General features: G+C 39.6%; 42 protein-coding genes and 1 rRNA gene. 23 read left to right on the plus strand and 20 right to left on the minus strand.

The genetic code is table 11. The features are described from left to right. Window positions 1-589: 589 nt before the first annotated feature. Window positions 590-3,745, plus strand: a complete 3,156-nt coding sequence (locus tag FCJ93_RS22860; protein ID WP_137744773.1) for a DEAD/DEAH box helicase — start codon at window positions 590-592, stop codon at window positions 3,743-3,745. A gap of 34 nt (window positions 3,746-3,779) precedes the next feature. Here FCJ93_RS22860 and FCJ93_RS22865 read toward each other — a convergent pair whose 3' ends face one another. The 3 genes from FCJ93_RS22865 to FCJ93_RS22875 form a co-directional block, all read right to left on the minus strand. Further along, window positions 3,780-3,962, minus strand: coding sequence for a YfhD family protein (locus tag FCJ93_RS22865; protein ID WP_095314113.1), 183 nt, complete (start codon window positions 3,960-3,962; stop codon window positions 3,780-3,782). Between the two features lie 83 nt (window positions 3,963-4,045). Then, window positions 4,046-4,174 (minus strand): YfhE family protein, encoded by a 129-nt coding sequence (locus FCJ93_RS22870; RefSeq protein ID WP_095314111.1) that lies wholly within the window; start codon window positions 4,172-4,174, stop codon window positions 4,046-4,048. Between the two features lie 63 nt (window positions 4,175-4,237). Then, window positions 4,238-5,137, minus strand: a complete 900-nt coding sequence (locus FCJ93_RS22875) for a TIGR01777 family oxidoreductase (protein ID WP_137744774.1) — start codon at window positions 5,135-5,137, stop codon at window positions 4,238-4,240. 319 nt (window positions 5,138-5,456) lie between these two features. Between FCJ93_RS22875 and recX the strand changes: the two genes are divergently transcribed. Together recX and FCJ93_RS22885 are read left to right on the plus strand one after the other, a co-directional pair. Beyond that, a complete protein-coding gene (gene recX / locus FCJ93_RS22880) occupies window positions 5,457-6,266 on the plus strand; it encodes a recombination regulator RecX (RefSeq protein WP_137744775.1) in 810 nt (269 codons plus the stop codon). A gap of 17 nt (window positions 6,267-6,283) precedes the next feature. After that, entirely contained in the window at window positions 6,284-6,604 is a 321-nt protein-coding gene (locus FCJ93_RS22885) for a YfhH family protein (RefSeq protein ID WP_095314105.1), read from the plus strand. Between the two features lie 48 nt (window positions 6,605-6,652). Here the strand turns inward: FCJ93_RS22885 and FCJ93_RS22890 are convergent, their stop codons facing one another. Next, window positions 6,653-6,811, minus strand: coding sequence for a YpzG family protein (locus FCJ93_RS22890; protein WP_137744776.1), 159 nt, complete (start codon window positions 6,809-6,811; stop codon window positions 6,653-6,655). Between the two features lie 60 nt (window positions 6,812-6,871). Next, window positions 6,872-7,048, minus strand: a complete 177-nt coding sequence (locus tag FCJ93_RS22895) for a small, acid-soluble spore protein K (RefSeq protein WP_137744777.1) — start codon at window positions 7,046-7,048, stop codon at window positions 6,872-6,874. A gap of 134 nt (window positions 7,049-7,182) precedes the next feature. Here FCJ93_RS22895 and FCJ93_RS22900 point away from each other — a divergent pair, with 134 nt between their 5' ends. Further along, complete coding sequence (locus tag FCJ93_RS22900; RefSeq protein ID WP_137744778.1) at window positions 7,183-7,446, plus strand: YfhJ family protein; 264 nt, start codon at window positions 7,183-7,185, stop codon at window positions 7,444-7,446. Window positions 7,447-7,658: 212 nt separating this feature from the next. Here the strand turns inward: FCJ93_RS22900 and FCJ93_RS22905 are convergent, their stop codons facing one another. Then, complete coding sequence (locus FCJ93_RS22905) at window positions 7,659-8,639, minus strand: metal-dependent hydrolase (RefSeq protein WP_137744779.1); 981 nt, start codon at window positions 8,637-8,639, stop codon at window positions 7,659-7,661. A 198-nt stretch (window positions 8,640-8,837) separates the two neighbouring features. Between FCJ93_RS22905 and mutY the strand changes: the two genes are divergently transcribed. Beyond that, window positions 8,838-9,932, plus strand: a complete 1,095-nt coding sequence (mutY, locus tag FCJ93_RS22910; RefSeq protein ID WP_137744780.1) for an A/G-specific adenine glycosylase — start codon at window positions 8,838-8,840, stop codon at window positions 9,930-9,932. Window positions 9,933-10,326: 394 nt separating this feature from the next. On the opposite strand, the gene FCJ93_RS22915 is transcribed toward mutY, so the two are convergent. Next, window positions 10,327-10,515, minus strand: coding sequence for a hypothetical protein (locus tag FCJ93_RS22915; RefSeq protein WP_095314094.1), 189 nt, complete (start codon window positions 10,513-10,515; stop codon window positions 10,327-10,329). Between the two features lie 125 nt (window positions 10,516-10,640). Here FCJ93_RS22915 and fabL point away from each other — a divergent pair, with 125 nt between their 5' ends. From fabL to FCJ93_RS22940, 5 genes are all read left to right on the plus strand, one after another. Continuing rightward, a complete protein-coding gene (gene fabL / locus FCJ93_RS22920) occupies window positions 10,641-11,387 on the plus strand; it encodes an enoyl-[acyl-carrier-protein] reductase FabL (protein ID WP_137744781.1) in 747 nt (248 codons plus the stop codon). Window positions 11,388-11,466: 79 nt separating this feature from the next. Beyond that, on the plus strand, window positions 11,467-11,661 hold the full coding sequence (locus FCJ93_RS22925) for a gamma-type small acid-soluble spore protein (RefSeq protein ID WP_095314090.1): 195 nt from the start codon (window positions 11,467-11,469) through the stop codon (window positions 11,659-11,661). A gap of 263 nt (window positions 11,662-11,924) precedes the next feature. Continuing rightward, the gene (locus tag FCJ93_RS22930) at window positions 11,925-12,176 is read left to right on the plus strand and encodes a YgaB family protein (RefSeq protein WP_095314087.1); all 252 of its coding nucleotides are present in this window, start codon (window positions 11,925-11,927) and stop codon (window positions 12,174-12,176) included. A 234-nt stretch (window positions 12,177-12,410) separates the two neighbouring features. Beyond that, the gene (gene ntdP, locus FCJ93_RS22935; RefSeq protein WP_095314085.1) at window positions 12,411-12,941 is read left to right on the plus strand and encodes a nucleoside tri-diphosphate phosphatase; all 531 of its coding nucleotides are present in this window, start codon (window positions 12,411-12,413) and stop codon (window positions 12,939-12,941) included. Between the two features lie 224 nt (window positions 12,942-13,165). Beyond that, window positions 13,166-14,914 (plus strand): ABC transporter ATP-binding protein, encoded by a 1,749-nt coding sequence (locus FCJ93_RS22940; protein ID WP_095314083.1) that lies wholly within the window; start codon window positions 13,166-13,168, stop codon window positions 14,912-14,914. 94 nt (window positions 14,915-15,008) lie between these two features. On the opposite strand, the gene FCJ93_RS22945 is transcribed toward FCJ93_RS22940, so the two are convergent. From FCJ93_RS22945 to FCJ93_RS22980, 8 genes are all read right to left on the minus strand, one after another. Next, on the minus strand, window positions 15,009-15,755 hold the full coding sequence (locus tag FCJ93_RS22945; protein WP_137744782.1) for an SIS domain-containing protein: 747 nt from the start codon (window positions 15,753-15,755) through the stop codon (window positions 15,009-15,011). A gap of 3 nt (window positions 15,756-15,758) precedes the next feature. Continuing rightward, window positions 15,759-16,472: a KDGP aldolase gene (locus FCJ93_RS22950; protein WP_137744783.1), complete on the minus strand. Its 714-nt coding sequence runs from the start codon at window positions 16,470-16,472 to the stop codon at window positions 15,759-15,761. 1 nt (window position 16,473) lies between these two features. Further along, entirely contained in the window at window positions 16,474-17,202 is a 729-nt protein-coding gene (locus FCJ93_RS22955) for a creatininase family protein (protein WP_137744784.1), read from the minus strand. Window positions 17,203-17,218: 16 nt separating this feature from the next. Next, on the minus strand, window positions 17,219-18,211 hold the full coding sequence (locus FCJ93_RS22960) for a phosphotriesterase family protein (protein WP_137744785.1): 993 nt from the start codon (window positions 18,209-18,211) through the stop codon (window positions 17,219-17,221). Window positions 18,212-18,412: 201 nt separating this feature from the next. Next, a complete protein-coding gene (locus tag FCJ93_RS22965) occupies window positions 18,413-19,708 on the minus strand; it encodes a PTS ascorbate transporter subunit IIC (protein WP_137744786.1) in 1,296 nt (431 codons plus the stop codon). Window positions 19,709-19,738: 30 nt separating this feature from the next. Further along, complete coding sequence (locus tag FCJ93_RS22970; protein WP_095314177.1) at window positions 19,739-20,005, minus strand: PTS sugar transporter subunit IIB; 267 nt, start codon at window positions 20,003-20,005, stop codon at window positions 19,739-19,741. Further along, entirely contained in the window at window positions 20,005-20,445 is a 441-nt protein-coding gene (locus FCJ93_RS22975) for a PTS sugar transporter subunit IIA (RefSeq protein WP_095314069.1), read from the minus strand. Before FCJ93_RS22975 ends, FCJ93_RS22970 begins: the two co-directional genes overlap by 1 nt. Before the next feature lie 25 nt (window positions 20,446-20,470). After that, window positions 20,471-22,582, minus strand: coding sequence for a BglG family transcription antiterminator (locus tag FCJ93_RS22980; RefSeq protein ID WP_137744787.1), 2,112 nt, complete (start codon window positions 22,580-22,582; stop codon window positions 20,471-20,473). A 491-nt stretch (window positions 22,583-23,073) separates the two neighbouring features. Here FCJ93_RS22980 and FCJ93_RS22985 point away from each other — a divergent pair, with 491 nt between their 5' ends. The 5 genes from FCJ93_RS22985 to FCJ93_RS23005 all read left to right on the plus strand — a co-directional run bounded on the left by FCJ93_RS22985 (window position 23,074) and on the right by FCJ93_RS23005 (window position 28,705). Continuing rightward, entirely contained in the window at window positions 23,074-24,060 is a 987-nt protein-coding gene (locus FCJ93_RS22985) for an ABC transporter ATP-binding protein (protein WP_095314065.1), read from the plus strand. Continuing rightward, entirely contained in the window at window positions 24,060-25,031 is a 972-nt protein-coding gene (locus FCJ93_RS22990) for an ABC transporter ATP-binding protein (RefSeq protein WP_095314064.1), read from the plus strand. Before FCJ93_RS22985 ends, FCJ93_RS22990 begins: the two co-directional genes overlap by 1 nt. A gap of 64 nt (window positions 25,032-25,095) precedes the next feature. Continuing rightward, complete coding sequence (locus FCJ93_RS22995; RefSeq protein WP_137744788.1) at window positions 25,096-26,709, plus strand: ABC transporter substrate-binding protein; 1,614 nt, start codon at window positions 25,096-25,098, stop codon at window positions 26,707-26,709. Between the two features lie 76 nt (window positions 26,710-26,785). Beyond that, on the plus strand, window positions 26,786-27,790 hold the full coding sequence (locus FCJ93_RS23000) for an ABC transporter permease (protein ID WP_137744789.1): 1,005 nt from the start codon (window positions 26,786-26,788) through the stop codon (window positions 27,788-27,790). Window positions 27,791-27,805: 15 nt separating this feature from the next. Beyond that, window positions 27,806-28,705 (plus strand): ABC transporter permease, encoded by a 900-nt coding sequence (locus FCJ93_RS23005; protein ID WP_095314058.1) that lies wholly within the window; start codon window positions 27,806-27,808, stop codon window positions 28,703-28,705. Between the two features lie 30 nt (window positions 28,706-28,735). Here FCJ93_RS23005 and FCJ93_RS23010 read toward each other — a convergent pair whose 3' ends face one another. Continuing rightward, window positions 28,736-29,818, minus strand: coding sequence for an FUSC family protein (locus FCJ93_RS23010; protein ID WP_137744790.1), 1,083 nt, complete (start codon window positions 29,816-29,818; stop codon window positions 28,736-28,738). A gap of 340 nt (window positions 29,819-30,158) precedes the next feature. Between FCJ93_RS23010 and FCJ93_RS25725 the strand changes: the two genes are divergently transcribed. Next, window positions 30,159-30,281 (plus strand): hypothetical protein, encoded by a 123-nt coding sequence (locus FCJ93_RS25725; protein WP_268951639.1) that lies wholly within the window; start codon window positions 30,159-30,161, stop codon window positions 30,279-30,281. Window positions 30,282-30,375: 94 nt separating this feature from the next. On the opposite strand, the gene FCJ93_RS23015 is transcribed toward FCJ93_RS25725, so the two are convergent. The 3 genes from FCJ93_RS23015 to FCJ93_RS23025 all read right to left on the minus strand — a co-directional run bounded on the left by FCJ93_RS23015 (window position 30,376) and on the right by FCJ93_RS23025 (window position 37,406). Continuing rightward, window positions 30,376-34,848: a glutamate synthase-related protein gene (locus FCJ93_RS23015; RefSeq protein ID WP_137744791.1), complete on the minus strand. Its 4,473-nt coding sequence runs from the start codon at window positions 34,846-34,848 to the stop codon at window positions 30,376-30,378. A gap of 510 nt (window positions 34,849-35,358) precedes the next feature. Then, the gene (locus tag FCJ93_RS23020; RefSeq protein ID WP_137744792.1) at window positions 35,359-36,657 is read right to left on the minus strand and encodes a glutamate-1-semialdehyde 2,1-aminomutase; all 1,299 of its coding nucleotides are present in this window, start codon (window positions 36,655-36,657) and stop codon (window positions 35,359-35,361) included. Between the two features lie 269 nt (window positions 36,658-36,926). Further along, complete coding sequence (locus FCJ93_RS23025) at window positions 36,927-37,406, minus strand: glutathione peroxidase (protein WP_095314046.1); 480 nt, start codon at window positions 37,404-37,406, stop codon at window positions 36,927-36,929. Window positions 37,407-37,720: 314 nt separating this feature from the next. Here FCJ93_RS23025 and FCJ93_RS23030 point away from each other — a divergent pair, with 314 nt between their 5' ends. The 5 genes from FCJ93_RS23030 to perR all read left to right on the plus strand — a co-directional run bounded on the left by FCJ93_RS23030 (window position 37,721) and on the right by perR (window position 41,335). Then, a complete protein-coding gene (locus FCJ93_RS23030; protein WP_095314043.1) occupies window positions 37,721-38,125 on the plus strand; it encodes a potassium channel family protein in 405 nt (134 codons plus the stop codon). 66 nt (window positions 38,126-38,191) lie between these two features. Then, window positions 38,192-38,659, plus strand: a complete 468-nt coding sequence (gene bcp, locus FCJ93_RS23035; RefSeq protein ID WP_095314041.1) for a thioredoxin-dependent thiol peroxidase — start codon at window positions 38,192-38,194, stop codon at window positions 38,657-38,659. Between the two features lie 274 nt (window positions 38,660-38,933). Further along, window positions 38,934-39,512: a hypothetical protein gene (locus FCJ93_RS23040; RefSeq protein WP_095314039.1), complete on the plus strand. Its 579-nt coding sequence runs from the start codon at window positions 38,934-38,936 to the stop codon at window positions 39,510-39,512. A 344-nt stretch (window positions 39,513-39,856) separates the two neighbouring features. Beyond that, window positions 39,857-40,807 carry a D-2-hydroxyacid dehydrogenase gene (locus FCJ93_RS23045; RefSeq protein WP_137744793.1) on the plus strand — a complete coding sequence of 317 codons (951 nt, stop codon included), beginning with the start codon at window positions 39,857-39,859 and terminating at the stop codon, window positions 40,805-40,807. Window positions 40,808-40,897: 90 nt separating this feature from the next. Further along, complete coding sequence (perR, locus tag FCJ93_RS23050) at window positions 40,898-41,335, plus strand: peroxide-responsive transcriptional repressor PerR (RefSeq protein WP_170211392.1); 438 nt, start codon at window positions 40,898-40,900, stop codon at window positions 41,333-41,335. A gap of 198 nt (window positions 41,336-41,533) precedes the next feature. On the opposite strand, the gene FCJ93_RS23055 is transcribed toward perR, so the two are convergent. Then, the gene (locus FCJ93_RS23055) at window positions 41,534-41,887 is read right to left on the minus strand and encodes a YgzB family protein (RefSeq protein WP_095314033.1); all 354 of its coding nucleotides are present in this window, start codon (window positions 41,885-41,887) and stop codon (window positions 41,534-41,536) included. A gap of 152 nt (window positions 41,888-42,039) precedes the next feature. On the opposite strand from FCJ93_RS23055, the gene FCJ93_RS23060 reads away from it, so the two are divergent. Together FCJ93_RS23060 and FCJ93_RS23065 are read left to right on the plus strand one after the other, a co-directional pair. Continuing rightward, the gene (locus FCJ93_RS23060) at window positions 42,040-42,915 is read left to right on the plus strand and encodes a nucleotidyltransferase-like protein (protein ID WP_095314031.1); all 876 of its coding nucleotides are present in this window, start codon (window positions 42,040-42,042) and stop codon (window positions 42,913-42,915) included. 309 nt (window positions 42,916-43,224) lie between these two features. Further along, window positions 43,225-43,550 (plus strand): 16S ribosomal RNA (locus FCJ93_RS23065); the annotation flags it as partial.

The following is a 43,550-nucleotide window of genomic DNA, read 5'->3' on the forward strand; positions in this document are numbered from 1 at the left end:
CTCTATTCGGCCAAAGCGCGCGGATACCCGATCTTGAAAGTCCGGATGCGTCCTCTATTCGGCCAAAGCACGCGGATACCCGATCTTGAAAGTCCGAATGCGTCCTCTATTCGGCCAAAGCACGCGGATACCCGATCTTGAAAGTCCGGATGCGTCCTCTATTCGGTCAAAGCGCGCGGATACCCGATCTTGAAAGTCCGAATGCGTCCTCTATTCGGCCAAAGCGCGCGGATACCCGATCTTGAAAGTCCGAATGCGTCCTCTATTCGGCCAAAGCACGCGAATTCCCGATCTTGAAAGTCCGAATGTGTCCTCTATTCGGCCAAAGCGACCCGGTTTCCTCGCCCGTTTGTCCGAGTACATGCTCTAAGCGTACACCGCGCTTGGGTTCCCTCACTAGCTTGTCCGAATGCCCACTCGATTTGGCCATACTTCCTTTTTCCTTGCTTATATGGCGCTTCGCCAGAAATAATTTATGTTTGCGCCTTTAAATACAGGTGAACGCTCCTACATGCTTCACTCTCTTGTTTTATCATTGATTCCTCTATAATATAGTAGTATTGAATGAGACGGGAAGGAGGCATGCATTTTGAATACAAGGCTTACACTTAAACAAATCAAAGAAATGTGTGGAGATATCTCCTTCAAAAGAGGCGAAGCTTTTTATTCTGGAAATAAGGTTGTTTTGCAAAAAAATACATCTGATTCCTGTGATGCCATTGTCAACACAGGTGAAGGTTTTCGAGTAACGATAAAGGTGAATAATGAAGGGGAGTTGCAAACGAGTTGTAGCTGTCCAACCCTTGCTTCCTTTGAAAAAGAGTGCCAGCATACTGCCGCAGTCTTAATTGCACTCTACTATAAGCAGACTGCTCCACAGCATTCCGAGTTAGCTGAAGGATTGCTGTCTATTTTTCAAAATAGCTCGAAGCGCTCAAGTGGACAGCAGCTTCATTTTGAGGACAGACAGGTTCTGGAAACGATTTTTACCTGTATGCCGATTGCTGGGGAAAATGGGCAAATGATGGTTGCCATAGAACTACAAGTGGAAAGCAACCCGATATTACATATTCGTGAGTTTTTAGAATGTGTTGCGAGTGGAGAAAGAAGCATACTGTCTCTAGCATTTACCTATGATCCGAGCGTGCACTGTTTTCAAAGAGAAGCCGATCAAGTGATTCATGAATTAATTCAAGTGAATCGCGATGAAGAACTTTTGTTTGAACATATTGCCTCTGAAAAGAAGAGCCTTTTGATTGTACCACCCACTTCGTGGAAGAGACTTCTGCCATTGCTCACAAAAATTCCGCAAGCAAGGCTTAAATATGGCAGTACGGTATTTCAAGGATTACAGGTTTCAAATGAGCCTATAGATTTACAATTTGAATTTCAAGCAACAGTGGGCGTTACATACCAATTAGCCGTATCCGGATTAGATCGCCACATCCTTTTGCCGACCTATGAGTGCATATTTTGTGACGGTCAAGTTTTTCACTTGGATTATGATGATTGTGTTAGATTAGCCAATCTACAGGAGATGCTCTTTTCTTCCAACACGAATCATATTCCAATTCCGAAAGAACAGGTTCATTACTTTTTAGAAAAAATATTGCCAGGCTTAAAAAAGCTTGGGACGGTAACGATTGCCAAGGAGTTAGAAAACAGGCTGATTCGGACACCGCTCACTGCGAAGCTGTTTTTAGATCGTGTGAAAAATCGTTTGCTTGTTGGGCTTGAATTTCATTACGGAAAATTGGTCATTAATCCAGTAGAAAACTCGAATACGGGTGTAATGATCGTCAGGGATACAAGAAAGGAAGAAGCGATTTTATCAATAATAGAAGAAAGTGAATTGACAAAAACGGATGAAGGCTATTTTCTTCATCATGAGGAGCTTGAATATGAGTTTTTAACATATACAGTTCCCAAGCTGCAAAAACTAACGGAAGTGTATGCGACAACAGCCGTTCGAAATCGAATTATTAAAGGACATGCCCCGCCTAAAATAAAGGTGAAGTTCAAAAAGGAACGAACAAATTGGCTCGAATTTAAATTTGAAATGGATGGGATTCCGGAAACGCAAATTCGTGAGCTTTTGCAGGCATTAGAAGAAAAACGGAAATATTACCGTTTGCGCAACGGTTCATTACTTTCATTAGAGACGAGAGAGTTTGAAGAGATTAAGCGTTTTTTAAAGGCGGTTCCCATTCAAGAAGAAATAGATGCTTCATTTGAGCTGCCACTGGTAAAAGGGATCGCATTTCTTGATGTCATAATGGAAAATGACCTCTTTAGCCCCGAAGAGTCTTTTCGTGAATTTTTAAAAGAAATGACTGAACCGGAAGCTAGTCGTACCAACGTTCCTGCCAATTTGGCACATGTGTTGCGCGATTATCAAAAGCGCGGCTATCAATGGATGAAAACCCTCGCTAGCTATGGATTTGGCGGAGTTTTGGCAGATGATATGGGGTTGGGGAAAACGGTGCAGAGCATCGCCTATATCGAGTCGGTGATGGAAGATATCCGCAAGCATACACTTCCAGTCTTGATTGTTTGCCCATCTTCTGTCACATATAACTGGCTAAATGAATTAGGGAAATTCACACCAGGAACTAAAGTAGCTGTCATCAATGGGGAAAGAAAGGATAGGGTAAGACTTTATCAACATTTGCAGGAGAAGGATGTCTGGATTATTTCCTATACATTGCTTCGGAAGGATGTTAGTTTGCTTGAACGGGAAAAATTTCATACCATTTTCTTTGATGAAGCACAGGCATTTAAAAACCCAATGACGCAAACGGCAAAAGCTGTCAAGAAGCTTCATGCCGATTATCGTTTTGCATTAACAGGGACGCCAGTGGAGAATTCTAGTGAGGAGCTTTGGTCCATTTTCCATGTTGTTTTTCCAGAGCTTTTTAGAGGATTGAAGCAATATGCCAATTTAACTTCAAAGCAAATTGCAAGAAGAACGCGTCCGTTTCTCCTCCGCCGTATGAAGGAAGATGTCCTTGGTGAATTACCAGAGAAAATTGCGCTTCAAGAATCGGTTGAGCTTTTCAGCGAACAAAAGAAACTGTATGCTGCCTATTTGGCAAAGCTTAAAAATGATACGCTTAAGCATTTGGACAAGAATACAATCCGAAAAAACCGGATTAGAATTTTGGCTGGTTTGACGAGATTAAGGCAAATTTGTTGTCATCCTGCTCTGTTTGTTGATGGCTATAAAGGGAACTCGGCAAAGTTTGCCAAATTAATGAATATTGTTGTGGAAGCTAAGCTATCTGGCAGGAGAGTTTTGATTTTTTCCCAATTTACGAAAATGCTTGATTTAATAGGCAGAGAACTAGCTGAACAGGGTGAATCCTTTTTTTACCTTGATGGGAATACCCCGGCAGAGGAACGAATAGAGATTTGCAATCGATTTAATCAAGGAGAGCATAACTTCTTTCTTATTTCCCTGAAAGCCGGTGGGACAGGACTAAATTTAACTGGAGCAGATACGGTTATTTTATACGATCTTTGGTGGAATCCAGCAGTGGAGGAGCAGGCAGCAGATCGGGCTCATCGGATTGGGCAGATGAACACGGTAAAAGTCATTAAATTGATTTCCAAAGGGACGATTGAAGAGAAGATCGATGAACTTCAGGATAAAAAACGTCATCTTATCGATGAACTCATTAAGTCATCAGATCATAATGCATGGGCATTAACAGACGAAGATATTCGCGATCTTTTGCAAATTTAGCTCAGTGGGGAGCATCTCCCCACTGAAAATGGTGCTATTTATTCTTTTTGGCTCTCTTATCAGCGGCATTTGAGCGTGCCATCGCCTCTAAATCATCATGATCGGCTAAATCACGGTCAAATTCAACATCAAGCCCGTCAGATTTCATGTTTTTTGGTACTTGCGGCAATTTCGCCTTGTTTTTATCTCTTGTTTTATGTCCTTGTGCTCGACCCACTAGGAAAACCCCTTTCCAAGAAAAAAGTACGGAAAACACGAATGTTTCCATACTTATTTTTCACTTTCAAGCTAAAAAATATGTTAATGTCTTGCCTTCTTTTTGCTAAAACCGCCTGCTTGGTCAGCGAGCTTAAATTCATGGGAATAGATGACTTCCTGCATACTGGATAATGTGCTTTTTGACTTATCTTTCCTTTTCTTATCAGACAACGTAATCATCCCTCCTTATTCAATACACTTCCTATTTTTCCCTTATTAGGAGGGGATAATACGTTAATTTTCATAAATGTCCGCTAAGGCAGAAGCAATTTCTTTATATTGAAATTGGTAGCCTGCTTGTTGTAATTTAGTCGGAAGAACATGCTGTCCTTCTAAAACTAATAGGCTCATCTCACCGAGGAGCGCTTTTAACATAAACGCTGGTGTTGGGAACCAATGAGGTCTATTCGTCGCTTTTGCTAATGACTTTCCCAATTGCTCCATTTTTACTGGAACAGGTGCAGTGAAATTAACAGAGCCTGAAAGATTTTCATTCTCGATTGCAAAAATGATTCCATTTACGACATCATCAAGATGGATCCAAGACATCCATTGCTGCCCAGTACCTAGGTTTCCACCTGCGAATAATTTATACGGAAGAGCCATTCTTGGCAAAGCACCTTCTTTTTTGTCTAAAATTATACCGAATCGACATAAAACCGTGCGAACATTGAGATGGGTCGCCTCCAATGCTTTTTCTTCCCATTGTTTAACGGTGGAAGCAAGAAAATCGCTACCCGCTGACGCGTCTGCTTCAGTATAACGATCATGTAATGAAGTCCCATAAAAGCCAATTGCACTTGCGTTTAGGAATACTTTTGGTTTTGTGGGAAGCTGTTTCATTATTTGCAGTACTTCTACCACTGTTTGGAGACGGCTCTGGACGATAAGCTGTTTACGTGTTGACGTCCAGCGTCCAGCTCCGATTGATTCACCGGCTAAATTCATCATCACATCGATTTCTTTTAACTGTCCAGCGGGATCGCTTCCTTCTGTTAACCATTGTATGTACTTGATATCTCCGTTCTTTGCTGGACTGCGGGTAAGAATGAATACTTCATGACCTTGCTCAATGAGACGTTTCGTCAAGGCATTTCCAACAAAGCCGCTTCCGCCTGCTATGGCAATTCTCATGTGAATTGTCCTCCTTTTAGTTCGTTATTAATAAATTAGCTTCTATCTCATAAAAGTCCTTTATTTTTGAAGCTGTTTTAAAAATCCTGCTACTGGTTCGCTGCTTTTTTTGTTTTAAGAGCAGGCTTTGTTAACCAGAATTACTGAAATAATCATTATGTGTGAAACCAAAGTTTCACTCGTCTTTCAGTTATAAAGAAAGGTCTAAGAGAAAATGGGCCAAAAATCAACATGACATATAAAGCCTAAAAGTAAAGCAATAGTTTTCATAAAGACATAATTGGATGGCATGTGGTACATTTATAGGGAGGTGAGATGAATGGCTATCATTACAAAAATCACCGTCCAAAAAAAGAACACTGAGCGATATAATATCTTCTTGGACCATGGAAAAGGTGAAGAATATGCTTTTAGCGTCGATGAAGATGTGTTGATAAAATGTAATTTAAAAAAAGGTCTCGAGCTTGATGACTTTGCGCTCATGGAAATTCACTACCATGATGATATTAGGAAGGCGTACAATTTGGCTATTCATTTTTTATCAAGAAAAATGAGAACGGAGCAGGAGGTTCGAAAATATTTAGCTGAGAAAGAGGTTGAAGCGCCTGTTATACAAGAAGTCATTCATAAATTGGATGAGTATCAGTTTTTAAACGATGAAGAGTATGCTTTAGCTTTCGTCCGAACGCAAATGAATACAACTGACAAGGGAATTGAGGCAATTCACCGTGAACTGAAGGAGAAGGGAGTTGCTCCCGCTTTAATGGAACAAGCCTTAAAGGAGTACCCGTTTGAACGGCAAGTGGAAAAGGCAACAGAGCTTTGGGCAAAGGTGCTTAAGAAAGGTTCACGTGAGTCCGAAAGAATGGCAAAGCAGAAAGCGGAACAACATTTAATTCGTAAAGGCTATCCTTTTGAGGTGATTACAGTAGCAGCAGAGGCGCATGATGAGTTGAAAGATGTTGATGAGGAAATGAAGGCGTTAAGATTCCAAGGAGAAAAAGCTCACAGGAAGTATGTCCAGTATGATGGCTATGAATATGAGCAAAAAATGAAACAAGCTTTATATCGCAAAGGCTTTTCGCTCGACATGATTGCCCAGTTTTTAGAAGAAATGAAGAACCGATAATGGGGAGTGGCAACAACATGGAAGATAAAAGATATAGTGAACTAAGCGAATATGAACTTCAACAAGAAATTGCCAGACTAAAGGAACAAGCGCGCAAAGCTGAACAAATGGGAATGGTCAATGAGTTTGCGGTTCTTGAGCGCAAAGCGATTATGGCTAAGGCATATTTAATGAATCCAAATGACATTAAAAAAGAAGAGATTTATGAAATAGAAGGGGATCCAGGGAAATATTTTCAAGTCTCCTATTTGAATGGAGTATTTGCATGGGGATACCGCCTTGGAGAGAGTAAGGAAAAGGAAGCATTGCCAATATCGATGCTAAGAGAGCTAAAATAACCAGAGGCAAAGCTCTGGTTATTCGATTGACGAAGGTGTGTAATTAAATTAAGAGTTTTTTCGAATTTGACGGTGGAGGATAATAATATCTTGCGTTTCCTTAGTTTCTCCATTAACTTGAGAATGTGCATGCTTCGAACGATAATGTGGCGAAGTAAATGGGCTAGAATATGGATTTTGATCAAAAAACTTTTTCGAATTTCCCATTTTAAGCAAGCCTCCCAGAAAAATGATTTCAGAGAAATGCACGGGTCCAAGGAACTGCGTCTATTCGAAAAGCTCAGATGTGTCAGATTCTCGATTATTCGATGCCCTCATCCGTTCTTGCGGATGAGTATTTGTGGTGCCGTTGGCCCTTTTCGAGGCGTATTCTGATTTTGCTCGAGGCTCACCCTCGAACTTGTTTTGATTTTCATACGGGAAACCTTTAGCCTTATTGCGCAAAACAGTTACCCCCTTAAAGAGTCTTAAAATACGTGAAAAGCACTAAATGCTAACCACGTATTCATAGTATGAGCGCATTGCCGAGTAAGTATCATGATTTCAACAAACAAAAAGTTGCCAGCGAGGTGAAAGAAATGCAGGAATACCAGCAAAAATTAGTGGAGCTTTTACTTGAAAAAAATACAAAATTATCCGTTCATCAAGCGCAAACGTGGGTGGAGCTTTTATGGGATGACTTTGAAACAACGCGAGCGAAAGCAGGGCGGGAATATAAGGGCAGCGAGATGACTGAAAAAATTGTCCGGCAATGGATTGAAAATTATGGTGAGAAGCTTCACGAGTTTTTCGCAACGAACCCAAAATATAGTCACTTATTTGAGGATCAGAAAGAGCACTAAAATGCTTTTTTAGAGCAGATGTCGATTTTTTACAATTGTGCGAGTTTTCAGGAAAATTGAGTGCTTTCTCACAGAGAGCCTATTGATTAAATGCGCAAATTTTGAACGCAATTTTCCGCAGCTTTTGATTTAATTGCGGGTCTCACTCTAAATGAGGTAGAGCAAAAAAAGAGTACCACTTTTTGATACTCTTCTTTTTGCCTCTAACAGGTTTAATTCGGAATGATTTCCAGTTTTTTTCTTAATTTTTCTTCGCTAAATATCCAGCCTGTATAGGAAGTAACAATATTTAGCTCTTGATCAAGCTGAACAACGGCGACAAAGGGATAATGATCCTTGCTGCGATAGCGTAAATCGATAAATTTCACTTCATAGTAATTGTCATATTCGTCAACTTCCCAACGGTAGACGGGAGAAAAAGAAAGAAAAGCAGATAAATTTTCATCTTTTTTCGCGGCGGCAATGACTGGAGACGATGGTACTTTTACTCGATTAAATTGATCGATAATGGTGACATCATTGTTGTGGGCACGGCCGACAAAAAATTGATTGTTATTCATGACTGCAATGCGCCATTGATGAAATTTCATTGTTGGTGAAATGATGATGTCGGTAGCATTGGGAATGAGAGCCCGAACCTCCTTCATTACCTTACGCTGCGTAAAAAAGCGAACAAAATAATAAAAGACAAGAATTATATACAGAGTTAAGAAGGTGTAGCCAGGATGGCCACCTAACATCCAAATGATGATTCCAAGCACATGCAATCCAAAAATGTAGGGATCGAATGTATTGATCACTCCGAGTGCGATCCATTTCGATGAGAAGGGTCGCAATGCTTGAGTACCGTAAGCATTAAAAATGTCGACAAAAACGTGTAGGAAAACCGCAAGAAATGTCCAAAGCCATAAATGCAGAAGGTTCGCTTCTGGAAAAAAAGGATAAATAACCGCCGTGATCGCAATTGGCCATAATAACACAGCCGGAATAGAGTGCGTGATTCCACGGTGATTCCGAATGTAAACAGCATTATTTTTAAGTTTAAGAACAGTATCAACATCAGGAGCCTGTGATCCGACGATGGTTCCAACCATGACGCTCGTTGCAGTAGCAGCACTTCCCGCAACAACCGGATCAAGTGTAGCAAGCCCTCCAAGGGCAAGCCCCATAACTAGGTGTGTGCCAGTGTCCAAAAGGATGAACCTCCTTGTAGGATAGAGTGAAATGATCCAGTATAGGCAAAATGCTCTGCCTTAAAGACTAATTAATATATAATAATTTTAACAACATGTGCGCTGTAAATATAGTTTTTTCCGGTATTTTTATAAATTGTTTCAAATAAACTTCACAAATATTTATTATTAATATGTTTGACACCAGGAGGCACATTCATGACAGATTCTTTAAAAAACCTTAAATTAATTGAAAAAGCTGCCTTCCAGGATGATTTAATCGAGTGGTTTGCGAAAGAACAACGGATTTTACCTTGGCGGAAGGATCAGGACCCATATAAGGTTTGGGTTTCCGAAATCATGCTTCAACAAACAAGAGTGGACACGGTCATTCCTTACTTCAATCGTTTTATCGAACAGTTCCCCACATTGGAGGACTTAGCAGATGCTGATGAAGAAAAGGTATTGAAGGCATGGGAAGGATTGGGATACTATTCAAGGGTCAGAAATCTCCAGTCGGCTGTGAAAGAAGTGAGAGAAAAGTATGGCGGGACCGTCCCTAATACGAAGGATGAAATTTCCACGCTGAAAGGGGTCGGTCCTTATACGGCAGGAGCCATTTTATCGATTGCTTACGGAATTCCAGAGCCTGCAGTTGATGGAAATGTGATGAGAGTCATATCCCGCATTTTATCGATTTGGGATGACATTGCCAAACCTTCTACGAGGAAGATTTTTGAGAAGGCGATTGAAGAACTGATTTCTCATGACAATCCATCTTACTTTAATCAAGCATTAATGGAACTCGGCGCTCTCATCTGCACACCAACGACTCCTTCGTGTCTACTATGCCCGGTGCGTGACCATTGCCATGCCTTTCATGAGGGAGTAGAGAAAGAGCTCCCCATTAAGACAAAGGCAAAAAAGCAAAGGCTTATTCGTCTCGCAGCAGTCGTAATAAAAGATAGCGACGGAAATACCGTAATTCATAAACGTCCAAGCAGTGGTCTATTGGCAAATATGTGGGAATTTCCTAATGTTGAAATATCTTTGCCATTTTTACGAGAAAAGAGTCATATTCAAGGTTTATTGTTGGAGCAGCTTGGAATCGAAGTAAAGCTTGGAAAAAATGTCGGGCAAATAGAGCATGTATTCTCGCATCTAAAGTGGGATATTCAAGTATTTGAAGGTGAGCTCCTTACTCCGATAAGGGAAGCCGATGATTTAAAATATGCAACTCTTGAAAGTATTGATGCGTATCCGTTTCCAGTCTCGCACCAAAAAATCATCAAACAATACTATAAATATTCATGAAAAAGCGCCGAGAAAAACGGCGTTTTTTTTCACATCATATGAAGGATGAATCCAATGGCTTGGGCAATTGAGCTTTTTTTTGTTTGAGCTAGTTTCCCGAAAGGTAATTTAGAGGATTTGGACTTAGAATGTTGGTGTACTGCCTTTCTGTCCAAATAGGCCTTCGAATCGAGCGGCAAGTCTGAGCTCTCCATTTTCTGTCCAATCCCGACTTCCGTTCGAACTTGCGAAAGCGGCTCTCAGCCATTTCTGACTGAATAGGTTTTCTAATCGGACATAGAGAGAGCACGTGCATCATTTTTTGTCGGTGCTGCGAAGCCTAAGCGTATATTTTTCTGTCCAAATGCATCACAATCGGCACATTCGCTTCGAAATGCTGGAAAGAGTTGTAACATTAAAATCTTTTTCGAAGTCCACCGCGATTTTCGATTTCTGTAATGATTTCCTGGTGAATGGTTTGACCTTGTGCGTTTAAGTAAGGCGTCATTTGTTGTAAAGAGTGATGAAAATAAGCAAGTTCTTTATCATTCCAGTTTGTAATAGGGAGCATGGACAGTTCTGTCATGTCTCTTCCATCGTACATTTGAAACACTCCTTCATCTTTTGTATACGAATAGTCTTATATTCTCAATTGCTATCTATACAAAGAATGACTAAAATTGAAGAAGAAACTCGGAAGAACGGGGATAAGAAAGGATTTCGATTTTTATGACAAAGGTTGCATTAGTTACTGGAAGTAGTCGAGGAATTGGCAAAGCGACAGCCTTGCGTTTAGCACAGGAAGGCTATGATATTGTGCTCAATTACGCGAGAAGCAAAAAAGCTGCTTTGGAAACGGCTGCTGAAATTGAAGCGTTAGGAAGAAGAGTATTGGTCGTTAAAGCCAATGTTGGGGACGTGGAAAAAATAAAAGCCATGTTTGAAGAAATCGATCAAGTATTTGGTCGTTTGGATGTATTCATCAGCAATGCAGCGTCAGGTGTGCAAAGGCCAGTTATGGAATTGGAAGAATCCCATTGGAATTGGACGATGAATATCAATAGTAAAGCACTTTTATTTTGTGCCCAGGAAGCAGCGAAACGAATGGAAAAGAATGGTGGAGGCAAAATTGTCAGTATCAGTTCTTTAGGGGCCATTCGCTATTTAGAAAATTACACGACAGTGGGAGTATCAAAAGCGGCAGTCGAAGCACTTACTCGTTATTTGGCTGTTGAATTGTCGGCGAAGAATATCGTGGTAAATGCTGTCTCAGGTGGAGCGGTAGATACGGAAGCGTTGAAATCATTTCCAAATCGCGAGGAGCTTCTTGCTGAAGCTAGAGCGAAAACCCCGGCAGGAAAAATGGTAGAAATTGATGATATCGTGAACACTGTAATGTTTCTCGTCAGTGATCAAGCCAGCATGATTAGAGGACAAACAATTATTGTTGACGGCGGCATATCATTATTAGTATAAATAAGTCATTTATTTCCAGAAAATAAATGGATATTTATCTCCACGTCTGGATAAATTAATAGGCGTGGAGGTGATATCAGTGGCAAAGCCAAACAAATCTCAAGCTGGAACTAACATTCAACAAGTGCGCCAGCAAAACGCTCAATCTGCTGGTTCTCAAGGGCAATTCGGTACAGAATTTGGTAGCGAAACGAACGCACAAGAGGTTAGAAAACAAAACCAACAAGCAGAATCTAAAAAATCTCAAAACTCTGGCCAATTTGGTCAATCATAACAGTATATACTTAAAAAAGAACACTCCTTCTTATGCGCAGAAGGGGTGTTCTTTTGTGCAGTAAGAATGCTTTTTTCAAGCGTAAACAGCAAGGTCTGGCAAAGTCTAGTGCTAGTAAAAATCGCTAGTTGGATTTTGACATGCTCCGGTGTTTTTTCGACAAAACTTCCTGTAAGCTTACATAACTAGTCAAAGGAATACCTCTAGGTGGAACGAATATATTAAAACGTGGAATTAAATCAGCTATAGGACGGTGTATAAACATGAATAAATTTAACCGTTTAGTAAGTGAACAGATGGAAACGATGGAAAAGCTGTTATTTCTTCAGTCTGAAATTGAGCGTTGTCAGGATATTGAAAGGGTACTTAAAGAACTTCAAGAGCAAGCTAAATTAGAAAGTGTTCGCAGGGATATAGCAGTAAAGAAAGCAGAATTACAGGAAATCCATAAGATCTTTGAGGAGCAAACTGAAGAGTTAATTCAGTCTTATCAGGATGCACGTGCTTTAGTTTAATGGTTTTAAAAAACAATCGAATCTTTGAAATAAGTGAAGTCATTGAAATATTTCAATGGCTCTTTGTTTTAAATTCTCCCTTTTACCGTTATAATAATAAAAAGAGAAACTGGACAGGCTTTGTTATTTTTGAATAAGTTTAACGAATTCAACAATTGTCGCAATGGCTGTTAACTTGGAAGTCATTGTCAAATATATTCAAGGTGTTCGGAAAATGAAAGTAGGGAGACTAAAATGGAAGTACCTATGGAAGGTGAACCGATACAAATTCATAGCTATAAGCATAATGGACATATTCATCGAGTATGGGATGAAACAACCGTTTTAAAAGGCTCGCGAAATTTAGTTATTGGTGGAAATGATCGGACTATAGTAACTGAATCGGATGGCAGAACATGGGTAACACGGGAGCCAGCAATCTGCTATTTTCATGCACAGCTTTGGTTCAACGTGATTGGGATGATTCGCGAGGATGGGATTTACTATTATTGTAATTTAAGCTCACCGTTTATTTTTGACGGAGAAGCTTTGAAGTACATAGATTATGATTTAGATATTAAGGTTTTTCCCGACATGACCTTTAATTTGCTTGATGAGGACGAGTATGAACGGCACCGAAAGGAAATGAAATATCCTGAAGTGATTGATCAAATTTTAAAAACCCATGTGGATAAGCTCATGCGTTGGATACGTCAAAGAAAAGGTCCTTTTGCCGCGGATTTTATTGATATTTGGTATGAGCGATATTTAACCTACAGACGCTAACAAGGAAATGTATGATGAGATCGCCTGTTGACATGGATTCAACAGGTTTTTATATGTGAATAATGTTGTTAGTTAGAAGCGTTGCTAACGTTTGGTGTTTATGTTGTGATTAAGGTAGGAGAAGGAAGATTGGAAAGGTCTGTTTTGAAAAGTCAGGTCTAGCTGGTGTTAAGCATTGATCTGAATATTTTTCTAATGGCTGTTTTCAACTAGGGGGGAACAGGTTGGATAGTATACGGAGGTACATGCGTTTCGTAAAGCCATATCGATTCCAAATCATGGGAACGATTGTGATTGGGATTATTAAATTTGCCATACCATTGCTGATTCCTTTGCTGATTAAGTATGTTCTTGATGATATTGTTGGTAATGATGGACTTAGCGGAGATGAAAAGGTAAGCAAGCTCATATTAATCATGGGCATTATGATTGTTATTTTTCTTGTTGTGCGGCCGCCGATTGAATATTATCGTCAATACTTTGCCCAGTGGACAGCGAGTAAAATCCTTTACGATATACGGGACAAACTTTTTACCCATATACAAAAATTGAGTTTTAAGTATTATTCCAACACGAAGGCGGGGGAAGTCATTTCTCGTGTGATTAATGACGTCGAGCAAACGAAAACATTTGTCGTTACCGGCTTGATGAATTTATGGCTGGACCTTGCTACTATTGTGATCGCAGTTGTCATCATGCTGACGATGGATGTGTCATTAACATTTGTTTCGCTTGTTTTATTCCCTTTTTATGCATTTTCAATCAAATATTTTTTCGGGAATCTACGAAAGCTGACGAGGAGGCGCTCTCAGGCCCTTGCTGAGGTTCAAAGCTATTTACATGAACGGGTACAGGGAATGCCTGTTATAAAAAGCTTTGCTATTGAAGATGAAGAGCAAAAGCGCTTCGATTCACAAAATAGCAATTTTTTAAGTAAAGCGATTGAGCATACAAAATGGAATGCGAAGGCATTCGCAGTAGTCAATACGATTACAGATATTGCCCCGCTTTTAGTGATCGGTTACTCTGGTTATCAAGTGATTCAAGGTCATTTATCGATTGGAGAAATGGCTGCTTTTATTGCTTATATTGATCGTCTTTATAACCCGCTACGAAGGCTGGTAAACTCATCAACGACATTAACCCAGTCGATCGCTTCCATGGATCGGGTCTTTGAATTTATCGATGAAAAATATGATATTGCTGACAAACCAAATGCGATTCCCTGTAATAAGGTCTCCGGCCATATTCAATTAGAAAATGTGAGTTTTGCTTATGACAAAGATGAAGAGAAAGTACTGAAGAATATCTCCCTTGATGTGAAAGAAGGAGAAACGATTGCCCTCGTTGGTATGAGCGGCGGAGGCAAGTCCTCATTGGTTAGTTTGCTGCCGAGGTTTTACGATGTGACAGAAGGGCGCATCCTTCTTGATGGCATCGATATTCGCGAGTTCGAGGTCCGTTCGCTGCGCGATAAAATTGGGATGGTGTTACAGGATAATATTCTCTTCAGCGAATCGGTGAAATCAAATATTTTAATTGGCAAGCCTGATGCCACGGACGAAGAAGTAATTGAGGCAGCGAAAGCAGCTAATGCCCACGACTTTATTATGAATCTGCCTGAAGGCTATGATACGAAGGTAGGCGAACGTGGAGTGAAGCTGTCAGGCGGGCAAAAACAAAGGGTTGCGATAGCGAGAGTCTTTATTAAGAATCCACCTATATTAGTCTTAGACGAAGCTACTTCTGCTTTAGATTTAGAAAGCGAGCATTTAATTCAGGAGGCGTTGGAGAAGTTGGCTAAGGAGCGTACAACTTTTATCGTTGCCCATCGACTGTCAACAATTACCCATGCAGATCGCATCGTCTTAATTGAAAATGGAGAAATCGTCGAAATCGGTCGTCATGAACAATTGATGGAAGCACAAGGTCATTATTATAAGCTTTTTCAAATTCAACAATTAGAGCATTAGAAATAGAAGCGATAAAGATCGCTTTGAAAAACGATGCACGAAAGAGAACAAGCGCAAGCACTTGTTCTCTTTCGTTTGTTTTTTGTTCACTTCTCTATTCCACGTTTAAAGTTAGTAAAGGAATTCGTTCTTGATATTTTTTTACTAATGCTTCATTATGAGCATCGGAATCTTCCATGTTTCCACTGAGGAAAATGGGTGGTTCAAAACCTCGATCAGCCATGATTTTTATAGCTTCAGCAAAAATACTGTTTAGAATCGTTGCACCGATCACCGTTGAGGTCGGGCCAAACTTAATTTTCACTTTTTCGTAAGCTAAGATGGCATCCCCTTTAGCAGAGTGATTATCGATGACTAAGTCAACCGAGTTAAATAGATGTTTGCCGCTTTTATGGCGAGAAGGTTGGCTTTTAGCATATTCTAGAGAGGTAATTCCGATTACAAAGGCGCCTTTTTCTCTTGCATAGTTGGCAACATCAACGGGAACAGGATTTCGTCCGGAAGTCGATAAAACAAAAACAATATCATTTGCCTTGATCTCATGCTCTTTAATAAAGTTTTCAGCATAATCATTTTTTCGCTCGAGTTGGGAAGAACGCATAGCCCCTTCATGAAGCATTAGCGGCTCGAACAAAATTGGTTTAATGGGCACTAACCCACCAGCGCGATAGAAAACCTCTTCGGTTAATATATGTGAATGGCCGCAGCCAAACAATTGAATAATGCCGCCTTTTTCGATACTATTTGCGACTTTTTCTGCTGCTAATTGTAAATGCTCTTTTTCATTTTCTAAAACGTGCTCTAGTAAATGGCTGACTTTTTGAAAATAATTCGATAGCATATGTTACCCCTCCAGTGCATGTAATACTTCTGCAACTTCTGTTGGAATTGTTTTTCCTGTTACCTTATCGATGGTAGAGCCAAAAATATGCGGCATGAAAAATTCTATTTCAATACTCTTTATAGCATTAATAATGGTGCGAATATTTGCTGCGCTAATGCCACCAGCAGGTTCAATGCCACGAATTCCTTTTTGAGCTGCTACTTTCGTTAAATAAACAAGCTCCTCTAGATGAACTTCACCGGATAGAGGCATAAATTTAATAGATTCCACTCCAAGTGCATGGGCAATTTCCACGAATTCCTCCACTTTTACTTCAGAACCAGTTGGTAATTTCACTGTTCCAATGGTTCCACTTGGATTCACTAATGCATTAATGAGTTGTGGTGAAGCAGCCTTTCCGTCTATAAACCCTTTTGCATATACAGCATTCTCAAAGGGTTGATTAATGTGGCCCGGGTTGGAGAGGGCGGCAATGTCGAGAACCCGTTTTGCGAACACGGGGTCTCCGCCGCCACCAAGGCCAATGGAGACGATGTCCACCACTTCTTTCAGCTCTTTCACTTTGCTTGCGCCATCTTCAATGTTGGAAAAATCGGATGCTACGATTCCAGGTACGACGAACCCTTTACCAGCTTCCATGACTTCCTCGGCATTTGCTTTATCTTTTGCTAAAAAATTGAATAGGACAAAATCAAAAAGTTTTTGTTTTAACATATTAACGGCCTTCTTTCATCTGTTCAATAAGTTGGACCATGTTATCAAGGGCAACTTTAATTATTTTTTCACCTTTATCCACTCGAGCTAATGTCGCATCACTTAAGACAGCTGTTTCGGTGAACTCTTCCCATGGTGTCGGTGTTACATCAGCACTCATCGGAATCGTTGGCATATCATTCAACGCTTTTTCCATCTGCACGAATTCGGGAGCTAAATATAACATATACGATGTTTCGATTTCGTCAGCATGAAAGTATGTTCCGTGACTTGCAGGAGTTTCTCTCACTTCACTGATGATCTTGCCGGTTCCCGGATAAAACAAGTACAGGACTGTTAAGCCTGGATATTTTTCATAAAGCTTGCGCGCAGCTTCTTTCATGGCAACCGCATTTCCTAGATGTCCATTGACCATCGCGAAAATTTGGAATCCTTGACGATATAAGCTTTCACCAATATCGTATAACATACTAATCAATGACTCATTCGAAACATTGATGCTCCCAGGGAAGTTTTTTAAACTCCAAACTTGTCCATAAGGTAAGGTTGGCAAAACAAATCCATTGATGCGCTCTGCAAGCTTTGCACTTAGTCGTTCTGCTAATAGATTATCAGTACCTAATGGCAAATGGGGACCATGTGCTTCTACAGCACCTATTGGCAAAATCGCAACCTTTTTATTCATGATTTTTTCTTTTACTTCAAAGGAGTTCTCATATTGGAATTGCATGCTTGCACCTCGCTGTCTATTTTTTAAATGTAAAGCATCTTGCTGGGTTTTCGACGAAAAATTTATGAATCAATTGTTCTCCATTAAAGCCCTTCTGATTCGCCTCATCTATAAATCTTGGAACCCATTTGGCAATAATATATTCTAGGCCTAAGCCATAATCGTAATGTTTATAATAGCTTTTGCGGGCTGTATCACCAGATATTAAGATTTGGTTTTCAAAGCCTTTTTCTACTAAATTTAAGATACATTCAATTCTCAGCGATTCTGGTGCGTATTTGATTTTCGCAATGCCATCGAAGCTTAACAAGGCGCCGGTTTTGGCAATTTTTTCATGATAGTACGGATCCGGATTGCGGTCCATATGTCCGATGCTTAAGTATTCTAGGTTCACATTTTCTGATTTCAATAGTTCAATTTGTTCCAATGCCATTGTACCAGCTTCTGTATGTGAGTGGATGGGAGCTTTTGTTTCATGATGAGCTCTTGCTACTGCACGTAAAGTTTTCTCCTCTAACGGTGTGATGCGGTTATAGCCTGTTCCGAATTTTACTTGTCCTGCTTTAAAGGGAGTACCTTCGAGTCCTTCTTCAACTTCCCTTATTACAAAGTCAGTTAGCTTATTAATGCTTGTGTTCTCGATCCATTCTGCGTACGTTTGGTAATTTCCGATAAGGGGCTTGAGCTCGTCCTTTATCTTTCCATCCCAAAGAAAGCTTTTGTTAAAACCAGCTGTTCCGACAATGTGTAGATCAAGCTCGTCGGAAATTTCTTTTACAGCTTGAACATCTCGACCATAGTCTACAGCGGTAGCATCAACAATAGCCTTTCCACCATGACGCTTAAAATCAGCTACATCTTTTTTAGATTTCTCTTTATCATCTAACAGTAAATCATTTGCGTCTCTTTCAGCCCAATAGGCTGGACGGCAAACAATATGTTCATGCGAATAAGTAAAGCCTAACTCTTTCGCTTGAATATCTCCTCTTAATGTACGAATAAAGCTCATATCGATTCCTCCTGATTGACTAAATGAAAACCGACATAGTTTCATGTCGGCTCAGGCGGTTATCGTAAACGTTTGCTTTCTTTCCCTTTTTCTCGTGCTGTTCCCTTCATAGGAAACTCCGCATTTTTCAAGATTTAGCAAGGTGAACCAAACGTTGTCATTCAACCTGAAGACAGATGGATGTCGGTTTTCATTTTGTTGTTAATTAAAGAGCATTCCGATTAATTTGAATAGTGGTCCTAGGATAAACATATCTGAATCCGCTGCCCACATGGCAGTATCTGGAATTGTGGAAGAGATCAGTGTTTTTACCATGAGATACTGACCCCAAGCGACGATCGTTGCAGTAATGAAACCGCCCATTAGTGCGCCACGCACACCGCCGGTTGCGTTTCCAAAAACTCCTGCTGTTGCCCCATGGAAGAAAAGTACGATCATTGTTGGTACAAAGACATAGCCTACTGTTTGACCTAAAACAATCAGCCAAATAAGTCCACCTGCAAAGGCTCCGAGGAAACCAAGAATAACGGCATTTGGAGCATAAGGGAATACGACAGGTGCGTCTAATGCCGGTCTTGCTCCTGGTACAAGCTTTGTCGCAATACCATTGAAGGCAGGAACGATTTCACCAATAAACATTTTTACCCCGAAAAGGACGACCGCGATACCAGCTGCAAAGGTAAAGGATTGAATGATGGCATACATTATGAAATTTTGCTCTCCAGCTTGGGCAATTAATGCATCTGCAGCCGGAGTATCTTTCATTGAAAGAATGACAGCGCCTACCACGAATAGAATACTCATCGTTAAGGCCGTAATGACATTGGAATCTCTAAGGAATTCCAATCCTTTAGGCAATTTAATCTTTTCAGAATCATTTTCTTTATTGCCAAACCATTTCCCAAACCATGATGCAAGTAAAGCAACAATCGCAGACGTGTGACCTAAAGCAATTTGATCATTTCCAGTTACTTTTCGCATATATGGTTGAACGATCGCTGGCTGTAATGTCCAATAAATCCCCATAAATACGGATAATATGAGAACTAATGCCGTGAATGGAATATTTGTTGCTGAGTCGATGAGAACGCCGGCAAAAATCATCGTTGTCCAGAACATCATATGTCCAGTCAAGTAAATATATTTAAAGCGAGTAAATCTTGCCAAAAGCACGTTTATGACAAATCCGATAAACATTGCTAATGTAACTGCGGAACCGTATTTTGCATTGAATGCTTCTTGTCCCATGAAGGAACTAAATTCTGCGCCTTCAATTCCAAATACCTCACTCCACATTGGTTCAAACACACCGAGGGCACCTGTGATGACTCCGGCACCAGCATTAATGATTAAGAAACCAATCATTGCTTTAAAAGTGCCGCTGATAATTTGACTGCTATTTTTTTTCTGTAATATCAAACCGAGCAACACGATAAAACCTAATAAAATTGCTGGTATTCCAAAGAAGTTAGATGCTAACCATTGAATAACCTCCATTATTAATCCTCCCTTTTTATCTAGAATTTACTACGCTAAATTTGCTTCAAGAGCTGTTTTTATCTCATTGGTATCAAAGTAGTTATTGACAATAATGATCTTAGATGAATGTCCTTCTAATGATTGTGCTAATTCGTTGCTTGTAATGATATAGTCAGGATGCTCTGCAGAAGCGCTGGAAACATCCGTATTTTCTACATCTGCTTCAATTCCCATCTCACGTAGCACATTCTCCACATTAATTCTTAAAATTAAACTTGTTCCTTGTCCTAGACCGCAGACACATAAAATTTTCATCATTCTTGTCCTCCTAATAGTGGTTTAATTTCTTCATAGCTTTGAGCAGTTAATAGTTTTTCTACATTTTCTTGATCAGATAGAAGCGCCATCAATTTTTGCAGCACGGTTACATGCTCGATACTAGATGAAGCACCTAAGCCGAAAACCAACCTTACTGGGTCGTTATAAGAATGACCAAATTTAACAGGGGTCTTTAATCTTACAAATGAAACACATGCCTCGTTGACGCCATCTTCTGGACGAGCATGAGGAAGAGCAATATTTGGTGCAAGAACAAAGTAGGGACCGTTTGTTTTAAATGAGTGCACCATTGCATTTACATATGTTTCTTCAACAAGTTTGTTATTCTTGAGGAGCGTACCTGTGCTAATAATAGCTTCTTCAGGTGAATTAGCTTCTACGTCTAATGCAATCAAAGATTCCTCCAAAAATTTCATGTATCACACCTCCATGTTTGTTAAGCTAATGCTGTTCAATTAAGGATTTTTTAATGTATTGATGGATTTCCCGTGCTGAGTGAAGTTTGATTAATCTGTTAACTGTTTCTTTCTTAGAAAATAATCCTGTTAATTGGGATAATGCCCTGAGATGTGATTCTTGATCAAATGGAGCTAATGTAATGATTAAGAAGACATCATGTTTAGAATCATTTGAAAAGGAGACAGCTTCCTCTAGCTTCAACAGACTTATGCCAAGTTTTTTGACACCATCCTCAGGTTTTGCATGGGGGATGGCTACCTTTGGTGAAATGACGATATAAGGTCCATGTTTTTCAACATTTGAAATCATTGCGTCCCTATATTCTTTCGTAATATATTCACCTTCTATAAGTGAGTTTGCAGCCAATTTAATAGCCGATTTCCAATCTGGTACGCTTGGCATTGTATGAATATGCTCTTCTTTTAAAATATCAATTAAGTTTGGCTTATATACTGCAGTTAGAGAAATTTCGGATCGATTTAAATGCTGGCGCAATTCTTTGATTAGTTCGTCCTTTTGATGTATCGTTGCATATTTTTCAATCACATCAACAATTCTGTCTGTTGCCAAGTTTTGTTTTTGTGAGCTATTAAAGATGGCGTTTACTTTTTTTAACAAGCCTTCTTTTTCTGCATCAGATAAAATCGGATTTACGACGAATATGGGAGTATCATTTTTTTGAATCGCTGTTGTTGAAAAGACGAGATCAATGTCATAGTCTTTTTCTTCATAATCTCTAACGGAAACAGAATCGATAATATCGATTGTCGAAAATAAGCCTTCTAATTGCTGTTTTAATATTTGTGAAGTTCCAATTCCATTTGCACAAACGACTAGAGCTTTTTTTCTAGAAATCAGCGTAGTACCGGCTCTCCGTAGACAGCCGCCGAAATGAAATGAAATGTAAGCTATTTCATTTTCCGGTAGCGGTTTTCCAATTAACTTTTCGAAGGGCTCGATCACCTTTTGTGTAAGCGAGTACACCTCCTCAAACTTAGATTTAACAGAGTCGACGATGTTTTTTTCGACGTCGAGTCCATATTTGACTCGATAAAAAGCAGGTTTCAAATGTAGAACAAGATTTTTCACCAGCATTTCCTGATCATCAAATAGTGTACATGCGAGTATCTGAAATTGATGGGTCATCTTTTTAGCAACATTCGTTAATTCTTCTGAAAGTATATTGTCATTTCTATCTTCCTCAGAATAATTTACGCGCGCTCCCAATAAGTAGGTTGTAAAATAAAATTTTTCATCCTCAGGAAAGGAGGTATCAAAAATACGTTCGAGTTTTCTACAAATTTGTTTTGTCACTAAAAACGCTTTCGTTTTTCTTAAAACATCTTTCTCAACTAAATCCATTTTTATATATTTCTTTTGCGCAATCCTCATGCTAAATAGCACCAAGCGTAAACTTAAGCTATACAGCATATCATCTGTAAACTTAATATTTAATTCTTTTTCACTTTGAAAGAGAAATTGATAAACCTGTTTTATTAAATGTAAAAATTGTTCACAGCTATTAGGGTCATTTACTTGCAGTTGAATAGCAGCTACTAACGAATGATGATTTTGGATTGGGATCGCAATCGATAAATAATATCCAATCGCTCTGCGAATTTCAGCTTCGTCACCAGCAATGATGTACCCTTTTTTACGCTCAAACCCGAGATGAAGATGGAAGGAACGAATATCTGCCTTTAATGATTTAATATCCTCGATCGTAGTAGTTCTACTAACTCTGCTTTTTTCCATTAAATCCTCTAGGAAATAGCTTTTCACACCCATTAAGATATAGAGAGCAATCCACGCCTTGCGTTCATCCTGCGAGTATTCATAGTGCCAAGCTTTCATTTTCTCTATTTTGCTGGGAACTAATTTTTTTGCACGGTCCGTTAAAATAAAGCCAGCAGAACGAATGTTTTCAATCTTATCGATTCCAAGGCTGGCGAGCCAATCATTGATTTTTTCCATATCATAATAGATGGTTCGCCGTGAAACATTTATTTTCTCTGTTAATTCCTCCGCAGAAAGATAAGAGTCAGCATTGATTAGTTGCATTAAAATGGCAGTACTGCGTTTATCTAATGACATGTCATATTCCTCCTTGCACTAAAAGATTGTGCAGAAAGATCAAGGGCAATTGCTTAATTTGATCGTACATCTTCCTTACTGATATTAAAAGACCAAGTACCATCCATTGCTTTTGTGCAAAATCGTACTGATTTATCGAAATAGTCTAACAGCACTAAATGAAGTGGAGGAGGTAAAAAGGTTTTTGTCAAATAGATGACCACTTTTCGCGTTATATTTTTGAAAAATAATTTCAGAATATAACTTATATTATCTATTGGTATTACTGGGTTTATACTTCGAAAGAATTTAATGGAAAATTCGTTATATATAAATAATTCTGTTAAATAGTAGACGAAGTGTTATTTTTTTTATAAAATATAGAATATTAGGAAGATTTACGTAATGTTTAAATTTTATCCGGCAAGATCATTTTTAGTAAAACACCATGATGAGAGCTTTGTTTTAGAAGGGAATCATTTTAAAAATGCAACTTTGAAAGGAGTAAAAGTGTGACTCAGGCTCCCGTTTTAGATGTAAAAGAATTGAGAACATCATTCATTTCGTCTGATGGTGAAATTCCAGCAGTCGATAATATTAGTTTTGCGGTTAATAAAGGAGAAATTCTCGGAATCGTTGGGGAATCGGGATGCGGAAAAAGCGTAACTTCATTATCGATTATGAAGCTCATTCCTCAACCACCAGGAAAAATAGTAGGTGGAGAGATTCTTTTGAACGGTGAGGATCTTGTCCCGGCCACAGAAAAAAGGATGCGGCAAATAAGAGGCAATGACATTGCAATGATTTTTCAAGAGCCAATGACGTCTTTAAACCCTTTGTTTACGATTGGAAATCAATTAGTTGAAGGGATTATTTTACATAAAAAGGTAAGCAAGAAGGCAGCCGTTAAAATTGGTGTCGAAATGTTAAAGCTCGTCGGCTTGCCTAGAGCAGAACAGATTATGAAGGAATTTCCCCATCAGCTTTCAGGTGGAATGAGACAGAGGGTAATGATAGCGATGGCTTTATCCTGTGATCCAAAGCTGCTGATTGCGGATGAACCTACAACCGCTTTGGATGTAACGATCCAAGCACAAATTTTATCTTTAATGAAAGATTTAAACAAAAAATTAGATACAGCGATTATCATGATTACCCATGATCTAGGGGTGGTAGCAGAGGTTTGTCAAAGAGTGCTCGTGATGTATGCAGGAAAAGTAGTTGAAGAGGCAAGTGTGAGCGAGATTTTTAAAAACCCAAAGCATCCCTATACGATCGGGTTATTGCAGTCAGTGCCTGATGTTCGTGAAAAGAAAGAAAGGCTTTATTCAATCCCAGGTAATGTGCCAAGGCCAGGAACGATTACGACAGGATGCCGTTTTGCTGCACGATGTGACAAAGTGCAAGAACGCTGTTTAACAGAGGATCCTGAACTATATAAACAGGGCGACGGCCATTATGTCCGCTGTTTCCTGCATGCCTCGGGAGGTGAAATTTAATGGCAGAAGTATTGCTTAAGGTAGATAACTTGAAGAAATATTTTCCGCTTACGGGAGGTATTTTTGGCAAGAAAATTGGCGATGTCAAAGCGGTTGATGATGTCAGTTTTTATGTGAATAAGGGCGAAACCCTTGGTCTTGTTGGAGAATCAGGGTGCGGAAAGTCGACAACTGGGCGCGTACTGATGCGCTTGTTGGAACCAACAGCAGGAACTGTAGAATTTGACGGAAAAGATTTGACCAAGCTCAAAGCGGAAGAAATGAGGCAAATGAGGAAAGAAATACAAATGGTGTTTCAGGATCCATTTGCATCATTAAATCCGCGTCACACCGTTGAAAAAATTCTTGAGGAACCACTCATTGTCCACGGGATCAAGGATAAGGATGAGCGCAAAAGAAGAGTGAAAGAAATGCTTGAAGTCGTCGGCTTAAACAGCTACCATGCTAAGCGCTATCCCCATCAATTCAGCGGTGGGCAAAGACAGCGCATCGGAATTGCCCGCGCTTTAATGACGAAGCCTAAATTAATTATTGCTGATGAGCCAGTGTCAGCATTGGATGTGTCCATTCAATCGCAAGTGCTGAATTTGCTGGAGGATTTGCAAAAAGAATTTCAATTAACCTACATATTTATTGCGCATGACCTCGGTGTTGTCAAGCATATAAGTGATAGAGTAGGGGTTATGTATTTAGGCAGATTAGTAGAAATAACTGAATCGGAAAAGTTATATGAAAAGCCTTTGCACCCCTATACGAAAGCATTACTAGCATCGATCCCAATTCCGGATCCGGACTTGAAACAGGAAAGAGAGCTGCTAAAAGGGGATTTACCAAGCCCTTCTGATCCACCTCAAGGCTGTGCTTTCCATACCCGGTGCGGCGATTGTATGGAAATTTGTAAAGTAACTAGACCAGAATTGGTAGAAGTTGAACCAGGTCATTATGCAGCGTGCCATTTGTATAACAAGTGAAAAGCTGCATTAAATGATATAGAAATAGGAGAGCTAATCTCGAAAAAAACAAAGGGGGAAAAGAATGAAGAAACGTAAAGGTATTTGGGCGTTAGTATTGATGTTGTTACTTTCATTGGCGTTAGTTGGGTGTAATAGCAGTTCAACTAGCAATGAGGGAGAGCCAGACGATAGCACTGATGATAATGGTACAGAAGAAACGGCAGCTGGTGGTCAGCTTGTATTTGGCCGTGGCGGAGATTCTACTTCTCTTGACCCAGCAGCAACAACAGAAGGTGAAGCTTTCAAGGTTACGGTTAACCTCTATGAAACTCTTATTAATTTTGGAGAGCAAGATACGGAAATTCATCCAGGACTTGCAACAGAGTGGAGTACGAGTGAAGATGGTTTAACGCACACACTTAAGCTCCGTGAAGGCGTCAAATTCCACGATGGAACAGACTTCAATGCTGATGCTGTAGTGTATAACTTCGAGCGTTGGAAAGGTGGAGACAAGGAACAATTTTATTATTACAATTCACAATTTGGCGATAAAATCGATTCTGTAACAGCGGTAGATGAGTATACAGTTGAATTTAAATTAAATACACCAATCGCACCGTTCTACAAAAACTTAGCCATGTCACCATTTGGAATAGCAAGTCCGACTGCCATTGAGGAGCATGGTGATAATTTCTTTAAAAACCCGGTTGGTACAGGTCCATTCAAATTTAAAGAGTGGAGAGAAAATGATCGCATCACGATTGTGAAAAATGAAGATTATTGGCAAGAAGGGCTTCCTAAGCTGGATGAAGTTATTTTCCGCGTAATTCCTGAAAACTCTGCTCGATTAAACGCCTTAGCGACAGGAGAAGTCGATTTAATTGACGGTGTTAACTTCAGTGATAAAGAAACGATCGAGTCCAATCCAGAGCTTCAAGTCTTTGAGCGACCATCGTTAAACATCGGTTACTTAGGTTTAACTTCTACTAGGAAACCATTGGATAATAAACTTGTCCGTCAAGCGTTAAATCATGCTGTTAATAAGCAAGAGATCATTGATGCATTCTATGCAGGTGCTGCAGATCCTGCCATTAATCCAATGCCTCCTGTAGTGGCTGGTTATAATCCTGAGGTAGAGGATTATGAGTATGATCCAGAGAAGGCCAAGGAATTATTGGCTGAAGCTGGATACCCAGATGGCTTTGAAATGGAGCTTTGGGCAATGCCTGTTCCGAGACCATATATGCCTGAAGGACAAAAAGTCGCGGAAGCACTTCAAAAAATGTTTGAGGAAATCGGAGTTAAAGCAAAAATTGTCACTTATGAATGGGGTACTTACTTAGAGAAGGCCAATGCTGGTGAGGCGGACACATTCTTACTAGGTTGGACCGGCGATAATGGGGATGCGGATAACTTCTTATACGTATTGTTAGACGAAGATTCCATTGGCTCAAACAACTATTCGTATTACAAAAACGATGAAGTCCATGAGCTCTTACTAAAGGCACAAGCTAGCTCTGATCAAGCTGAACGAGATGAGCTCTATAAACAAGCACAAGTGATTATCAAGGATGACGCACCGTGGATTCCTTTAGTACACTCTACACCGTTATTAGCTGGAAGTGCTAATATTTCTAATTTCTTAGCTCATCCAACTGGTTCCGATCTATTGTCATCTGTCGAAATCAAAAATTAAGGTTGAGGGAAAGGGAGTGCATATGGGTAGCTCCCTTTTCTTTTTCCGATATTTCACATGCAAGTGAGGTGCAATCATGCTTTCCTATACGATAAAACGGCTTTTGTCGCTCATTCCAGTTTTACTCGGTCTTACTTTAATTGTTTTTTTCATGATTCGAGCTATTCCTGGTAACCCAGCGCAAATTATTTTAGGACAATTAGCAACAGAGGAGGCAGTTGCAGAATTAACGAAGCAGCTCGGATTAGATCAACCTTGGTATACCCAATTCTTTCTTTATTTAGGGGGTTTATTTTCAGGAGATTTAGGACAATCATTAAGAACGAAGTCACCGATTAATGAAGAGATTTGGCCATTTTTAGCCGCCACTGCAGAGCTAGCTCTTTGTGCGATGCTGATTGCAATTGTGATCGGGGTGAATGCGGGAATTATCAGTGCTTGGTTTCAAAACTCATGGTTTGATTATGTAGCAATGATTCTAGCTTTAGTTGGAGTATCGATGCCGATATTTTGGTTAGGATTGATGGAGCAGTGGATTTTTGCGATAAATTTAGAGTGGCTTCCGACTTCTGGCAGAGAAAATGTAAGAGCCCCGATAGACGCGATAACAAATTTTTATATTATTGATACGATTATTCAAGGGCGATTTGACCAATTATGGATTGTGATTAAGCATTTAATTTTACCAAGTGCTGCTCTTGCTACCATACCGATGGCGATTATTGCCCGTATTACCCGTTCAACAATGCTTGAAGTGATGAAATCTGATTTTATCCGGACGGCGCGAGCAAAAGGGTTAAGAATGTTTTGGGTGGTGTACAAGCATTCCTTAAAAAATGCTGTTATTCCTGTATTGACAATTATTGGTTTGCAAACGGGGCTGCTTTTGGGGGGAGCGATATTAACAGAAACGATTTTTAGCTGGCCGGGCATTGGACGCTATATTTATGAAGCGATTAACTACAGAGATTATCCTGTTATCCAATCGGGAATTTTAGTTATCGCGGTCATTTTCGTTTTGATAAATTTAATCGTTGACCTGTTGTATGCGGTCATTGATCCAAGAATTAAATACAATTAGTGAGGGGGAGAGAAATTGGAGCTTTCAACAAATAATCAACTCCAGAGACCATTAGAACCGGTTGAAGAAAAAGCAGTCTCCCCTTGGCTAGAAGCGTGGAGAAGCTTTCGTAAAAATAAATTAGCAGTGCTTGGAACATTGATTGTATTATTTTTTATTTTATTAGCGATTTTTGCACCACTTATTGCACCTCAAGGAATTAATGAGCAAAATTTTGAAAAACGCCTGTTAGCGCCTTCAAGTGAACATTGGTTTGGCACGGATGATTTTGGCCGCGATATTTTTTCTAGGGTGGTACACGGGGCAAGAATTTCCCTCTGGGTCGGCTTTTTAGCGGTAACAGGCTCTATTGTAGTCGGCTGCTTATTAGGGATTTTGGCAGGTTATTATGGAAAATGGGTTGATACGATCATTTCCCGTTTCTTTGATATTTTGTTGGCATTTCCAAGTATTTTGCTTGCGATCGCCATTGTTGCCGTCTTAGGCCCATCGTTGAAAAATGCACTGATTGCGATTGCGATCATTAATATTCCTAACTTTGGCCGTCTCATTCGCTCTCGGGTCTTAAGTGTCAAGCAAGAGGAATATATTTTAGCAGCTAAGGCTGTTGGAATGAAAAATAGTCGCATTCTATTCCATCATGTGATGCCAAATAGTATTGCGCCGATTATCGTTCAAGGAACATTAGCGATTGCAACAGCGATCATTGAAGCTGCCGCTTTAGGGTTTCTTGGATTGGGGGCTGAAGCACCAAATCCAGAATGGGGAAAGATGCTCACTGATTCCAGAGCATTTCTTGTACAGGCCCCATGGACTATGATTTTTCCTGGTTTGGCGATCATGCTCACTGTTCTTGGCTTTAACTTAATGGGAGATGGACTGAGAGACGCACTGGATCCAAAAATGAAAAATTAACCAAAAAAAGCAGCTGAAAGATCAGCTGCTTTATTCTTGGATAGTTTCCTCCATATTAAGCTCGTTTTCCTTTGTATGATATGATTTAAAGCTCGTTACCAGCACGTCTAAATGATTTAAATGCTCATCATATTCGATGATAAAGGAAATTAACTGCATAATATGAAAGAAGGTCACTTCATTTTCATAATCAATTTCTTTTTGCTTTGCGATAAAGAGGCTAAATAGTTCTTGGCGATTTAGGCACAGCTTATCTTCCTCGATAGATTTCTCCCGTTTGACCTTGCCAATAAACTTCAGCATGATTTGCTCATGCCGTTCAATTAAGAAATCGAGCTGGTGCTGAATCTCTAAATGGAAGTCATCAGGCAAGTGAATCACGTCATTTTCAAAGCGATGCAACCTTTTCAGGATTTCAATTGCTTTTTTCGTCGTGGAAATCATTTGCCGATAAATCACGAGCTTTCTCGCCTTCGTTGCTGTGTTTTTCTTAAAATAACTTCTTTCTTCTTTGTACATTAGATAAAGCTGATTAACCTTTAATAAATCATCTTTGATTTTTTCAATATCTTTTTTTAAAAAGGTATGTTCTGATGCATGCCGAGTATTCATGCGAATCCATCTTGTTGCTTCTTCTGTCAAACTGGCAATCCGAAAATAAAGCTTCTTCTCATATTTTGGAGGCAAGAAGACAAGATTAACAATAAATGCTGATAAAATCCCTAGTAAAATGGTTAAAAAGCGAATGAGAGCAAACTCAATAAATTCATCACCAGGACTTTCCATTATCGCAATTAATGTGACAAGGGATAGGCTGATGGTATTAGAAATATTTAATTTTAGATTTATCGTGATCACAATGATGGCAGCAAGCCCGATCACAGCAACATTATTCCCTAAAGTGACAACAAACAAAACTGCAACAATTGCTCCGATGATATTCCCCTGTACCTGCTCAATAATAGATAAATAGGAGCGATAAATGGTCGGCTGAACAGCAAAGATCGCCGCTATCCCAGCAAATATTGGGGAAGGTAACCGAAATAGCTCAGACAGTAAGAGGGCAAGAACAATTGCAATTCCCGTCTTTAAAATGCGGGCACCAAGCTTCATAAGTAGATTTTTCCTTTCTTTTCAACAAAAATAACACTTCTCATGATATGAGATGTGTATACATACTTTAAACTATTTCATTTTATTTCTCAATAGACAAAAATTTATATTATGTGAAGAGTATATGAATTAGGGATGAGCTTATGCATATATGAGTGGTTGAGTGGAGTAAAATTATTATAAAGGAAAGATTCTGAGTCAAGGAGAAGCGGCGAATGTCGTTTTGGAGATAAAGGATTTTATTCGATTAAAGCAGCGCAGATATAAAGGGATAGATAGAAGTGAAAGTGCCTTTGGACAAGCAAACGAGGTAAAGAGAGCGGGGGAGTCCAAATAGAGAGTGCAATGGGACAACAAGCGAGGCGAAGGAGGAGCACAGTCCGAATCAAAAATGCAATCTGAAAAATCAGATAGAAAAGAAGAAGCTGTGAAGAAAACAGCTGGAATTCGACTGACAAAATAAAGCTTTAAATCGTCGTTAAGCGAACAAAACAAGGACGGGAGCTGTAAATTTACACAAACTAAAAAAACGCCCGCACAAAAGCGGGCGCCTAACATCATTCAGTTGAAACAGATGGATCTGCTTGTTCTTTTACTGGTACTACTTGAACGAAATGTTCTTCAGGGTCTTGAAGGAGAAGGGTTAGTTTGTTTGCTTCTTCGTCTTGACCTTGAGCTTTAAGCATATCAATGTACTGGCTAAGAAGTTCAACGACATCAGAAACACCTTTTTCAGATAAAGCTGATACGGTTACTTTCGCCCCTTTGGCGATCCTTCTTTGGATGGCTTCCTTCGTTAAACCCAGCTCAGGCTGATGTCTTAAGTAGACGACACCGCCGGTCATACCAGCACAAATCCATGGACCTGGATCGCCCAGCACTAAGCCGCGACCATTGGTCATGTATTCAAAGGCAAAACCTTTAATGTTCGCTCTTGAACCGATATTGCCATTTTCTTTTGCCGGGATGGCATTCTTTACTTGGCCACCGATAATCATATCAGCGCCAGATAAGCGAATACCTGCGCGTGCATCGGCATTGCCCTGAGCAACGAGCAAGCCTTGCTGCGCTCCATAACCGAAGCCTTTTCCGACCGAACCGTTGTAATATTGTCCGTTTTTCCCCTTTGATTTAAAGATGAGGATTTGGCCGCCAAAGGATGTCTTACCAGTTCCGTCTTGGGAACCACCTGATACTTCAATTTTAATGCCTTCACTGTTGTATGCTCCGAGTCCATTACCTGGAATGGAACCGTTCTTGTACTTGAGCTCAACAGCAGGAAGAGCTTTATAGGAGCCATCTAAACGGCCGCGAACACGGTGGCAAGAAACGCGGCTTCCCAATACGCGCTGCTCCGATGTAATGCTATGATATTCGCGAGATTGCTGGAGCTCGCCAACATTGCTATCTAAAAACTCTGCGCCGACTGCCATTTGAAGCTGGGCGGCTTCCGTTGCGGCAGCTGCTTCTTTTTGCCCAAATTGCCCAATATCAAGTGTTTTTAACAAGTAAGTTAAATCTAATTGCTCAGTGCCTTTCGCTTGTTGCAGAAGGTCGGAGCGACCGACGATGTCCTGAAGATTTTTAAAGCCTAATGACGCTGTGAGCTCCTTTAGCTCATTTCCAAAAGCAGTGAAAAGGTTGATAATTCCTTGAACAGCCAGGTCAAACTGTCTTGGAACAAATCTTCTTAAACCATGATCCTTCGCCTGCGCTTCAGATTCGATTTGTGTAGCAATTCCAACATGACAAGTATCTAAGTGACAGCCGCGGCAAGTTGTACAGCCGATGGCAATCATTGATAAAGTACCGAATCCGACACGATTAGCTCCAAGAAGCATGACTTTAATGACATCTTTGGCGCTCTTAATACCGCCATCTGCCCAAAGCTCTACTTGGTCACGGATTCCAGCTTCCAACAAGGCATTATGAGCTGCTTTAACACCGATTTCAACTGGAAGACCGACGTATTGAAGAGCGTGGATTCTTGCAGCACCAGTACCACCATCGAATCCGCTTAATGTGATAATATCGGCGCCGGCTTTGGCAATTCCAACAGCAATTGTGCCGATGTTTGGAACGACCGGAACTTTGACAGAAACTTTCGCCTTGTCGTTTGCGGTTTTAAGCTCATGAATCATTTGTGCTAAATCTTCAATCGAGTAGATATCATGGTTGTTAGACGGTGATATCAAATCAGAACCTATTGTCGCATTTCTAGCTTCGGCAATTTTTTCTGTTACCTTTGAGCCAGGTAAATGTCCACCTTCACCAGGTTTTGCTCCTTGCCCAATTTTAATTTCAAGGAGGTTTGAAGAGTTTAGTAGCTCAGCATTGACACCAAAACGACCTGAGGCAACTTGCTGACCGCGCGTTTTTGGATATTTGCCAAGCATATCCTTGATTTCCCCACCTTCACCGTTAAGGCTTACCATATTTAATCGGTCTGCACCTTCAGCATAAGCACGGAAGGCAATTTCATTCTGAGATCCGAAAGACATAGAGGAAATCACAAATGGTAAACTATGCTCGCCGACACTAATGTCAACATCACTTGCAGAAATATCTGAAGCAGAAGTTTTCAAATCTGTTAAATGACGGATCGTTGTTGGATTCTGTTCTTCCTGCTCGCTGATTTTTTCCTTATATGCGCTGTAGTCACCAGTTGATGCCACATCACCGATAGCTTTCCAAATACGAGGGAAGAGGTTGAATGACTTTCCAACACGCTCTTTTTCGTTTTGATAATCTGCCGCTCTTTCAAGGGCATCATTTTTCATGGTCTCAAAATTATAGGCGAGGTCACGAGAACCGAAAAAGTTAACGATGTTAAGGACGTCAGCAACTTCTTCATTTAAACCAATTGCCGAAAATAATCTTCCATAGCCTCGAAGCTCATGAATACCGATCGTAGAGATGACTTTTTCCAAACCTTTCGTAAGGGCAGAGTAAAGATTAACGATAGGCTTAATAGACTCATCAAACACGGTCATAAACATATAGTAAGGACTGATTAAGTCAGATCCTAATCCGAAGGCAACAATAATATCGTGTAAAGAGCGAATCGAAGCAGAGCGTAATAGAATGGAGCAATTTCTTCGCAGTTCCTCTTTCACAAGTGCTTGATCGACGGCTGATGTAACAAGATGTGGATCAAGCCATAATGAATCATTTATATGAGCCCGACTGTCGTCAAGCACAATTAGTGTTTTGCCATCCTTTACCGCAGCTACAGCTTCTGCTTGAAGGCGAGTTAATGCCGCCTCAACCGTTTCATCCTTATGCATGGTCATAGATAAGTAGGAAATGAGATTTCCCCTTTGGAATAAAGCTGCTACTTGATCATAGCTAGGTTGATTTAATTCCAATGAACATTCGTAGCCAGCCGCACCTTCAATAAGCAATGGCGAAGGCAATTCTACAAGTGTACCTGGCAATTTTTTTGCAAAAAGGGAAGGCCGCTCGCCAATAATCGTTCTTGTTGAAAAATGCTCAGATTCCCGATCTCGGTCAATTGCGGGGTTCGTTACAACAGCTACACTTTCTTTAATAAAATCAGCGACGTTTTTACGATTCGGATTGATTGCTGCTAATGGTGAATCATGTCCGAGTGAACGAATCGGTTCGACACCTTTTTCAGCCATTTGTTCAATCAGTTGAATATGATCCCTTTCCCAGCCGAATGCTTTATATTGACCGTTATGAATCTTCGTTGGATAGGTTACGCTCACGGTTTTTTCAAGTTTTGGAACAGAAAGGCGCTTTCTTGCATCAGTGATGTTCGCTCTTGTTGAAAATCTCTCGTAAACAGTAGCTTGATATTGATCGTGTTCATAGACTTTTAATACATCGCCATCCCACTTCAGTCCAACCTTTTCCCCTGGTGCAAGCGGCTTTGGTTCATTTACATATTCACTTGAAGGAATAATTCCTGGCTCAGATGAGAACAGATAGGAGCTTTCTGTCTCAAGCATCCAAAGCGGGCGCAAACCTAATGCATCGACACTGAAGACAGCTTCGTCACCAAAGCGGGAGATAATGCCTGCCGGACCTTGGGCGAAATGTCCCCATGCTTCACGCATGTAACTATATAAATCTTGAAGATGCTTTGGATATGCTTTAATCTCGTTAATAATTGGTGGAAAAAGTAAATCCAATGCTTCAAATAAAGAGTAGCCGTCACGACAAATAAGCGTCTCAATCGTTCTACTTAAATCTTGTGAATCACTGCCATCCTTAACAAGAGGAACACCGATCATTTTCGCTTCATCACGAAGTTTGGCAATGGTATTAATTTCACCGTTGTGACCAAGAACACTAAAAGGTTGAACACGGTTAAAGCTGGACAATGTGTTCGTAGAGTAGCGATTATGCCCTAATGTCATTGTTGAAGCAACGAGTGGGTTTGCTAGATCGCTGTAATATTTTGGCAAAATATCACCGGCGCCCATTACTTTATAAACGGCATGATATTGACTTAATGAAGCAACATGGATGTTATCGTCCTTTTCTATTTCTACAGTTAGCTCAAATAATTTTTTTGAAAGCTCTTTGCCGGTTACATTACTCTTGAGAGCTACCTGCCAAAATACAGGATTTTCTTGGATTGCAATGGGTCCTAAAGCGGAAGAATTACTTTCTTCAGTTGACTCAAATAAAATTTCCAATTGAGCGTTTTCCAGTTTTGAAATCAATGCTTTTTTTAGAGCTTGCGGCTGTTCTTTTCTATTAATAAAGATATGACCGACTACAAATCCAGCTTGGTCAACAACTTCTGTGTTTTGACCAGCCTTTTCTAATTTTTCTTTCCAAAGTGTGCGTGGAATGTCGATGTGAATTCCTACCCCATCACCTTCGCCATTAATGAAACCAGCACGGTGATTCATTGTCACGAGGGCATTAATGCAATTAAATATATTTTCACGGGTAGGGGTATTGTTTTTTTCCATTGAGGCCACAATTCCGCAAGCATCATGTTCTTGGCGGTAAAATTCATTAAATTGTGAGGGGCTCCATTGTTGATTTGTCATAACTTAGGCTTTAAATAGGCTCTGCCTTAAAGCCGTTCACCTCCTAAAATTTCATAAGTAGATTGACGATCTGGACAAGCGCAGCGATTGGCATCTTATGTATGCGACATACGTTTCACCAATCTGGAAAATATCAGTCAATCCATTGGCTTTAATATTGTGGAAAATTGAAGGTAGCTTCCCTATCATTCTAGAATAATAGAAGATAAAGTCGGCTTTATAGCAAACTATTGGGGAAGAGCTCGAAAGATGAAACTCTCTCTTAATTATTGTGAGATTATTTGACAAAAAATAACCACACTTAAAGAAGCCAAATAGTAATACCAGTGTATCATAAGAATTTTCAGAAATCAATTATTTATACATAATCATGGATATGTTTTTTGAAATAAATGGGAAGAAATTACCACAAAACCTTATAATGTAACCGTTTACAATGAATGTGATCTATAAAAAAGGAGCCTTATTGGGCTCCTTGATGCATAAAATATGAATATTTATGCTCGTTTTTTAAGCGTTAGCAGACAGTTCCTGAAAAGCTTGATCGACAGCATGGAGGGTGGCTTCAATATCTTCTGTCGTATGAGCGATCGTGACAAACCATGCTTCATACTTGGATGGTGCAAGATTAATGCCTTGCTGAAGCATGAGCTTAAAGAACTTGGCAAACATTTCACCGTCTGTGTTTTCGGCTTGCTCATAGTTTTCAACTTTCACATCTGTGAAATAAACTGTTAGAGCCCCTTTTAGGCGATTTATTGTTATCGGAATTCGGTGTTCTCGTGCTGATTTTGTGATACCCTCTTCAAGCATGGCACCAAGCTTGTCCAAATAATCGTAAACCCCGTCTTGTTTTAAAACTTCTAGGCAAGCGATGCCAGATAAGATCGAGGCGGGGTTTCCAGCCATAGTTCCTGCTTGGTAGGCTGGACCAAGGGGAGCCACACTTTCCATTATTTCTTTCTTTCCGCCATAGGCACCGATTGGAAGTCCGCCGCCAATAATTTTTCCCATCGCTGTTAAATCAGGCTGAATTCCCAACATATCCTGTGCTCCTCCGTACATAAAGCGGAAAGCAGTAATCACTTCATCGTAAATCACAAGGGCCCCGGCTTTATGGGCAAGGTCATTCACTTGTTGTAAAAATCCATCTTTCGGCTCGACAATGCCGAAGTTGCCAACAATTGGCTCAACGAGAACCCCAGCAATTTGGTCGCCCCATTTATTCAATGCTTCTTTAAATGGTTCGATATCATTGAAAGGAACGGTTATTACTTCTTGTGCAATGCTTTGCGGGACACCAGCAGAATCTGGTGTGCCTAGTGTAGAAGGGCCCGAACCTGCTGCGACAAGAACAAGATCGGAATGTCCATGATAGCATCCAGCGAATTTAATGATTTTATCCCTGCCTGTATAGGCGCGAGCAACACGGATTGTGGTCATAACCGCTTCGGTGCCAGAATTAACAAAACGAACTTTCTCAAGATTAGGCATTGCTTCACGAAGCATTTTGGCAAACTTGACTTCGTGTGGTGTGGGTGTTCCATATAACACTCCAGTTTCGGCTGCTCTTTTAATCGCTTCTGTTATATGTGGATGAGCATGACCTGTTATGATTGGACCGTATGCAGCTAAATAGTCGATATATTGATTGCCGTCGACATCCCAAAAATAGGCACCGCTTGCCCGTTCCATTGCGATTGGAGACCCGCCGCCAACCGCTTTGTAGGAGCGGGAAGGGCTATTAACTCCACCTACTATGTATTCCAACGCTTCCTCATGAAGACGTTCTGAATTTGTAAACTTCATAAAAATCCTCCTAATCCTTTCATTAAAACTACCTAATATATTTTAGCACTTGTGTTGCTAGTAATGGAAGCAAGCGAAAAAAACTGGTCGCCTTTTATCCTTTCCAGTTAGGAGTGAGATAGATAGCATTCGTTTCTGCCGTGAGCGCTAAAGGGGGAGTTTCCACGGTGAAATTTTTCATCGAAAAACTCCCCTTAAGGCAGACAGAGTGTTTGCCTTAAGGGGAGCACTTTTATTTAAAGTTTGCCTGCTAGGCAGTCTTCGAAAGTTTAAGCGAACAGCTTTGCTAAATCTTTTTCAATTTGGCTTGGCTCAGTTGTAGGAGCGTAGCGTTCAACGACTTGACCAGTTTGATCAACGAGAAATTTAGTGAAATTCCATTTAATATTCTTCGATAACACTCCTTTTTTCTCTTCTTTTAAAAATGTGAAAAGAGGGTCTGCATTTTCACCATTTACATCGATTTTTGCGAACATTGGGAAGGTAACACCATAATTTTTTTGGCAAAATTGGAGGGTTTCATCGATCTGAGCAAATTCCTGATTGTTAAATTGATCGCAAGGGAAGCCCAAAATCACGAAGCCTTGGTCGGCAAATTTATCGTATAGCTCTTGCAGCCCTTTAAACTGAGGAGTTAATCCGCATTTACTTGCCGTGTTTACAATGAGCAATACTTTGCCTGAGTAATCTTTTAACGACTTTTCTGTTCCGTCTGTCATTTTGACATGAAAATCATATACTGTTTTCATTTTAAACCTCCCGAAATTTCTTAATTTCATTTTAACACGAGCGCTCGACTTTTGCGTACAATTGGAAACGTTCAATAGAAGCAGTTTCCCTTCATTTGCAGTGTGTAGACAAGCTGTTCTATAAAACAGTGATTTGACGTATATATGAAAGAAACATGCTTTATTTTTGTAAAGGTAAAAGATTTTTGACTTAACTTGTGTGAAGCGGCGATTTTACTCGCCATTTAGTGATGATCGGTGCGTGAAGCAAATGGGGGAAACATCAATACCGACAGATAGTTAAATTCTTTGCAAGAAAAGAGGGGGTGGGCCGGTTGATCTTTTACATATCGATTTTGATCATTGTGATTTGTGTTGTGAGTAGTATCCGACTTCTGTTTACCCCCTATAAAATAAAGGGAAAAAGGGTGTCTCTTGAGAATTTTTTATTCCTTGGAGCTATCTATGCTACCGTTATGGTTAGCTTTGGACTTCTATATGTTTTGCTAGAACTACACGATTTTGCTGTCTTGGATGATGGTTATATTCCGGTAGCCAATCGTTTTTTAACTCGCTTAGAAACAGGCCTTTACTTTAGCGCGATTACATTATTTTCCGTGGGCTACGGCGATATTGCGCCGATCGGAGTGGGGAGAATTATTGCTGTTATCGAAGCGTTGATCGGCTATACGATTCCAGCTGCTTTTGTTGCCAGAACTGTGCTTGATCTAGATAAATAGTCTAATGCTTGTCTTTGCTCCGCGGATTCGTTACGCTAATGGTAATAATGAAACGGAGGGATAGCAATGTCTATTGAACAAGGTCAATTAGCACCAGATTTTCAATTACCTGCAAGTGATGGTAGTATGGTCAAACTTTCGGATTTAAGAGGAAAAAATGTTGTTTTATATTTTTACCCGAAGGATATGACGCCAGGTTGTACGACAGAGGCGTGTGATTTCCGCGATCACCATCAAAATTTTACTGACGTCGATGCGGTCATCTTAGGGGTAAGTCCTGATCCGATCGAACGGCATGAGAAATTTATTGAAAAGCATGGGCTTCCTTTTCTTCTGTTGGCAGATGAAGACCATGAAGTTGCCGAAAAATATGGAGTTTGGAAATTAAAAAAGAATTTTGGTAAAGAATATATGGGAATTGAGCGGTCCACTTTTATTATTAACAAAGAGGGAAAAATTGCTAAATTATGGTTGAAGGTTAAAGTTAAAGGACATGTGGAGGAAACATTACAATTTGTGGAAGAAAATCTATAAATAAGTTGTGGATCAGACCAAAGGATTCATAGTATGATTTCGATATAACGCATGCAGCGTTTGAATCATTTACTTAAATATTGGTCATGAATCCTCGGAAAGAGGATGTACTTGATTGGCTACCAAATAAGTTGGGGCCAATTTTTTTATTTTTTTTTTGAGAAAAATGAAGTAATAACCGTTTCAAATACGTCTAATAATTATGAGACTGGAAAAAAGATGTCATAGAAGATGTAGCCCAATAACAAAACTTAGTCAAAGTAGGTGATGGATTTTGACAGAAAAAGAGATTTATATACTTCTTACAGATACAGGCACTTGGTTTTCAAAAATGATTAAAATGTATACGAGGTTTCCGTATAATCATGTTTCCATTGCCTTAGATCAAGGATTACAAAATATTTACAGTTTTGGGCGAAAAGTTTATACCAATCCGTTTTCAGGTGGCTTCGTGAAAGAACGTATGGATCAAGGTGTGTTTTTTCATAAAAAAGAAACGAAATGTGTGCTCTATAAATTAACAGTCAATGAAGAGCAATTTAATGAGATTATCCAAATAATTTATCAATTTGAACGGTTCTCAGCAAATTATCGATACAATTTATTGGGGATTTTCGCGATTGCCCTTAATATGAAATTAAAACGAGATAATGCCTTTACCTGCTCACAATTTGTCGCAACCGTTTTGGGAATGAGTGGTTTGAAGCTGATGAAAAAAAGTCCTGAACTCATGAGACCGGATGATTTTGCTCTTATTCCAACATTAGAATTAATATATGAAGGAAAACTTCATGAATATCAAAATTATATTCAACCAGCTCCTTTCCCAGTAAGAAATGTTATCGGTGTTTAATGAACTTATATCTTTATCATTTAATTTCAGGCTGCTTCCTTTGGGGCGGCTTTTCTTAAGTATAGGTGAATAAATTTGTGCGGAACAGGGCAAGCAGTTCCTTGAGAGAAAGTCAGGATATGCCATTTATAACGTAAAGAGTTGCTCGTAAAATTTATTTTTACAGCCTGTGCGGGTGTCCACGCATCTATTGAAGTGCTGAATATGATTGTATTAGGGCATACCTCCTCAGACAAATGTTTTATTTGACAGGTCACTTCGTTGACCTGCTTTTTTTGTATATTTATTGACCATGATATTGTTAAAAAAGATTATAATAGAAGAAAAAAGAGGAGAGTGATCGAGTGAAGGTAGTATCATCTATTTTACCTGCTGAATCGATTCAAAAAATGATCCGTGCCAAGTTTCCAAACGTTCAATTTGAATTTTATAAAGGGATGAAACATGCTCAAACGAGCTTTCAAGATGCAGAAATCTTCATTACTTATGGCGAAGACTTGACTGAAGAGGATATTAAGAAGGCTCAGAATTTAAAATGGATTATGGTCATGTCTGCAGGTCTTGATAAAATGCCGCTGACAGCTTGCCGTAAGAAGGGGATTATCGTCACGAATGCACGTGGAGTACATAAAATTCCAATGGCTGAATATACGCTTGGAATGATGCTCCAATATGTAAAACAAGCTAGAGTATTGTGGCGCAATGAACAAGAAGAAAAGTGGGAGCGCCGCGTTCCGATGGAAGAGCTGTGTGGAAAAACGATTCTTATTTTAGGAGTAGGTGCGATTGGCGGAGAAATTGCCCGTCTTGCTAAAGCATTCAGAATGAATACAATCGGTGTAAATCGAACAGGGACTCCGGTTGAATTCGTAGATGAATTGTGTAAATTAGATGACATTTCTACAGTAGTTGGGAAAGCGGACTTTGTCGTTTCAGTATTGCCAAGTACACCGGAAACCACTCAGTTGCTAACATATGAGCACTTTAAGCTGATGAAAGATACGTCTGTTTTTATCAATATTGGACGTGGTGATTTGGTTGCAGAAGATATTCTTTTTGATGTTATGAAGAATAAAGAGATCGCCCATTTATTTTTAGATGTATTTGCAGTCGAACCTTTGCCAGAGGGGCATCCGTTTTGGCAAATGGACCAAGTAACCGTTACACCACATCTTTCGAGCCTGACAAAGAATTATTTGCCAAGATCATTTGAAATATTTGAACAAAACTTACATACATATAATAATAAAGGTAAAAACATGATCAATCAGATTGATTTAACGCGAGGGTATTAGTAGATATATTGACAAATAGGGAACTTTACGAGTACACTAATTATAAATATTATAAAGTAAGAATTTATACTAGAAAAGAGGTGCATGGCGGTGTCACATAGTGAATTAAAAGAAGCACTTGATACCTTAAAAGGAACTGGGGTTAGAATAACTCCACAACGTCATGCGATACTTGAGTATTTAATAAACTCAATGTCACATCCTACAGCTGATGATATTTATAAAGCATTGGAAGGCAAGTTTCCAAATATGAGTGTGGCAACAGTTTACAACAATCTAAGAGTATTTCGTGAGGTTGGTCTTGTGAAAGAATTAACCTATGGGGATGCATCTAGCCGCTTTGATTTTATTACAACTAATCATTATCATGTTATTTGTGAAGCTTGTGGGAAAATTGTCGACTTCCATTATCCAGGGTTGGATGAGGTTGAACATCTTGCTTCACACGTAACGGGCTTCAAGGTCAGTCATCATCGGATGGAAGTATACGGTACCTGTCCTGACTGTTTAGCCAAAGATGCTCATTAACTGATAGTACTTGCTATCAGTTATTTTTTTGTTCATTTCGTGCCAAATTCAAATTATAGAGCGCACGCATAACAAAAATGAAAAAAACTCGGCAAGTTCGCCGAGTTGGCAGTGGACTATGTAAAGCTGATGAATTAGCGATCATAGCTTGTTATCCTTCTCCGATACCTATTAGCTCTTACCGGAGATCTTCATTTTTTAGGAGTCTGCTTTTTTACTGTTATATTTCTCATTAAATTCTAAGCCTTCAAGGTTAGGATCAAGAGTGAGCGGTTCATTGCAATGCATACATATGTCGACGCGACCTAATATTTTTGTTGGTTTTTCACAATTTGGGCATTTAACTTGAACGGTTTTCGTTGAAAGCATGCCAATCCAAAAATAAACAACTGTACTTGCAATAATAGACAGCAAACCTAAAAACATAAAAATAGACATTAAGATTACAGACTGCCTGAAAAATATCCCGAGATACATGATGAAAAATCCGACAAAAATCAAGCTGAGCGCAAACGTGCGGATTTTATTTATTTTACTTGAATATTTAGCCATTATTGTACCCTCCTAAGACTTAACTATATCACATTAATGAGGGTGAAATAAATGGTTAACAAGCGTTGGTGTCGAAGTTTGTCTAGAAAATTAGCAGGAGATCGTTTAGAATTGTCGAAGATATAGGCTAACAATATAATGGGGGAATGATGATGGAAGACATTCTTCGTCCGATTTATCAGGAAAGGGCAAGTGACCCGAATACTCTTGGAGTATTAACAATAGAAAAAATCCAATATTCAATACCAACAACCGATACGTTTGATACGATTCTTTTAATGGTTGTTAAAGAGGCAGAACAGCCTATATTTGTAAAGCACTATTCTTATGAAGGTAAAAAAGCCGCGCTTTATATAGTTACTGAAAAAAAGCTCAATAATTGGATACTATTAGGTTCTAATAAGAGAATATTTGATTGGCTCTATAATGGTAAAATTGTTTTTGACCGAAATGAATATGTTGCAAAATTAAAAGAAGAGATGAAGGAATTTCCGTTCTATGGACGAAAAATCAAAATGGGCTTGGAGTTTGCTAAGCTCATTCGTAGATACATGGATGGGAAAGCATTTTTTGAAAACCACCATTATTTGGATGCGTATAATCATGTCATTCACTCTTTGCACCATTTGGCAAGATTATCGATTATTGAAAATGGATTCCATCCTGAAGTAACAGTTTGGAATCAAGTGAAACAAATGGAGCCTGAGATTTACAAACTTTATGTGGAATTAGTGAATAGTGATGAAACGATGGAAAAACGCTTGGAGCTTCTCTTTCTTGCAAGTGAGTTTCTCATTCATTCACGTACAAAAGTCGGTATTAATCATTTATTAGAGGTTCTGGGTGAACGGGAATTTTGGACTTTTAACGATATGATTCGTCACGAAGAGTTAGTGGAGTATTCAGTTGATTTATCCATTTTACTCGAGTATTTGATTGAAAGAGGGTATATTGACGTTAAAAATGTGGAAACAAAAGGACAGGGTGTTTTTCATCGTTGTTACTTTGTAGCCAAAAAATTATCTTAAAAAAATATAAAAAAGGGTTGCTTTCTTTTAAAATACTTGTTATATTAATATCCGTCGCTGCGAAACGCATTGAAAAATGTTTTTCCTTTGACGGATTGCTTTTAAAAAAGATGTTGACATCAACATCACTACATGTTATATTAAGAAAGTCGCTTCTGAAGCGGCACTGTGATTGAACTTTTTGTTTTAATCATGATTGCACTTTGAAAACTAAACAAATCATACGTCAACAAATCATAGTGGAGGCACTCTTTATGAGAGCCGAAGCTAGCCAACGTTTATTATAAACATAAGAGCTAATCTTACTCTTTTTTGGAGAGTTTGATCCTGGCTCAGGACGAACGCTGGCGGCGTGCCTAATACATGCAAGTCGAGCGGATCGGAGGGAGCTTGCTCCCGATGATTAGCGGCGGACGGGTGAGTAACACGTGGGCAACCTGCCTATAAGACTGGGATAACTTCGGGAAACCGGAGCTAATACCGGATAATGCTTTTGAACACATGTTTGAAAGCTGAAAGATGGTTTCGGCTATCACTTATAGATGGGCCCGCGGCGCATTAGCTAGTTGGTGAGGTAACGGCTCACCAAGGCGACGATGCGTAGCCGACCTGAGAGGGTGATCGGCCACACTGGG

This window comes from Robertmurraya siralis (assembly GCF_005502275.1).
In the GTDB taxonomy this organism is placed as follows: domain Bacteria; phylum Bacillota; class Bacilli; order Bacillales; family Cytobacillaceae; genus Robertmurraya; species Robertmurraya siralis.

What these genes read in the sequence shown, in the direction of transcription:
- FCJ93_RS22875 (WP_137744774.1), bottom strand. Translation starts at nt 5,137, where the DNA reads ATGAGAATTGCCATAGCAGGCGGAAGCGGCTTTGTTGGAAATGCCTTG.
- recX (WP_137744775.1), top strand. Translation starts at nt 5,457, where the DNA reads ATGGCTATCATTACAAAAATCACCGTCCAAAAAAAGAACACTGAGCGA.
- FCJ93_RS22885 (WP_095314105.1), top strand. Translation starts at nt 6,284, where the DNA reads ATGGAAGATAAAAGATATAGTGAACTAAGCGAATATGAACTTCAACAA.
- FCJ93_RS22890 (WP_137744776.1), bottom strand. Translation starts at nt 6,811, where the DNA reads ATGGGAAATTCGAAAAAGTTTTTTGATCAAAATCCATATTCTAGCCCA.
- FCJ93_RS22900 (WP_137744778.1), top strand. Translation starts at nt 7,183, where the DNA reads ATGCAGGAATACCAGCAAAAATTAGTGGAGCTTTTACTTGAAAAAAAT.
- mutY (WP_137744780.1), top strand. Translation starts at nt 8,838, where the DNA reads ATGACAGATTCTTTAAAAAACCTTAAATTAATTGAAAAAGCTGCCTTC.
- FCJ93_RS22915 (WP_095314094.1), bottom strand. Translation starts at nt 10,515, where the DNA reads ATGTACGATGGAAGAGACATGACAGAACTGTCCATGCTCCCTATTACA.
- fabL (WP_137744781.1), top strand. Translation starts at nt 10,641, where the DNA reads ATGACAAAGGTTGCATTAGTTACTGGAAGTAGTCGAGGAATTGGCAAA.
- FCJ93_RS22930 (WP_095314087.1), top strand. Translation starts at nt 11,925, where the DNA reads ATGAATAAATTTAACCGTTTAGTAAGTGAACAGATGGAAACGATGGAA.
- ntdP (WP_095314085.1), top strand. Translation starts at nt 12,411, where the DNA reads ATGGAAGTACCTATGGAAGGTGAACCGATACAAATTCATAGCTATAAG.
- FCJ93_RS22945 (WP_137744782.1), bottom strand. Translation starts at nt 15,755, where the DNA reads ATGCTATCGAATTATTTTCAAAAAGTCAGCCATTTACTAGAGCACGTT.
- FCJ93_RS22950 (WP_137744783.1), bottom strand. Translation starts at nt 16,472, where the DNA reads ATGTTAAAACAAAAACTTTTTGATTTTGTCCTATTCAATTTTTTAGCA.
- FCJ93_RS22955 (WP_137744784.1), bottom strand. Translation starts at nt 17,202, where the DNA reads ATGCAATTCCAATATGAGAACTCCTTTGAAGTAAAAGAAAAAATCATG.
- FCJ93_RS22960 (WP_137744785.1), bottom strand. Translation starts at nt 18,211, where the DNA reads ATGAGCTTTATTCGTACATTAAGAGGAGATATTCAAGCGAAAGAGTTA.
- FCJ93_RS22965 (WP_137744786.1), bottom strand. Translation starts at nt 19,708, where the DNA reads ATGGAGGTTATTCAATGGTTAGCATCTAACTTCTTTGGAATACCAGCA.
- FCJ93_RS22970 (WP_095314177.1), bottom strand. Translation starts at nt 20,005, where the DNA reads ATGAAAATTTTATGTGTCTGCGGTCTAGGACAAGGAACAAGTTTAATT.
- FCJ93_RS22975 (WP_095314069.1), bottom strand. Translation starts at nt 20,445, where the DNA reads ATGAAATTTTTGGAGGAATCTTTGATTGCATTAGACGTAGAAGCTAAT.
- FCJ93_RS22980 (WP_137744787.1), bottom strand. Translation starts at nt 22,582, where the DNA reads ATGTCATTAGATAAACGCAGTACTGCCATTTTAATGCAACTAATCAAT.
- FCJ93_RS22990 (WP_095314064.1), top strand. Translation starts at nt 24,060, where the DNA reads ATGGCAGAAGTATTGCTTAAGGTAGATAACTTGAAGAAATATTTTCCG.
- FCJ93_RS22995 (WP_137744788.1), top strand. Translation starts at nt 25,096, where the DNA reads ATGAAGAAACGTAAAGGTATTTGGGCGTTAGTATTGATGTTGTTACTT.
- FCJ93_RS23000 (WP_137744789.1), top strand. Translation starts at nt 26,786, where the DNA reads ATGCTTTCCTATACGATAAAACGGCTTTTGTCGCTCATTCCAGTTTTA.
- FCJ93_RS23010 (WP_137744790.1), bottom strand. Translation starts at nt 29,818, where the DNA reads ATGAAGCTTGGTGCCCGCATTTTAAAGACGGGAATTGCAATTGTTCTT.
- FCJ93_RS23015 (WP_137744791.1), bottom strand. Translation starts at nt 34,848, where the DNA reads ATGACAAATCAACAATGGAGCCCCTCACAATTTAATGAATTTTACCGC.
- FCJ93_RS23020 (WP_137744792.1), bottom strand. Translation starts at nt 36,657, where the DNA reads ATGAAGTTTACAAATTCAGAACGTCTTCATGAGGAAGCGTTGGAATAC.
- FCJ93_RS23025 (WP_095314046.1), bottom strand. Translation starts at nt 37,406, where the DNA reads ATGAAAACAGTATATGATTTTCATGTCAAAATGACAGACGGAACAGAA.
- bcp (WP_095314041.1), top strand. Translation starts at nt 38,192, where the DNA reads ATGTCTATTGAACAAGGTCAATTAGCACCAGATTTTCAATTACCTGCA.
- FCJ93_RS23055 (WP_095314033.1), bottom strand. Translation starts at nt 41,887, where the DNA reads ATGGCTAAATATTCAAGTAAAATAAATAAAATCCGCACGTTTGCGCTC.
- FCJ93_RS23060 (WP_095314031.1), top strand. Translation starts at nt 42,040, where the DNA reads ATGGAAGACATTCTTCGTCCGATTTATCAGGAAAGGGCAAGTGACCCG.